At 39.1% G+C, this 57204-nt stretch carries 65 protein-coding genes (2 of these 65 only partly in view); 51 read left to right on the plus strand and 14 right to left on the minus strand.

Features of this window, described 5'->3' with window-relative positions; translation table 11 throughout:
- The 3 genes in view from AN213_RS01920 to AN213_RS01930 are tightly spaced (at most 21 nt apart) and all read left to right on the plus strand, a layout consistent with a single transcriptional unit that may run on beyond the window.
- A protein-coding gene (locus AN213_RS01920; RefSeq protein ID WP_054553896.1) for a DUF3859 domain-containing protein crosses the window boundary here: on the plus strand, positions 1 to 241 show its 3' portion. It extends 191 nt beyond the left edge of the window; 241 of the gene's 432 nt are visible here — the last part of the coding sequence; the start codon falls outside the window, past its left edge; its stop codon occupies positions 239 to 241.
- A gap of 21 nt (positions 242 to 262) precedes the next feature.
- Entirely contained in the window at positions 263 to 673 is a 411-nt protein-coding gene (locus tag AN213_RS01925; RefSeq protein ID WP_055197057.1) for a GFA family protein, read from the plus strand.
- A gap of 5 nt (positions 674 to 678) precedes the next feature.
- A complete protein-coding gene (locus tag AN213_RS01930; protein WP_055197059.1) occupies positions 679 to 993 on the plus strand; it encodes an antibiotic biosynthesis monooxygenase in 315 nt (104 codons plus the stop codon).
- Positions 994 to 1524: 531 nt separating this feature from the next.
- Here the strand turns inward: AN213_RS01930 and AN213_RS01935 are convergent.
- Together AN213_RS01935 and AN213_RS01940 are read right to left on the minus strand one after the other, a co-directional pair.
- Entirely contained in the window at positions 1525 to 2733 is a 1209-nt protein-coding gene (locus AN213_RS01935; RefSeq protein WP_055197061.1) for a porin, read from the minus strand.
- Positions 2734 to 2904: 171 nt separating this feature from the next.
- Positions 2905 to 3426, minus strand: a complete 522-nt coding sequence (locus AN213_RS01940) for a TetR/AcrR family transcriptional regulator (RefSeq protein ID WP_054561452.1) — start codon at positions 3424 to 3426, stop codon at positions 2905 to 2907.
- Positions 3427 to 3632: 206 nt separating this feature from the next.
- Between AN213_RS01940 and AN213_RS01945 the strand changes: the two genes are divergently transcribed.
- From AN213_RS01945 to AN213_RS01975, 7 genes are all read left to right on the plus strand, one after another.
- Complete coding sequence (locus AN213_RS01945) at positions 3633 to 5219, plus strand: ABC-F family ATPase (RefSeq protein WP_095209684.1); 1587 nt, start codon at positions 3633 to 3635, stop codon at positions 5217 to 5219.
- A 261-nt stretch (positions 5220 to 5480) separates the two neighbouring features.
- Positions 5481 to 5963, plus strand: a complete 483-nt coding sequence (purE, locus tag AN213_RS01950; protein WP_054553887.1) for a 5-(carboxyamino)imidazole ribonucleotide mutase — start codon at positions 5481 to 5483, stop codon at positions 5961 to 5963.
- Between the two features lies 1 nt (position 5964).
- A complete protein-coding gene (locus tag AN213_RS01955; protein WP_055197065.1) occupies positions 5965 to 7113 on the plus strand; it encodes a 5-(carboxyamino)imidazole ribonucleotide synthase in 1149 nt (382 codons plus the stop codon).
- A gap of 195 nt (positions 7114 to 7308) precedes the next feature.
- Positions 7309 to 7497, plus strand: a complete 189-nt coding sequence (locus AN213_RS01960; RefSeq protein ID WP_228482543.1) for a DUF2798 domain-containing protein — start codon at positions 7309 to 7311, stop codon at positions 7495 to 7497.
- Positions 7494 to 8426, plus strand: a complete 933-nt coding sequence (locus tag AN213_RS01965; RefSeq protein ID WP_055197067.1) for a YeiH family protein — start codon at positions 7494 to 7496, stop codon at positions 8424 to 8426. Before AN213_RS01960 ends, AN213_RS01965 begins: the two co-directional genes overlap by 4 nt.
- Positions 8423 to 9586, plus strand: coding sequence for an endonuclease/exonuclease/phosphatase family protein (locus tag AN213_RS01970; RefSeq protein WP_055197069.1), 1164 nt, complete (start codon positions 8423 to 8425; stop codon positions 9584 to 9586). The genes AN213_RS01965 and AN213_RS01970 overlap by 4 nt, the downstream gene beginning before the upstream one ends.
- A 105-nt stretch (positions 9587 to 9691) precedes the next feature.
- A complete protein-coding gene (locus AN213_RS01975; protein ID WP_055197071.1) occupies positions 9692 to 12184 on the plus strand; it encodes a prolyl oligopeptidase family serine peptidase in 2493 nt (830 codons plus the stop codon).
- A gap of 68 nt (positions 12185 to 12252) precedes the next feature.
- Here the strand turns inward: AN213_RS01975 and rrtA are convergent, their stop codons facing one another.
- Entirely contained in the window at positions 12253 to 12834 is a 582-nt protein-coding gene (gene rrtA / locus AN213_RS01980; protein WP_055197073.1) for a rhombosortase, read from the minus strand.
- A gap of 85 nt (positions 12835 to 12919) precedes the next feature.
- Between rrtA and ggt the strand changes: the two genes are divergently transcribed.
- The 3 genes from ggt (at position 12920) to AN213_RS01995 (ending at position 17398) form a co-directional block, all read left to right on the plus strand.
- Complete coding sequence (ggt, locus tag AN213_RS01985) at positions 12920 to 14677, plus strand: gamma-glutamyltransferase (protein ID WP_054561462.1); 1758 nt, start codon at positions 12920 to 12922, stop codon at positions 14675 to 14677.
- A gap of 174 nt (positions 14678 to 14851) precedes the next feature.
- The gene (locus AN213_RS01990; protein ID WP_055197446.1) at positions 14852 to 16546 is read left to right on the plus strand and encodes an NAD-dependent malic enzyme; all 1695 of its coding nucleotides are present in this window, start codon (positions 14852 to 14854) and stop codon (positions 16544 to 16546) included.
- A gap of 135 nt (positions 16547 to 16681) precedes the next feature.
- Positions 16682 to 17398 carry an SIMPL domain-containing protein gene (locus AN213_RS01995; protein WP_054561463.1) on the plus strand — a complete coding sequence of 239 codons (717 nt, stop codon included), beginning with the start codon at positions 16682 to 16684 and terminating at the stop codon, positions 17396 to 17398.
- Positions 17399 to 17404: 6 nt separating this feature from the next.
- Here the strand turns inward: AN213_RS01995 and AN213_RS02000 are convergent, their stop codons facing one another.
- Complete coding sequence (locus AN213_RS02000; RefSeq protein WP_054561464.1) at positions 17405 to 18757, minus strand: DUF2254 domain-containing protein; 1353 nt, start codon at positions 18755 to 18757, stop codon at positions 17405 to 17407.
- 119 nt (positions 18758 to 18876) lie between these two features.
- Between AN213_RS02000 and AN213_RS02005 the strand changes: the two genes are divergently transcribed.
- The 5 genes from AN213_RS02005 (at position 18877) to AN213_RS02025 (ending at position 21972) form a co-directional block, all read left to right on the plus strand.
- A complete protein-coding gene (locus tag AN213_RS02005; RefSeq protein ID WP_054561465.1) occupies positions 18877 to 19251 on the plus strand; it encodes an MAPEG family protein in 375 nt (124 codons plus the stop codon).
- Between the two features lies 1 nt (position 19252).
- Entirely contained in the window at positions 19253 to 20158 is a 906-nt protein-coding gene (locus AN213_RS02010) for an ABC transporter substrate-binding protein (protein WP_055197075.1), read from the plus strand.
- The gene (locus tag AN213_RS02015) at positions 20155 to 20787 is read left to right on the plus strand and encodes a sulfotransferase (protein WP_054561467.1); all 633 of its coding nucleotides are present in this window, start codon (positions 20155 to 20157) and stop codon (positions 20785 to 20787) included. The genes AN213_RS02010 and AN213_RS02015 overlap by 4 nt, the downstream gene beginning before the upstream one ends.
- Before the next feature lie 45 nt (positions 20788 to 20832).
- On the plus strand, positions 20833 to 21405 hold the full coding sequence (locus AN213_RS02020; protein ID WP_054561468.1) for a tRNA-(ms[2]io[6]A)-hydroxylase: 573 nt from the start codon (positions 20833 to 20835) through the stop codon (positions 21403 to 21405).
- A 195-nt stretch (positions 21406 to 21600) separates the two neighbouring features.
- Positions 21601 to 21972 (plus strand): hypothetical protein, encoded by a 372-nt coding sequence (locus AN213_RS02025; RefSeq protein WP_055197077.1) that lies wholly within the window; start codon positions 21601 to 21603, stop codon positions 21970 to 21972.
- Between the two features lie 6 nt (positions 21973 to 21978).
- On the opposite strand, the gene AN213_RS02030 is transcribed toward AN213_RS02025, so the two are convergent.
- Positions 21979 to 22671 (minus strand): metallophosphoesterase, encoded by a 693-nt coding sequence (locus AN213_RS02030; protein ID WP_236702876.1) that lies wholly within the window; start codon positions 22669 to 22671, stop codon positions 21979 to 21981.
- Positions 22672 to 22916: 245 nt separating this feature from the next.
- Between AN213_RS02030 and AN213_RS02035 the strand changes: the two genes are divergently transcribed.
- The 3 genes from AN213_RS02035 to AN213_RS02045 all read left to right on the plus strand — a co-directional run bounded on the left by AN213_RS02035 (position 22917) and on the right by AN213_RS02045 (position 25614).
- Positions 22917 to 24494 (plus strand): ATP-binding cassette domain-containing protein, encoded by a 1578-nt coding sequence (locus AN213_RS02035; RefSeq protein ID WP_055197080.1) that lies wholly within the window; start codon positions 22917 to 22919, stop codon positions 24492 to 24494.
- Between the two features lie 59 nt (positions 24495 to 24553).
- A complete protein-coding gene (locus tag AN213_RS02040) occupies positions 24554 to 24934 on the plus strand; it encodes a hypothetical protein (protein ID WP_055197081.1) in 381 nt (126 codons plus the stop codon).
- A 158-nt stretch (positions 24935 to 25092) separates the two neighbouring features.
- Positions 25093 to 25614 (plus strand): hypothetical protein, encoded by a 522-nt coding sequence (locus tag AN213_RS02045; protein ID WP_055197084.1) that lies wholly within the window; start codon positions 25093 to 25095, stop codon positions 25612 to 25614.
- A 27-nt stretch (positions 25615 to 25641) separates the two neighbouring features.
- On the opposite strand, the gene AN213_RS02050 is transcribed toward AN213_RS02045, so the two are convergent.
- A complete protein-coding gene (locus AN213_RS02050; protein ID WP_055197086.1) occupies positions 25642 to 25941 on the minus strand; it encodes a hypothetical protein in 300 nt (99 codons plus the stop codon).
- 713 nt (positions 25942 to 26654) lie between these two features.
- Between AN213_RS02050 and AN213_RS02055 the strand changes: the two genes are divergently transcribed.
- Together AN213_RS02055 and AN213_RS02060 are read left to right on the plus strand one after the other, a co-directional pair.
- Entirely contained in the window at positions 26655 to 27161 is a 507-nt protein-coding gene (locus AN213_RS02055) for a hypothetical protein (RefSeq protein WP_201779627.1), read from the plus strand.
- Positions 27162 to 28171: 1010 nt separating this feature from the next.
- Positions 28172 to 28507: a helix-turn-helix domain-containing protein gene (locus AN213_RS02060; RefSeq protein ID WP_055197091.1), complete on the plus strand. Its 336-nt coding sequence runs from the start codon at positions 28172 to 28174 to the stop codon at positions 28505 to 28507.
- A gap of 249 nt (positions 28508 to 28756) precedes the next feature.
- On the opposite strand, the gene AN213_RS02065 is transcribed toward AN213_RS02060, so the two are convergent.
- The 4 genes from AN213_RS02065 to AN213_RS20240 all read right to left on the minus strand — a co-directional run bounded on the left by AN213_RS02065 (position 28757) and on the right by AN213_RS20240 (position 31973).
- The gene (locus tag AN213_RS02065) at positions 28757 to 29416 is read right to left on the minus strand and encodes a hypothetical protein (RefSeq protein WP_160318712.1); all 660 of its coding nucleotides are present in this window, start codon (positions 29414 to 29416) and stop codon (positions 28757 to 28759) included.
- A gap of 220 nt (positions 29417 to 29636) precedes the next feature.
- Positions 29637 to 30356: a hypothetical protein gene (locus AN213_RS02070; protein ID WP_055197095.1), complete on the minus strand. Its 720-nt coding sequence runs from the start codon at positions 30354 to 30356 to the stop codon at positions 29637 to 29639.
- Between the two features lie 473 nt (positions 30357 to 30829).
- A complete protein-coding gene (locus AN213_RS02075) occupies positions 30830 to 31729 on the minus strand; it encodes an NYN domain-containing protein (RefSeq protein WP_055197097.1) in 900 nt (299 codons plus the stop codon).
- Positions 31730 to 31829: 100 nt separating this feature from the next.
- Positions 31830 to 31973: a hypothetical protein gene (locus tag AN213_RS20240; RefSeq protein ID WP_173637069.1), complete on the minus strand. Its 144-nt coding sequence runs from the start codon at positions 31971 to 31973 to the stop codon at positions 31830 to 31832.
- A gap of 199 nt (positions 31974 to 32172) precedes the next feature.
- Here AN213_RS20240 and AN213_RS02080 point away from each other — a divergent pair, with 199 nt between their 5' ends.
- The 4 genes from AN213_RS02080 (at position 32173) to AN213_RS02090 (ending at position 34963) form a co-directional block, all read left to right on the plus strand.
- On the plus strand, positions 32173 to 33291 hold the full coding sequence (locus AN213_RS02080; RefSeq protein ID WP_055197099.1) for a hypothetical protein: 1119 nt from the start codon (positions 32173 to 32175) through the stop codon (positions 33289 to 33291).
- Positions 33292 to 33772: 481 nt separating this feature from the next.
- Positions 33773 to 33952: a hypothetical protein gene (locus AN213_RS20315; RefSeq protein WP_236702877.1), complete on the plus strand. Its 180-nt coding sequence runs from the start codon at positions 33773 to 33775 to the stop codon at positions 33950 to 33952.
- Positions 33953 to 33957: 5 nt separating this feature from the next.
- Positions 33958 to 34536 (plus strand): hypothetical protein, encoded by a 579-nt coding sequence (locus tag AN213_RS02085; RefSeq protein WP_236702878.1) that lies wholly within the window; start codon positions 33958 to 33960, stop codon positions 34534 to 34536.
- 58 nt (positions 34537 to 34594) lie between these two features.
- Complete coding sequence (locus tag AN213_RS02090) at positions 34595 to 34963, plus strand: EthD domain-containing protein (protein WP_055197101.1); 369 nt, start codon at positions 34595 to 34597, stop codon at positions 34961 to 34963.
- Positions 34964 to 35267: 304 nt separating this feature from the next.
- Here AN213_RS02090 and AN213_RS02095 read toward each other — a convergent pair whose 3' ends face one another.
- Positions 35268 to 35546 carry a hypothetical protein gene (locus AN213_RS02095; RefSeq protein WP_055197451.1) on the minus strand — a complete coding sequence of 93 codons (279 nt, stop codon included), beginning with the start codon at positions 35544 to 35546 and terminating at the stop codon, positions 35268 to 35270.
- A gap of 247 nt (positions 35547 to 35793) precedes the next feature.
- Here AN213_RS02095 and AN213_RS02100 point away from each other — a divergent pair, with 247 nt between their 5' ends.
- From AN213_RS02100 to AN213_RS02175, 17 genes are all read left to right on the plus strand, one after another.
- Complete coding sequence (locus tag AN213_RS02100) at positions 35794 to 36030, plus strand: hypothetical protein (RefSeq protein ID WP_055197103.1); 237 nt, start codon at positions 35794 to 35796, stop codon at positions 36028 to 36030.
- On the plus strand, positions 36027 to 36260 hold the full coding sequence (locus tag AN213_RS02105) for a hypothetical protein (protein WP_055197106.1): 234 nt from the start codon (positions 36027 to 36029) through the stop codon (positions 36258 to 36260). Before AN213_RS02100 ends, AN213_RS02105 begins: the two co-directional genes overlap by 4 nt.
- Positions 36250 to 38277, plus strand: coding sequence for a hypothetical protein (locus AN213_RS02110; protein ID WP_055197109.1), 2028 nt, complete (start codon positions 36250 to 36252; stop codon positions 38275 to 38277). The genes AN213_RS02105 and AN213_RS02110 overlap by 11 nt, the downstream gene beginning before the upstream one ends.
- Positions 38270 to 38458, plus strand: coding sequence for a hypothetical protein (locus AN213_RS02115; RefSeq protein WP_054553862.1), 189 nt, complete (start codon positions 38270 to 38272; stop codon positions 38456 to 38458). The genes AN213_RS02110 and AN213_RS02115 overlap by 8 nt, the downstream gene beginning before the upstream one ends.
- The gene (locus AN213_RS02120) at positions 38448 to 38945 is read left to right on the plus strand and encodes a hypothetical protein (RefSeq protein ID WP_055197111.1); all 498 of its coding nucleotides are present in this window, start codon (positions 38448 to 38450) and stop codon (positions 38943 to 38945) included. Before AN213_RS02115 ends, AN213_RS02120 begins: the two co-directional genes overlap by 11 nt.
- Entirely contained in the window at positions 38869 to 39384 is a 516-nt protein-coding gene (locus tag AN213_RS02125; RefSeq protein WP_150114693.1) for a hypothetical protein, read from the plus strand. The genes AN213_RS02120 and AN213_RS02125 overlap by 77 nt, the downstream gene beginning before the upstream one ends.
- Complete coding sequence (locus AN213_RS02130) at positions 39384 to 40193, plus strand: hypothetical protein (protein ID WP_055197116.1); 810 nt, start codon at positions 39384 to 39386, stop codon at positions 40191 to 40193. The genes AN213_RS02125 and AN213_RS02130 overlap by 1 nt, the downstream gene beginning before the upstream one ends.
- A gap of 505 nt (positions 40194 to 40698) precedes the next feature.
- On the plus strand, positions 40699 to 41508 hold the full coding sequence (locus AN213_RS02135) for a major capsid protein P2 (protein ID WP_055197119.1): 810 nt from the start codon (positions 40699 to 40701) through the stop codon (positions 41506 to 41508).
- A gap of 9 nt (positions 41509 to 41517) precedes the next feature.
- Complete coding sequence (locus tag AN213_RS02140; RefSeq protein ID WP_055197121.1) at positions 41518 to 41898, plus strand: hypothetical protein; 381 nt, start codon at positions 41518 to 41520, stop codon at positions 41896 to 41898.
- Positions 41899 to 42007: 109 nt separating this feature from the next.
- Positions 42008 to 42187, plus strand: a complete 180-nt coding sequence (locus AN213_RS02145) for a hypothetical protein (protein WP_055197123.1) — start codon at positions 42008 to 42010, stop codon at positions 42185 to 42187.
- A 351-nt stretch (positions 42188 to 42538) separates the two neighbouring features.
- Positions 42539 to 43492 carry a hypothetical protein gene (locus AN213_RS02155; RefSeq protein WP_150114694.1) on the plus strand — a complete coding sequence of 318 codons (954 nt, stop codon included), beginning with the start codon at positions 42539 to 42541 and terminating at the stop codon, positions 43490 to 43492.
- Positions 43492 to 44988 carry a hypothetical protein gene (locus AN213_RS02160; RefSeq protein ID WP_055197129.1) on the plus strand — a complete coding sequence of 499 codons (1497 nt, stop codon included), beginning with the start codon at positions 43492 to 43494 and terminating at the stop codon, positions 44986 to 44988. The genes AN213_RS02155 and AN213_RS02160 overlap by 1 nt, the downstream gene beginning before the upstream one ends.
- Positions 44988 to 45467 (plus strand): virion protein, encoded by a 480-nt coding sequence (locus AN213_RS02165; RefSeq protein WP_055197131.1) that lies wholly within the window; start codon positions 44988 to 44990, stop codon positions 45465 to 45467. The genes AN213_RS02160 and AN213_RS02165 overlap by 1 nt, the downstream gene beginning before the upstream one ends.
- Complete coding sequence (locus AN213_RS02170; protein ID WP_055197133.1) at positions 45460 to 45852, plus strand: hypothetical protein; 393 nt, start codon at positions 45460 to 45462, stop codon at positions 45850 to 45852. The genes AN213_RS02165 and AN213_RS02170 overlap by 8 nt, the downstream gene beginning before the upstream one ends.
- Before the next feature lie 3 nt (positions 45853 to 45855).
- Complete coding sequence (locus tag AN213_RS20210; RefSeq protein WP_160318713.1) at positions 45856 to 46017, plus strand: hypothetical protein; 162 nt, start codon at positions 45856 to 45858, stop codon at positions 46015 to 46017.
- Complete coding sequence (locus AN213_RS20245) at positions 46014 to 46169, plus strand: hypothetical protein (RefSeq protein ID WP_173637070.1); 156 nt, start codon at positions 46014 to 46016, stop codon at positions 46167 to 46169. Before AN213_RS20210 ends, AN213_RS20245 begins: the two co-directional genes overlap by 4 nt.
- Before the next feature lie 41 nt (positions 46170 to 46210).
- Entirely contained in the window at positions 46211 to 47182 is a 972-nt protein-coding gene (locus tag AN213_RS02175; protein ID WP_055197135.1) for a hypothetical protein, read from the plus strand.
- A gap of 11 nt (positions 47183 to 47193) precedes the next feature.
- On the opposite strand, the gene AN213_RS02180 is transcribed toward AN213_RS02175, so the two are convergent.
- Positions 47194 to 47667: a DUF3653 domain-containing protein gene (locus AN213_RS02180; protein WP_055197137.1), complete on the minus strand. Its 474-nt coding sequence runs from the start codon at positions 47665 to 47667 to the stop codon at positions 47194 to 47196.
- Between the two features lie 411 nt (positions 47668 to 48078).
- Here AN213_RS02180 and AN213_RS02185 point away from each other — a divergent pair, with 411 nt between their 5' ends.
- From AN213_RS02185 to AN213_RS02205, 5 genes are read left to right on the plus strand one after another with little or no spacing between them, the layout of a single operon-like run.
- Entirely contained in the window at positions 48079 to 48474 is a 396-nt protein-coding gene (locus AN213_RS02185; RefSeq protein WP_054561476.1) for a response regulator, read from the plus strand.
- Between the two features lie 7 nt (positions 48475 to 48481).
- Positions 48482 to 49375 (plus strand): MoxR family ATPase, encoded by an 894-nt coding sequence (locus AN213_RS02190; protein ID WP_054561477.1) that lies wholly within the window; start codon positions 48482 to 48484, stop codon positions 49373 to 49375.
- A 3-nt stretch (positions 49376 to 49378) separates the two neighbouring features.
- Complete coding sequence (locus AN213_RS02195) at positions 49379 to 50338, plus strand: DUF58 domain-containing protein (protein ID WP_055197139.1); 960 nt, start codon at positions 49379 to 49381, stop codon at positions 50336 to 50338.
- A 2-nt stretch (positions 50339 to 50340) separates the two neighbouring features.
- On the plus strand, positions 50341 to 52281 hold the full coding sequence (locus tag AN213_RS02200) for a DUF3488 and transglutaminase-like domain-containing protein (RefSeq protein WP_055197140.1): 1941 nt from the start codon (positions 50341 to 50343) through the stop codon (positions 52279 to 52281).
- A gap of 8 nt (positions 52282 to 52289) precedes the next feature.
- Entirely contained in the window at positions 52290 to 53612 is a 1323-nt protein-coding gene (locus AN213_RS02205) for a Na+/H+ antiporter family protein (protein ID WP_055197142.1), read from the plus strand.
- A gap of 38 nt (positions 53613 to 53650) precedes the next feature.
- Here AN213_RS02205 and AN213_RS02210 read toward each other — a convergent pair whose 3' ends face one another.
- Complete coding sequence (locus AN213_RS02210; RefSeq protein WP_055197144.1) at positions 53651 to 55621, minus strand: response regulator; 1971 nt, start codon at positions 55619 to 55621, stop codon at positions 53651 to 53653.
- 173 nt (positions 55622 to 55794) lie between these two features.
- Between AN213_RS02210 and yvcK the strand changes: the two genes are divergently transcribed.
- The gene (gene yvcK, locus AN213_RS02215; protein WP_055197146.1) at positions 55795 to 56700 is read left to right on the plus strand and encodes a uridine diphosphate-N-acetylglucosamine-binding protein YvcK; all 906 of its coding nucleotides are present in this window, start codon (positions 55795 to 55797) and stop codon (positions 56698 to 56700) included.
- On the opposite strand, the gene AN213_RS02220 is transcribed toward yvcK, so the two are convergent.
- Positions 56665 to 56997, minus strand: a complete 333-nt coding sequence (locus AN213_RS02220; RefSeq protein ID WP_055197148.1) for an Hpt domain-containing protein — start codon at positions 56995 to 56997, stop codon at positions 56665 to 56667. The genes yvcK and AN213_RS02220 overlap by 36 nt on opposite strands.
- Positions 56998 to 57017: 20 nt before the next feature.
- Here AN213_RS02220 and AN213_RS02225 point away from each other — a divergent pair, with 20 nt between their 5' ends.
- Positions 57018 to 57204: the start of a glycosyltransferase family 4 protein gene (locus AN213_RS02225; RefSeq protein ID WP_055197150.1), read on the plus strand. Its footprint extends 848 nt past the window's final position; only the first 187 of its 1035 coding nucleotides appear in the window; the start codon lies at positions 57018 to 57020; its stop codon lies off the right edge, out of view.

Consider the following 57204-nt stretch of genomic DNA (forward strand, 5'->3'; position numbering starts at 1 on the left):
CCCAGATATTCCGGATGAAGATGGCGAGATCATGCCACCGTTTGAGGGCGAACAGTACGTTAAAACAAACGATTGGCAGTTTTATTTAGGTGATACGATATGGGCACCTGTTGATAATAAAGTAGGTATTTGGCGCATGACTATTGAGTTAAATGGCCATATAATTGCTGATAAATCCTTTAACTTATTAAAGGAAGCCGAAGGCACTGCCACTGAATTTTGGAAGCATCGCGGTTATTAATCTTTAAACCTGAGAGGGACTATGTATCAAGGAAGTTGTTTGTGCGGGAAAGTAAAAGTAACTATTGCTGGTGGCATAGACTCAATTATTCATTGTCATTGCTCCTTATGTCGTAAAAACTCAGGCACAGCCTACGCAACCAATGGCTTTATTCAACGAGATGGTTTTAACCTCACAGAAGGCAAGCAGCATCTAAGTGCGTTTGAATTTAAACCCGGCAGAATTCGCTATTTTTGTAGCTGTTGTGGCTCGCCTATTTATAGCGAAAATAGAGATGACCCAAGCCGATTACGTATTCGCTTAGGTTTATTAGATAGCGATATAAATGAGCGCCCGATCAGTCATAACTTTGTAAGCTCTAAAGCAAATTGGGATACGTTTAACACAAAAATCCCATGTTATGATGGTTTTGAACCAAGTAGAGGGAAGTAACAGCCATGATAGCGAATACACCAAAACCGCCATATTACGCCGTGATTTTTACGAATACCTTATCAGATGATACCGCCGGTTATGAAGATCTGGCCAATAGAATGGTGGAACTTGCAGAGCAACAACCTGGGTACTTAGGTATGGAGTCTGTTCGTGATGGTTTGGGTATTACGGTGTCGTATTGGCAAAGCTTAGATGCAATAAAAGCCTGGAAACAAAACGTTGAACACTTAAAAGCCCAACAGCTCGGCAAAGACAAATGGTACAGTGCGTTTACAACGCGTATTGCTAAAGTAGAACGTGATTATTCATTGAAATAGCCATTAACCACAAAAGAACACATCATACTAATTTGAGGTTAATTTCAATCTCAGCATATCCTTAAATTTAAGCTTTTTAATAAGCAGGGTAAGTGTGTAGGATCTAAAAAGGAGCTCATGAAATAATTAGCCACAATCACATTATTTGGAAGCGAAGAGTCAAAAGGGTTTAAACGTTTGATTCCAAAAAACACTCAATACTTGTTTAACTTAAATGTGCTTAATGTAACTAGCATCACACCAATAGCAAAGCCCATTACTAAACCACCTGACAAATCTGAACTAACACCAAATACCGTATCCGATTCTCTAACATTTGTTAGCCAGTAAAAGAGCATGAACGAAACGCTAGATATTGATGAAAGTAGAATTAGCTTTATCTTGTTAGACACAACAACCTCAAATATTGACGTATTTTAGTTTTATGATTGTTAAGTAATAGCAGACGTTGATTGATATTGCGAACAATCTTGAAAGTGTGCAATTGGATTAGAAAAAAGCCCACAATAGTGGGCTTAGTGTTTATCGTAACTACAAAGTGTAATTAAATCCGATAGCTATACCGTCATCTTCGGTTTGTGACATCTGTGCTTCTTGCTCAGCGTCATTACTCGAGAAGTCGCTAAAATCTTTACGCGCTTCGATATATAAAATGGTGTCTTCTGCCATAAAGTAGTGCGCACCTATCACAGCAAATTGGCGTTTAAACACATCTTCAGGGTCGGCATTAAAGTTCGGCTGAATAACATAGTCACTACCTGCATCAAATACGTTGTAAGCAACAAAAGTACGTATGTCATTATCAAAGCGGTAGCTTAAAATTGACTCTAAACCAACAGCATCTTTTATTAAGCGGCCTAAGTTGTCGGTATCGTGGTTTTCGTTTTTATTTATATTCGCTGATGCATACCAACCCGGTTTATAAAAATCACCATAGGTAATGCCCATACCATAAATTAAATCGTTTACTGATTGATTTCTGCCACCGGCATACACAATATCAAACTGGCCACGGTTAACACCGGCAGTAACTTTTAAATTAGGGCTAACCGAGTAGGTGAGTGCGGCCCCATAAGTCGAGTTAAATTCTACTTTTTGTGCAGCATTGTTTCCTTGGTTCCAAAGTACTTCACAAGAGCTTCTTGAAATATCAACGATGTCGCAGGTATAAAATTCATCAGATTTTAGCTGTGCTTGAAGTGCTAAATGAAAATCACCCCAGGTATTTCGATACTGCAGTACTTTATCGCCGCGGCCTGTACCATTCACAGCACCATCATCTTTATTGTAGGTATAAACACCTGCAGCGTTACCATCCCACACTAAGCTGTAGTTGGTGTTGTAAACAACGTCGTACCATGCGCCCCATTGTTTACCTAATGTCACTTGGCCGTAATCGTCATGTTTAAGGCCAACATAACCTAAGCGGTTATATAAAAACTCATCTTGAATAGACTCAAAGCGATTGCTGTAAACGATATCGCTGCTACCAACAGGGTTTACACCCCATTCAAGCAAAGCAAACGCTTGCCAGCCGTTTTTTAATTGGCGCTTAAAATCAAAATTAATGCGTGATGCACCGTTTACTACCTCAGTTTCGCCTTGCGTATTAATCACCCTTGCATCGATAAAGCCACCAAAAGTAACGCTATTGGTTTGATCGTTATAGATCTCGATGGCAGTGGCTGTAGGTATGGCAAGCATGCCTGCAACAAATAAGGCAGTGTGTGTTCTTTTCATAAAGTACCTTGATTAAATATTGTCCCTAATAGGTATAATTTAGTTAAGGAACGGAGATTATCAAAGCTAAAATAGGGTCAAAAGTGAAAAATTATCATGCAACAAACCGACTTTGAGGAAAAATTATTCACTTTAGGTTCACTATATTGAATTATCAATGAGTTACTAAGCCTAAAAAATAGACACTTTCTGGCTTAGCGTTCTGAGCATAAGTTTAGTGTTTGGGGTTTCGGCGCCTAAGCCATACAACAAGGTCATAAAATAGCAGTCGAGCAATATAGCTGCTTTTACTTTATTAAATTGCGGTTGGTCGGCAAAAACCAATGATTGAATTAGCTCCATGTGTTGTTGCTGGAATGATTGCGAAAATAATCGCTGGCTAAAAAGCACTTTATAAAAGCGGTGATGTAAACAATAAAACTGATAAAAATATTGTGCGTAATGATTAATCTTTAAGCGAGCAGGGCGGTGTATGTCGGTTTCTTTTGCGCGCTCTAACACATCATTGAATTTATCTTCGAGGCAAGCTTCTAAAATAGCCACTTTATCTGCAAAATGATTAAACAAGGTGCCAACCGCTATGTTGCTTGCTGCTGAAATTTGCCGTGTAGAGGTATCGTTAAACCCTTGCTCAGTAAAAAGGTGCCAAGCCGCATCTAAAATACGTTGGTGAGTGTCTCCATGTTTGCTCATTCTTAACCTACTGTTTGTATTTAGTTATTTTAAAAGTGAGCGTGCTCATATAATTAAGTGAGCGCGCTCACTAAAGGTAGTCGTAAGTGTTGATCTTGTAAAATTAGCCTGTGTATTTAATTAAACTTTCATGGCGTGCAAAGCGGCTTTAGTTTAAAATTGCACGCAGTTTCGTTTTTACTTTTTACCCGCTGGAGGGTACCGCTATCATAAGTACAGCTAATATCACCATGCAATTTGGTGCTAAACCTTTATTCGAAAATATCTCAGCAAAATTTGGCGATGGTAACCGTTACGGTTTAATCGGTGCGAATGGCTGTGGTAAATCAACCTTCATGAAAATCCTAAGTGGTGAACTAGAGCCATCTTCAGGCAATGTCAGCACAGATCCAAACGAGCGTATTGCTAAACTAAACCAAGACCAGTTTGCTTACGAAGAGTTTTCTGTAATCGACACAGTGATCATGGGTCATAAAGAGCTGTGGGAAGTAAAAAAAGAACGTGACCGTATTTACAGCTTACCTGAGATGAGCGAAGAAGACGGTATGCGTGTAGCAGACCTAGAAACTGAGTTTGCCGAAATGGATGGTTACTCAGCAGAAGCTAAAGCAGGTGAGTTACTAATTGGTGTAGGTATTGGCACAGAGCAACACTACGGCCTTATGTCTGAAATTGCACCAGGTTTTAAACTGCGTGTGTTACTTGCGCAGGTGCTGTTTTCTGATCCAGATATCATGCTACTCGATGAGCCTACCAATAACTTGGACATTTACACCATCAAGTGGCTAGAAGACGTGCTAAACCAGCGCGACTGTACCATGATCATCATTTCGCACGACCGTCACTTCTTAAACTCAGTATGTACACACATGGCTGACATCGATTACGGTGAGCTTCGTATTTACCCTGGTAATTATGATGAGTACATGTTTGCTGCAACGCAAGCTCGTGAGCGTCTACTAAGCGAAAACGCGAAAAAGAAGAGCCAAATTGCCGAACTTCAACAGTTCGTATCGCGCTTCTCTGCGAATGCTTCAAAAGCAAAACAAGCAACATCACGTGCTAAACAAATCGATAAAATTCAGCTTGAAGAAGTTAAAGCTTCTTCTCGTCAAAGCCCGTTTATTCGTTTTGAGCAAGAAAAGCAGTTATTCCGTAATGCCTTAGAGCTAACAAATTTAACACAAGGCTTTGAAGAAACATTATTCAGTGGCCTTGAAGGCCTGGTTGAAGTAGGCGAGCGCATTGCAATTATCGGTGAGAACGGTGTTGGTAAAACCACACTATTAAATACTCTTGCTGGTCGTTTAGCACCGAAACAAGGTGAATTTAAATGGTCTGATAACGCTAATATCGGTTATTACGCTCAGGACCATGCTGACGAGTTCGAACAAGACATGAACTTATTTGAGTGGATGGAACAATGGCAACAAGAAGGTGACGACGAACAAGTTGTTCGTAGTTTCTTAGGTCGTATGCTGTTTTCACAAAACGATATCAAAAAGTCAGTAAAAGTGATTTCAGGCGGTGAGCAAGGCCGTATGTTGTTTGGCAAAATTATGATGCATAAACCAAACATCTTATTAATGGATGAGCCAACCAACCACATGGATATGGAATCTATCGAAGCGCTTAACCTAGCGCTTGAAGCATACGAAGGGACATTATTGTTCGTATCACACGATAGACAATTTGTATCATCGCTTGCAAACCGTATTTGGGAAATCAAAGACGGTAAAGTTATCGACTTTAAAGGTACATACACTGAGTACCTAGCAAGCAAAGAAGCTTAATTAGCTGATGAGTGATTAAAAGCCATGCATGTCATGGCTTTTTTGTGCTTCTAGAGTCGCATCTTGATGTGGTCTAAGAGCGATTTATATTGCGTTATCGATTTTAACAATAGAACCTCTATTATTTGCATCAACACCTTGCAAAATCGCTTTTAATTCCAACTGAAACTCGCATCTTGATGTGAGTTAGGTATATAATACCCGCCACAAAATAAGGACAAAAGTCCGCTTTTTAGAAAACTATTTAACTGAGGTGTATTTATGACTGTTGGCATTATTATGGGTTCCAAATCAGACTGGCCAACGATGGAACATGCGGCGTTAATGCTAGAAAAATTCGGCATTGAATACGAAACTAAAGTTGTTTCTGCTCACCGTACCCCTCAATTACTTGCTGACTATGCAAGCTCAGCTGCAGATCGTGGCATTAAAATTATTATCGCAGGTGCCGGTGGTGCTGCGCACCTACCAGGTATGGCTGCGGCGTTTACATCACTGCCAGTTTTAGGTGTACCAGTTAAGTCTAAAACACTTAATGGTGTTGATTCGTTATTATCTATCTGCCAAATGCCTAAAGGTGTTGCGGTAGGTACTCTTGCTATTGGTGAAGCAGGCGCTGCAAATGCTGGCCTTTTAGCGGCACAAATTTTAGGTTGCCAACAGCCTGAAATCTTCGCAAAAGTAGAAGCTTTCCGTAAAGAACAAACAGACACAATCTTAGCTAACCCTAATCCTGCAGAGTAATATGAATATTCTAATTTTAGGTGCAGGTCAGTTAGCTCGCATGATGAGCTTAGCGGGTGCACCGCTTGATTTAAATGTTGTTGCCTACGATGTGGGTAGTGAAAAAATCATTCATCCATTAACTGGTGAAGTTCATAACAGTACATTACAACAAGCTATTGATAACGCAGACGCGATAACAGCAGAGTTTGAACACATTCCTGATGATGTACTTACACTATGTTGTCAAAGCAATAAGTTTTATCCGGGTAAAGCGGCAATTAAAACAGGTGGCGACCGCGCACTTGAAAAAGCATTACTTGATAAAACAAGTGTTGAATGCGCGCCTTACCAATTAATTACAGAAAAAGCGCACCTTGTTGCTGCTGTAGAGCGTTTAGGCAAGCCGCTTGTGATCAAAACTTGCCAAGCGGGTTACGATGGTAAAGGGCAATGGCGCTTAAAGTCTGATGATCAAATTGACCAAATCTGGTCAGAAATGGCAGATTTCATAGCATCAGGCACTGAAAGTGCGCCGCATTCTATTATCGCTGAAAAGATGATCCCATTTGACCGTGAAGTATCTATCATTGGTGCTCGCGACAAAGCGGGTAACACAGTTATTTATCCATTAACTGAAAACCAACACACCAATGGTGTACTTACGCTTTCAGTTGCGGGTAAAGAAAAAGCAGCAATTCAAGAACAAGCAGAGCTGGCATTTAACAAGTTAGCGCAAGAACTTGATTATGTAGGTGTATTAGCAATTGAGTTTTTTGATGTACAAGGTACGTTATTAGTAAACGAAATTGCACCACGCGTTCATAACTCAGGTCACTGGACACAGCAGGGTACACATTGCTCACAGTTCGAAAACCACATGCGCGCTGTTGCAGGCCTACCATTAGGTAGTACAGAGTGTCTTCGTCCTACTGCTATGATCAACGTATTAGGTCAGCCTTCAATCCCACATTCAGTACTCGCAACGCAAGACGTTACAAGTCACTGGTATGGTAAAACGGCTAAACCGGGTCGTAAGATGGGTCATATCAATGTATCGGCCGATAACCTTCACCAATTAGGTGAGCGTTTAGCGGCACTGGCTGAAATTCTGCCAGAGCAAGACTACCCAGGTGTAGCAGCTACCAGCACTCAACTTATTTTAAACTAATCAGTTTAAATTCTTAAAGCCGAGTTTATCTCGGCTTTTTAATCGCTATTATATATCCACAAACTTCGCTAATTTTGTACCTCTTGTCTCAAAGCACTTGCGTCAGGGGTAACTTGCTATAGACTAATATTTTTATATTAATATTAGTTCGTTATGTTACATCCTCGGTTTAGAACAGTCGTATTTGCGTTCTTTATGGCGCTGTTTATGTCTGGATTTATGTCTTTAGTGATCAGCATCTTTAACGTTGGTTTAATCGATAACATTGCAACCATTTGGCTTAAAGCATGGGCTTTTGCATTTTGTGTGGCATTTCCTACCGTTATTTTTGTTGCACCTGTGGTGCATAAGCTAACCAATAAACTTATCAGAGCACCGTTGTGATAGCCGAACGCCCAAAGCAATTTCTTTTTATTACACTATTTTTAGCATCAGCATTACCATTTGTTGGCTCTGCTACGGCACTTGTCGTCGGTGCTTTATTTGCAATGATATTGGGTAATCCATTTGCAGCACAGTCACAAAAAATAAGTAAATGGATGCTAAAGTTGGCGGTAATTGGCTTAGGTTTTGCTGTTGACTTTAATCAAGTAATAGAAGTAGGGCGTAGCTCTATTGTGCTTACTATTGTCAGTATTACCGCTATTATTGGCCTTGGTGAAATTTTATCTCAGTTATTTAAGTTAAATAAAAACACCGGTGTACTTATTTCATTTGGTACTGCCATTTGTGGTGGTAGCGCCATTGCTGCAATGGCGCCGGTTATAAAGGCCAAAGATCACGAAGTAGCTATATCACTCGCTGTGGTGTTTTTATTAAATGCCCTTGGCTTAGTGTTGTTTCCGATGATTGGCCATTACTTTGGCCTGACTGAGCAACAATTCGGTGTTTGGGCTGCACTTGCGATTCACGACACAAGTAGTGTAGTGGGGGCTTCCGCTGCGTATGGCGCATCAGCGCTTGCTATTGCCACAACCATTAAACTTACTAGAGCGATGTGGATAATCCCTTATACAAGTATTGCGGGTGTGTTTTGGAAATCAGATGAAAAAGCAAGTATCCCTTTGTTTATATTTGGTTTTTTAGCGGCTGCACTGATTAATTCGAGCTTTCCTGAGTATCAAACACTGTGGCATACACTCAATGTTGGTGCTAAACAAGTGTTAGTAATGACCTTATTTTTGATTGGTAGTGGTTTATCTATTTCAGTCTTAAAACAAGCGGGCATTAAACCTTTTATCATGGCGATGATCTTATGGATCATTGTCAGCAGTATTATTTTACTACTTATAGTAGACGGATTTATTTCATGAAAAACGCTTTATTAACTTCTTCATTAACACTGGCTATAGGCTTATTTGCAAACAATGTATCGGCTGCTGATTTACGTGTTGCTACCTTTAACGTGAGTATGGATGCAACCAATTATGCTAAAAAAGGCGAAGCAATAGATAAAGACGCTTTAAGCAAAGCATTAGCGAGCAACCACCAGCAAATTCGCAACATTGCCGAAATTATTCAGCGCGTAAGACCTGATGTAATTTTACTCAATGAGTTTGATTATATTGATGCCGACAAAGGCATTAACGTATTTCGTAAAAACTACCTGCAAGTATCGCAAAATAAGCAAGTTGCCATCGATTACCCGTATTACTTTATTGCACCTGTTAACACTGGTTTACCTACTGAGTTTGACCTAGACAACGATGGTGTAAAGGGGCATTACAAAGGTGACGCACACGGCTTTGGCTTCTTTGAGGGGCATTATGCAATGGCAGTATTGTCGCGCTACCCAATCGATTTAGATAAAGCGCGTACATTACAAACATTCAAATACAAAGATATGCCAAATCCACAAATGCCTATTGACCCTAAAACAGGTAAAGACTGGTATTCTGCTGAGGAATGGCAAGCAATTCACCTAAGCTCTAAATCTTTTTGGGATTTACCAATAGATGTAAAAGGCAAAACGTTTCATTTGCTTGCATCGCACCCAACGCCGCCTGTTTTTGATGGTGACGAAGACCGTAACGGTAAGCGTAACCACGATGAAGTACGCCTAGTTGCTGATTACATTAACAATGCTAACTACATTTACGATGATAAAGGCCAAAAAGGTGGCTTAAAAGCGAAAAGCCGCTTTGTTATTGTTGGTGATTTAAATGCTGCGCCAGAAGGGGGTAAGGCACGCCCGAAAACCACAGACCAAATTTTAAAAAATCCATTAGTGAATACTTCTTTTACGCCAACAAGCAAAGGCGCTAAAGAATCGTATAAAGAAGATTACGCTAAAAACTATACCGCTTATTGGCAGGCTCGTGCTGATTACGTTTTACCATCAAATTATGGTATTGAAATAAACGATGGTGGAGTTTTTTGGCCACAGAAAAACTCTGAACTGTTCCGTTTAATTAAAGATCGTAACGCATCATCTGATCACCGTATGGTATGGCTTGATATCAGCTTAAAATAAGCTGTAATTAAACGGAAAAGTTTGGCTGTTTATCCTATAAAAATTGCTATTTCATCAGTGCTTCTGCTTAAATAGGGCGAATTATAATAACCCGTAAGAAGCACTATGAAATTCAAAACCACTGCTAATAAAACGTTAGTGGCTCTCGCAGTCGCATCTAGCTTCATGCTAGCAGGTTGTCAATCAACCGCCTCAACGCCTTCTGAAGAACAAGTTACCAATGTAGCACCAGTTGTTGTTACTCCTGCTGATACAGGTTCAGCTGAAATCACGTTAGAGCAAGCAATGGCTCACCCTGATTGGTTAGGCCGTCAGCCTGAGCGTGCTTACTGGAATGGTGATTCTAACAGCATCGTTTATGCACAAAAGCAACTAGGCAATGAGTTACGCGATTTATACGTTCAAGCTGTAAATAGCCAATCTGCATCACAATTAGCGTTAAACAAACTACACACTGTAGGCGCTAAAAATGCCGTTTATTCTGCAGATAAAAAGCAACAGGCTTATGCATTTGAAGGTAATATCTTCGTTAAAAACCTAAGCACTGGTCAAATTACACAAATCACTCACGACAGCGCACAGCAATCAAAACCACAGTTTTTAACTGATGGTAGCCTTGCATATCGCCAAGGTAATGCGTTTTATAAAGTTGATTTAGCAACGGGTCGTCAAGTTGAATTAGTTAACTTACACCTAGACGATGCACCTAAAGGAGTACAAGAGCCAAACACTTACATTGCAAAAGAGCAGCACAAACTAATTGATTACATTGCGCTGACGCACAAAAACAAAAAAGATCGTGAAGAGCGTAAAGCACAAATTAACGAGCAAAACGACAGCATTGCTAACGCACAATTTTATTTAGGTAAAGGTAAGCGTTTAGCCGATGTACAGCTTTCACCAAATGGCCAAGCCCTTGTTGCAGTAACCACAGAAAGCCGTTCATGGCGTGATGAAGGCGATATAATGCCTAATTACATTGCCGATGATGCACGCGTAAAAGCAGAAAAAGTACGCCGTCGTGTTGCTGATGAAAAACCAATCAGCTCAGACGTTGTTTACATTGACCTTAAATCAGGCGAGCAAACAACCCTTGCATTCGATACCTTACCAGGTTTTGATGAAGACGTACTTGCAGCAGTTAAGAAAGAAAACTACGCTCGTGATGGCAAAACTTATAAGTCTGAAAAAGCACCACGTGCCATCAATTTAATGATGGATTGGGGCTGGGACCAAAGTGCAATCCAATGGAACACAGATGGTTCAAAAGTAGCTCTTATGCTTGAAGCATGGGACAACAAAGACCGTTGGTTAGCCACTGTTGATACACAAAACAACAAACTTGTTTCGCAGCACCGCTTACACGACGATGCATGGGTTAACTATGCATACAACGATTTTGGTTGGTTGAACAACTCAGACACGCTTTACTACTTATCTGAAGAGTCTGGTTACAGCCACATTTATAAAAAGCCACTTAATGGTAAAGCAACGCAGCTTACTAAAGGCCAATTTGTTGTTTCTAACTTAACTTTAACGGCTGATAACTCAGCGATTTACTACAAAGCAAACGTTGAGCACCCAGGTCTTTACGAAATCTATCGTGTAAACCCTGCAACCGGTGAATCTGAGCAAGTAACCAACCTTGATGGTATGACTGATTATCAGTTAAGCCCAGATGAAAGCAAACTATTGCTAACTCACTCAAAAATTATGTCGCCGCCTGAGCTTTATGTCGCTGATGCAAAAGCAAACACCCAAGCAACTCAGTTAACGCATACAGTATCTGATGAGTTTTTAGCGAAGAAACTAATTGCACCTAAGATTGTTGCTGTACCTTCAAGCCACACTGATCAGCCAATTTATGCAAAAGTATATTACCCAGCTGATTATAAAGAAGGTGAAACAGGTAAAAACCGTAAAGCAGTTATCTTTAACCACGGTGCTGGTTACCTACAAAACTCACACATGGGTTGGTCTGGTTACTTCCGTGAGTTTATGTTCCACTCACTACTTGCTTCAGAAGGCTACGTAGTAATGGACATGGATTACCGTGCATCGAAAGGTTACGGCCGTGATTGGCGTACAGCTATTTATCGTCAAATGGGTACACCTGAGATCCAAGATTTAGCAGATGGCGTAAGCTGGATGGCAGACAACGCAAACGTAGATACACAAGCTGTAGGCACTTATGGTGGTTCTTACGGTGGTTTCATGACGTTTATGGCGCTATTCACACAACCTGATTTATTCAAAGCAGGTGCTGCACTTCGTCCGGTAACTGATTGGGCTCACTACAATGGTCCTTATACGTCTAACATCTTAAACCACCCAGATGTTGACCCAATTGCCTATGAAAAGAGCTCACCAATTTACTTTGCTGAAGGTCTTAAGAGCCATTTATTAATTAATGCGCCTATGGTTGATGACAATGTATTCTTCCAAGACTCAGTACGCTTAGTACAGCGCTTAATTGAGCTAGAAAAAGAAAACTTTGAAACAGCTATCTTCCCAGTTGAACCACATGGTTTTGTACAACCATCAAGCTGGTTAGATGAATACCGCCGTATTCATAAGCTATTTAAAGAAACGCTTTAACTAATAAGCGTAAATGAAAAACAGCCACTTTAAGTGGCTGTTTTTGTTTGTATTAAAAGTTTTAGTTACTAGCGATTTTTTATTATTTTTATAAAGACAGGTAAAGCCAACAGTGTGCCGCCAATTGCGCCAATAAAGTGGGCATCAATGGCAACATTAGAGGCGATTAGCTGACTCACCGATTCACTCGGGCCTGCTATTTGCTCCCAAATCACTTTAGCCCAAGTACCAGCAAACAATAACCAGCCTGAAAACATGCCTGCTTGTACATCTTTAACTGCACCCCAAATGATCACACCGTGCAGTAGGGCACTTAACCCGGTGTAAATTTGGATATCTGGGCAAAATAGCCACACACCTAAGCCACACCATAATGCTAGAATGGCAATATTAAACGCATAGCGAGCAGGGCTTGTATGTTCAGCGTGTAGCGCCCAAATTAATAAAATTCCGGCACAATTTAAGCCTAAATGGGGCCAATTTGCGTGTACAAATTGACTAGTGAAAATGCGCCAAAATTCACCATTTGCAACTAACTCACGGTTAAATTCGAGATATTCATTTAAGTTAAAAGTAGCAAATAAGGAACTTAGTATTACTAAACACAATGGCGGCAGAATATATTCTAGTTTCAGGGGCAGGTTTATCATGTTATTTTTGTTGTATCTGAGATTGTCGCCTATTGTGCACGTTTAATTTTAAGATGCCAAATACACTACGGGATTAAGTTTATTTATGTTATTCAAAACCAAAGCGCTGTTAGCTCTGTCCACCTCATTAATTTATTCAACGGCTATTTTTGCAACCCCTGCAAAAATTGAAACTCGCGAACCTGAAGCTGCTACAGGCTTTGCTCATAAACAGGTTGTTGAAGGCGATAAATACATGGTCGCAGCAGCAAACCCTTATGCAGTAAAAGCTGGGCAAAAAATGCTTGAGCTAGGCGGCTCCGCAGTTGATGCAGCCATTGCAACGCAATTAGTACTGACACTGGTAGAACCGCAATCATCGGGCATCGGTGGTGGTACATTTATGATGTACTTCGACAGCAAAACCAAAAGCCTAACAAGCTTTGATGGCCGCGAAACGGCTCCAAGCAATGCTGATGAAACACTATTTTTAGATAAGCACGGTAAAGCCGTAAAATGGATTGAAGCCGTTGTAGGTGGTCGTTCTGTTGGTGTTCCAGGTATTTTAGACGCTTTTGCCACAGCCCATAAACGTTACGGTAAGTTAGAATGGCAAACCTTGTTTGGCCCTGCCATTGAATTGGCTGATAAAGGCTTTATTGTTTCGCCGCGTTTACATCAATTATTGGCTAAAGAATTAAACCCTGGGGTTACTAAGCTACCTGTTATTCGTGACTACTTTTTCCCTGATGGTAAACCACTCGCTGTAGGTACCGTTAAAAAGAACCCTGAACTTGCTGCGCTTTATAAAGATATAGCGAAACAAGGCATTGATGCTTTCTATAAAGGTGAAAACGCCAAAGAGCTTGTGCATGCAGTGCAAAACTCAGCAGTTGCACCGGGTACTTTAACGGTTGAAGACTTAGCTAATTACAAAAGTAAAGAGCGTGCACCTGTGTGTGTTGATTATCGCCAATACGAAGTGTGCTCAATGGCACCTCCAAGTAGTGGTGGTGTAGCTGTATTACAGATTTTAGCCTTACTTGAACATAAAGACATGGCAAAACTCAAACCAAACTCTGTTCAAGCATTGCATTACTTTACCCAAGCATCGCGTTTAGCGTTTGCTGATCGCAACGTGTATATGGGTGACCCTGACTTTATGCCAATCCCAACACAAGGATTACTCGATAAAGACTACCTTGCAGGTCGTGCAAAGCTTATTTCTGAAAAAGATGCTCACGCAGAAGCAGGCACACCGCCTAACTCACTTGCGTACGCGCAAGATGATGCATACGAGTTACCATCAACCACCCATGTATCGATTGTTGATAGCCAAGGTAATGCGGTTTCGATGACCAGCTCTATCGAAATGGCGTTTGGTTCAACAGTAATGGTGAACGGGTATATTTTAAACAATCAACTAACAGACTTTGCTTTATCGCCTACCAAAAATGGTAAGCCATTAGCTAATCGCGTTGAAGCGGGTAAACGCCCGCGTAGTTCAATGTCGCCAGTCATGGTGTTTAACAAAGACGGCAGCTTACGTTTAGTGGTTGGCTCACCAGGTGGTAGCCGTATCATTGATTATGTAGCTCAAGTGGTTGTAGGTGTGCTTGATTGGAACCTAGATGCGCAAACAGCTATTAACTTACCGCGCATTACTAATCGCAATAATTACACAAGCCTAGAAAAGGGCACTGAACTTGCCAATGCTGAAGCTGAATTTGTTAACCGCGGACACACAGTTCGTATCCTAGATTTAAACTCTGGTTTACATGCTGTTGAAGTTAAAGACGGTAAACTTTATGGCGCAGCCGATCCACGCCGCGAAGGCATCGCTTTAAGTGATAAAAGCCACTAAAAACAAGCTCAGCAGCCTTAAAGCTGCTGAGTTTTCATGTATACTATCTGCTATGCTATTTAGAGCATAAAATTCATTTTCTTCAATGGTCTGACAAGGTGAATTGTCATTGCAATTTCGCCTTCAAGAGTAATAATGTCAGGTCATAATTATGACGCATCAAAGCTTGGAAATATGACTACAAATACCGATCCAAATTATCTTTATATTCCTTATTCAGGCCCAGGTCTGATCGAAACGCCACTATTAAATAAAGGCAGTGCTTTTTCACAAAAAGAAAGGGAAAATTTCAACTTAGCCGGTTTACTGCCACCGCGTTATGAAACGATCGAAGAACAAGTTGAGCGTTGTTACCAACAGTATTCAAGCTTTAGCGATAATTTAAACAAGCACATTTACCTACGTGCTATTCAAGATAACAACGAAACACTTTACTACCGTTTAGTGCGTGATCATCTTGAAGAAATGATGCCAATTATCTACACACCAACGGTAGGTGATGCCTGTGAAAAATTCTCAGACATCTACCGCAGTGCCCGTGGTCTATTTATCTCTTATGAAGATCGTTTCCAAATTGATGATATTTTACGTAACGCTACTAAAGGCAAAGTAAAAGTTATCGTTGTGACTGACGGTGAGCGTATTCTTGGTCTAGGTGACCAAGGTATTGGTGGTATGGGTATTCCAATTGGTAAATTATCACTTTACACAGCATGTGGTGGTATTAGCCCAGCATATACGTTACCAGTAATGATTGATGTTGGTACAAACAACGAAAAACTACTTAACGACCCTATGTACATGGGTGCGCGTCATAAACGTATTTCTCAAGAAGAGTATGACGAATTCTTAGATCTATTCATTAAAGCCGTTAAACGTCGTTGGCCAAGTGTGTTACTTCAGTTCGAAGACTTTGCACAACCAAATGCAATGCCATTACTAAAACGCTACCGCGATGAAATCTGTAGCTTTAACGATGACATTCAAGGTACTGCTGCGGTAACTGTAGGTTCTTTACTTGCTGCATGTCGTGTTAAAGGTGCGAAGCTTTCTGAGCAAAAAGTGGTATTTGTAGGTGCAGGCTCTGCTGGCTGTGGTATTGCTGAGCAAATTATCAGTACCATGGTTGCTGAAGGCATTAGCGATGAACAAGCGCGTTCTCAAATCTTCATGGTTGACCGTTTTGGTCTACTTACTGAAGGTATGGAAGGCTTACGTGACTTCCAACAAGCACTTTGCCAATCTAAAGAAGGCTTAAGCGAGTGGACTTACAGTGGTGAGTACGCATCGTTATTAGATGTAATGCACTGTGCACAACCAGACATCCTAATTGGTGTATCTGGCCAACCTGGTTTATTCACAGAACAAGTTATTCGTGCAATGCACGCATCTTGCCCACAACCGATTATTTTCCCGTTAAGTAATCCGTCTAAGCAAGTTGAAGCGCTTCCTTCTGATGTAATCGAATGGACAGACGGCCAAGCGATTGTTGCCTCTGGTAGCCCATTTGATCCGGTTGAGTATAACGGCCAAACGTTCCCAATCCCACAATGTAACAACAGCTACATTTTCCCGGGTATTGGTTTAGGTGTTATTGCTGCTAAAGCAACACGTATCACAGATGCAATGCTAATTGTATCAAGTGAAACACTGGCTGAGTCTTCACCACGTGCAAACTCTGGTAAAGGCAGCTTATTACCAACATTAACTGAAATCCAATCGTTAAGTAAACGTATTGCATTTGCAGTAGCGAAAAAAGCGATGGAAGAAGGTGTTGCACTTGAGCTGAGCGATGAAGCACTATGGGCAGCAATCGAGAAAAACTACTGGCTTCCAGAGTACCGTAACTACAAGCGTCGTAGTATCTAAGCTATAACGCATTTAGTAATTGAAAAAACAGGCTTTTAACGCCTGTTTTTTTATATCTGGATAACAGGGGTTGTTCATATTGAATTAACCCTTTAAGGTGATAATGAACGGAGTTTTAAATTAAGGAACAGTATTATGCGTAAGTTAGTTTTTACCGCTATGGCCGCCGCGCTAAGTTTTAATGCGTTAGCAGAAGCAACACCTGATGCGCCACATATTTATATTCAAGGTAACGCAACGGTTAAAGCAATCCCAGATAACGTTAAACTGACAGTAGGTATTGTTGAAGTAGATAAAGATTTAATTGCCGCTAAAAACAAAGCCGATGCAACCATGGCGAAAGCAATTAAGCTTGCTAAAAGCCAAGGTGTAGAAGAAAAGGGCATTTATGCCTCTAATATCTCAATTCATCGTCAAACAGAATATAACCGCGAAACAGGTAAGCAAAACTTTGTAGGCTACAGAGTAACGCGTAGCTTGTCTGTTACTTTAACTGATATTAAAAAATACCCGATTATGCTTCAGCAACTAGTGAACTCGGGTATTAATGAGATTAATCAAACTCAGTTTGTATCAAGCAAGTACGAAGAGCTTCAAAAGAAAGCGCAAAAACTTGCTATTAAAGATGCCCGTGCTGCTGCTAAAGAATTTGCCAGTGATTATGGGGTTGAACTTAAAGGCCTTTATACTGCATCAAGTAGCCCACTCGATACAGGTAGCCAACCTTATATGCGTGCCAGTAAAATGGTTATGGCAGAAGCAGCACCAGATAACTATGTACCTGATGCATACAATGGTGGTGAGCTTACGATTACCGCAAGCAGCTATGCGGTATATCTAATCGAAAACTAAATTCAGTTATTTTTTGCTGGCAAACCTTGCCAGCAATTTTTCACCCTGTTGCTCTGAAATACGGGCAATCGCTTTTAGCATATTAGTAATTTGTTCACGGTCGTACTCATTACTAATATGCGTATCTACATCTTCAATAATCGCCCCTAAGTAAACAAATAGACTATCAGTTGCTTTTTCGTTATCAGATGCCCTAAACAATATGTTTTTAAACGCCTCTAATACATTCACCATTACATAGGCATCATTTTTTGCGTAGTTACGAATTGGCGTAAAGTTATCATGCAGTAATTCATCGAATGACGTTTCGTGTATAAATAAGTGCGGTTGATTGTTCTCGCATCGTTTAAGCGAGTAGTTCACATCGTAAATGTCTAAACGCAATATGAGCAATATACTCAACATATCAATGGCTTTTACCGCAGTACCGGGATCGTTAATACCCGGGCTCATAGCTTTTACAGCGATTTCTGAAATTTGCGTCATACCGTAGCGGTAATGATCGCTAATATATTCTTCGATATAAAAGATAAAGCAGTCTAGTAATTGCTCTACTAGCTCAGGTTTGTCAGATAAGTCAGTATCACACTTTAAAAACGGATAACCTTTAACCGTAAAGAAACCTTGCTTAACCGAAATATAAATTTTTATACCGTGCTGTTGGCACAAGGCGCACAATTTGTCGGTATGAGCGCCCTTAAAGTAGCCTTCTGTTTTACTCTTAACACTATGCCAGTCATCAAACTCAGGAAAATGTTCAACAGGGTTTTCTTGTTGCATGTCAATTATGCATTTAAGCTCGCTTTTGGTATTTTTAAACAAGTCGTTTAGTACATTATCGACCTGAATGGCTTTTGAAATTGAGTGAATAAAAAACACAAAAAAGCCCAGCGAAATTAAACCAAACACCAAAGAAAAGAAGATACCGAGCGATGGGATCCCCATGTCGCCATCACCAATGGTACGTATGTTTATCAGCATTAAAATGGTGTAGATAATACTGCCAAGATAAAACCCTAGCACTAATTGGTGTGACTTACGGGTAATAAGCCCAGGTAACACACGGGGTGAAAGGCTGGCACTGGCACTATTAAGCACCACCATAACCATAGAAAAGCTAAAAACGGTTAATGAGATAATACTGCCTGCAAGTGTGCTGAGGATGGTTCGGGCGTTCTCTTCGCTATCGACCAGTAACACGCCAATCAGCTTTTTAAATTCCATTGATAAAGACGAATACTCGACTGCTGTGGTAACTAATCCAAATACTAAAAACACCACAGAGAGCATTGAAGGGTAAAAACCGATACTACTGATCATCTCGCGGTAGTTATCGGCGATTTTTCTTGGCGTAAACATGCACTTCCTTAAGAACTGTTAGACATTAAATATCATACTGAGCTAACCTAACTACTTACTTAACAGCCTAGCAATAAACAGTGCTAAGCGTCTAACTTTAAATAAAAATTGGAAAAACTGTGATTGTTTCAACGTTTGCTGCCATTTTGGCCATTTTATACATTCAACTTAGCTTTCGTGTAATTAAACTGCGTAAAGCAAAACGCATTTCACTTGGCGATGGTGGCGATGCTAGCTTACAAGCGGCAATACGCGCTCATGCTAATTTTATTGAATATGTGCCATTTTCCTTGATTATGCTATTTTTATTAGAGTACCAAGGTCTTCCAAGCCATTATTGCTATATTTTAGGGGCAATGCTCTTGGCTGGCCGTTTTTGTCATAGTTATGCACTCGCTGATAATCTGATGAAATTACGTGTATTAGGGATGATGCTAACTTTCTTAACTATGTTGATCAGTGCAGTGATGTTATTAGTTACACAGGTGTTCTAATATGCAAAAAGTTGTTTTCACACTATCTCTTCTGCTTTTATCAAGTATCAGTATGGCTAATGTGAAAACAATCAATGCTAAAAAAAACATTAACGCTCCTCCTGAAACTCTTAGGGTGATTTACCCTAAGACGATGCCAAACCTTAATGAAGAAACACTTTATCCGCTCATACTCCTCCGTACCGCTCTTGAAAGAAGTGGTTATAAATTTACTCTCGATCCTGCATCTGAGCTGTTAGGTCAAAACCGAGTTCTTAAAGAAATAGAGACAGGGTCAGGCATAAACGTAAACTGGAGTATGACTAATATTGATCGTGAAAATAGGTTGTTACCACTTAGAACCCCCATTTTCAAAGGGCTTTTTGGTTGGCGGTTAATGTTCACAACACAGAAACAATTACCTTATCTTAGCCAAGTAAAAACCTTAGAAGATTTAAAGAATATTATTTTTATACAAGGTGAGGACTGGCCAGATACCTTTATTTTAAGGGATAACGATTTGACCGTCGCTACCGCACAAGATTTTGAGTCACTGTTTGTTATGCTTGATAAAGGTAGAGGGCAGTTATTTCCACGTTCTTTGCTTGAAATAGAGAGTGAAAAAAATTTTTATGAGAAAAAAATTGACCTAGTTGTATTACCGCAACTAATGCTGAAATATCAAAGCCCAATTTATTTCTTTTTTAATAAAGATAATCCTGAAATTGCAAAAGCAGTGAATGAGGGTTTAAAAGTTATGCGTAAAAGTGGTGAGTTTGACGAGCTATTTTTTAAATATAATGGTGATTTCATTAAAAATGCCCATCTTCATGACAAAATTATTATAGAATTAAAGAATAACCAATTACCTAAGTTAACTCCTGTAGATGATAAGTCTCTGTGGTTATCACTTGATCAGGTGCCATGAGCTCTAAAATATTTATAATCGGTTTACCACGAACCGGCACAACCAGTATCTGTAACAGCTTTTTACAACTCGGATATAAAACCGCCCACACAGCCTATACCCAGCAAGCAATTACAACCGCAGACGTTATTGCCGATACTCCGGTATTTAGCGAATACGCCTTACTTGATAAACATTTTGCAAATAGCCGTTTTATCAACCTTGAGCGCAATTTAACTAAATGGCTGCCTTCGATTAGGCAGTTATTAGCACGTATGCACACTAATTTAATGCGCCCAGACGGTGGCTTTAATATCCATTTAAAGCGCTGCTACCTCGATGTATTTGGCCATTACAGCTTGGCAGAATTAGAATCTGATGAATACTTAACAGCGTGTTATAACCGCCACCAACAACAAGTGGCAAACTATTTCAAAGGGCGTGAACAGCAGTTATTAACACTCGATGTAGCTGATCCAAACAGCTCGCAATTACTTCAGCAGTTTTTAAACACTCAGCAGCCAATTAACTTTAAACAGCTTAATATAGGCGGTAAGGTCACAGCGTGGAATGATATAAAACACCCCGATAAAGTATCATCGACCCGAAGTGGTAAAATTGATAAATCTCTTGGTTATAATCACACGTAAAATACGTTAAAATCGCCGCCATTATAAGTTTAGTTGTTCCTTATCATGTTTGAATTGAAATACCACACGCCATTTGAATGGACAGAAGGTGTCTTAGCTGACTTCGATACCTTTTTACAAGATCATGCTGCAGCAGAGAAAAAAGCCTCTGGTATGGCTATGTCTATGCTTTCTCATTATCCTGACCGTCGTAAGCTTGTTAGAGCCATGACAGACTTAGCACTGGAAGAAATGATTCACTTTAAGCAAGTTTTAAAGCTATTAATGGAACGTGATGTATCTCTTGGCAATGACCAAAAAGATCCTTACATCAAACAAATTCGTGCGGTATTTAGAAATGGTCGTGATGAATTTTTAATGGACCGTTTATTAGTAGCAGGCGTTATTGAAGCACGCGGACACGAGCGCTTTTCGCTTGTAGCAGAAGCCTTACCAGCAGGCAAAGAAAAAGAGTTTTATGTCGCGATTGCTAAATCAGAAGAAAAACATAAAAACTTATTCGTTGAACTTGCCTACGAGTATTTCGATAAGCAAGATGTTGATACACGCCTTGAAGAGATCCTCATCGCAGAAGCCGAAATCTGTAAAAATATTCCGTTTACAGCAGCGCTTCACTAGTGTGATGCTTGTGTATTAGGCCTTTTAGCCTAATACACAAATTAATGTTTTATCCCAAAGCAGTAAATTAGGGACTAAAAACAATAATTAAGTCTCCAGAAAATAGTTTTGGCAATCCTAATTGATTAAATAAACAGCATACATTCATCTTTCTCTCCTATAGTTAAATTAGTACCTAACTGTGAGGAATAGAGCATGAAATGGATGATGACTCTTACGACGCTGTCGTTAATAGGGATTGTAATTACCGGTAATTCAATTTACACCGAAGTTAAAATCTTTCGTTCCAACGATAAGCCAACCGAAATAACCGCTAGTATGTATCGCTCGCTTATTTGGCATAGCGATATTTATAAAGACGATCAGTTTTTAAATACCGCGCAAAGCTACTTCAGCGATGGCAAAATTGATACGCGTGAATACAGTAAACTTACGAGTTTAGCGAGCAAAATTGCCGGCCCTATCATCTACATTCAAGAAACCGATGAGCAACTGTGGCATGCAAGGTTAACCTACAAAAAATACCTTGAAGAGAAAACGGTCGAACGGCTGGCAAGTTTACATTGATGAAAACTACTTGATCAGCGTGCTAAGCTCAACAATGGTGGGCTTACCGCTTAGATAATTGGTATCAAGATGGTAACTATTACCAAGCCAATAGGGCTTTTGGGTGGTGTTATGGCCATGCACAGAAAAGTCGATACTTGGATTTATTACCGGCTTTTTCGCTTTGGTTAAGCTTCTATCCCAAAGCAATGAGCCAATCGCTTGTTGTTTGTCGGTTGTAGGGTTTTGCCAATCCCAATCAGCACAGATGGTATGTGATAAACCAATTTTTAATGCACCGTATTCAACATAGTAAGAAAGCGGGCATTTAAGTAGCTGCTTACAGGCAAATGCGAGCTCTTCATCGCTTGCTTCTAGGTGCCAACGGCCGCCGTTCTCAACCCATAAACGGTAGTAACCTTTATCCTTTGCAAGTAATGATTCCAGTAGCATGTGTTCGTGGTTACCTAAACACATGTTTACACCCAACTCTTTAAAACGTCTTAATAAAGCAATGCTGTTATCACCTCGGTCAATCACATCGCCCAATGAAAACAAGATATCTTCGCTTGGGTTAAAATTAACAGAGCAGAGCGCCTGTTCAAATTTAGTTAAATCTGCATCTAAATCGCCAATAACAAATACACGTTTACTTTCATTAATTTGCATCTTAACTTGAATTGGGTTTTGCGAGGCAAGAGGGCTTTTAACTAAATTCAAAATACATTCCTTTAAGCAGTATGTAGCTTAAGACTATCATAACTCATTGCCATTTGAGCACTGGGTGGTTATTATCTAGCCTCACTTTTTAGGAGTTACCGCCAACATGAACAACTAAACCTGTTATCCAATTTCATTTTTATCTTTTTGGACCAACAGGGTTAGTAGGCGTTGCTCACTATCACCTTAATTATGTTACTTCTCGTGTGATCAAGCGCTTATGCCCCTGTAATACAGGAGGCACAATGCCACAACTTCAAGCTTTTAATTTATGTTACCAACATCGCAATGGCGATGTTGTATTTAACGACCTTTCATTTTCACTCACTGCTAAGGTCACCGCGCTAATCGGCATAAATGGCTGTGGTAAATCTATATTAGCGTCAATACTTGCTAAGCAAAAAGAGCCTAGCTCTGGTACGGTTATTTGTAATTCAGCCCTTGGCTTTTATGAGCAAATGAACGATGTGAATCTGGTTGATAACCTAACAATTGTAGAGGCTATTGGGCTAGAGCCTGTGTTTAAAGCCCTTCATGCGATAAACCAAGGGCAAGTTACAGAGCAAAATTTATCTTTACTTGAAGGCAATTGGGATTTAGAAGAGCGCTTTAATGCAGAACTTGTAAGGCTTGGCATAAACAACAAAACCCCTAACTCCTTAAGCAAACATTTAAGTGGTGGCCAGCTTAGCCAATTAAAGCTTTGGGCACTATTTACCTGCATAAAGCCCGACATTTTAATACTGGATGAGCCATCAAACCACCTAGATACAAAAGGTAAAAGCTGGCTTATAAAGCAAATACACAACTTTAAAGGCCAATTATTACTAATAAGTCACGACCAAGAATTATTAGAACATGCCTATGAAGTTTGGGAGCTAACAACCCTTGGTTTAACACAATATGGTACATGTTTTTCTGAGTACCAAACACAAAAACAGCAGCAAGTTGCTGCCCTTGAAAATAAATTAAACCACGTTGTTAAGCAGCAAAGTAAGCTCAAGGCAGCAGAGCAACTACAAAAGCAAAAAGCACAAAAACGAGCAGGTCAGGGCGCAGCCCTCAGAAAATCAGGCAGCCAACCTAAAGTGCTGATTGATGCTAAAAAAGATAAAGCCAGCGCCAATTTATCATCACAAAGTAAAAATACCGCTAAGCGAGAAGGTGAACTCACTCGTAATAAACAAGAGCTTTCTAGCCAGCTTGAACAAACTAAAGCGCAGCAATTTTACTTAGCGCAATCAGGTGATGCTAAGCACCAAAAAGTACTTAGCCTGGAGAACGTTGTATTAGCACACGGAACACAAAAGCCGCTAAATTTACAGGTTTTCAGTGATGATAAAATTCATGTAGCGGGTGCTAATGGCACTGGTAAATCAACCTTACTTAAAACTCTGACATACGACATACCACTAAAAGCAGGGCAGTTACATTGCAATCAAGCACTCTATTATTTAGACCAACATTTTACATTAATAAACAACAAGCTAACCCTGCTTGAAAACGTGATGACTTACTGTAATAACCTTAATGAGAGCACCGCACGAACTCTACTTGCCAGTATTGGTTTTAAAAAAGACGCTGTTTTTAAACACGCCGCAGTTTTAAGTGGTGGCGAAAAAATGAAGCTCGCCATGTGTATCGTCAGTAATATTGAAAGCACCGCATTTTTGTTACTCGATGAGCCCGATAATCATCTCGACCTAGAATCAAAACAGCTCTTGGCTCAGTCATTACAGGGCTTTAAAGGTGGGTTTATACTCGTAAGCCATGATAAATATTTTGTAGAAAGTATCGGCTGTAATAGGCAAATTGGTCTATAAAATAGTCATTTATAAATAAGCGTGCTAGGGTGGTTGTAGGTACATTACAAGGAATGACTATGAATTTTACAGCCGCCTACCGCATTTTCACTGCTTTATTCATGCTGATTCTAACGATAGGTTTAGGCATGACGCTGAATGATTTTACCTCGTTGATATACGTGTTCGTGCCGTTATTACTGATTCTAGGCAGTTCATTTATGCCGTTTTTTAAACAGAGAAAACTACGATTAATGCTGTTTGCTGCCCCAATCGTTATTCTTTACGGCTTTGGCTTTTATCCTTGGCTTACAAATTATCAAGAAGTCGCCGCTTCATCATCTACCTCAACCCTCGATTTTATCATCATCCCAGTGTGGGCTACCTTATATGGTGCTGGTTTTGTTGTGCTGCATGAAATTGGGTTAGGGGTAACTAGGGCAATTAATAGGGGAAGGTGAAAGAGTTTTAGCACTAGTTTCTTATGGTTGTACTACTAAGGCTTTGCTTATAATTTATATTACATATTAAAAGGAGAGGGCGAAAAGCCCTTTTTTATTAGCTAGTTATAATCTAATATTGTTGTCAATATGTCTTTAAAATAAAAGCTTTTAGAAATATGAGAAAAGAACAAGTAGATATTTTAAACAAGAACTTCAAAAAGTCTGACAAAATACATAAAGATCATGAAGATAGGATTACTCATATTGAAAATGACCTTCAAAGGTCTGCAACTAGAGATGCAATAGCACAAAATTACAGTCAAGCTTCGACATATGCAAATGTAATTATTATTGCAGGGTATGTAGCTTTTTTTAATTTATGGCATGTCCTGATAGGGAAAAGTGAAGACTGGATAGTTGTTTCGTCAGGGATTTCAGCGATTATCTCTTTAACCGCTTTCGTCACATTTGAAGTATTTAAAATATTTTCAAGTACGAATTTTCTTATAGAATCAGATAAAGTTGTGAAGGATAGAAAAAGAAGTTTAGATGAAATTGCCAAAATGAATGAAATAAGGAAACTAGCTACAATTAAATATTGGAAAATACAAATATATACAACAATAATTTTTGGAGCTATCGGTACGATTCTAGTTTTAGCTGGCTACATACAGGGTTTATTTGAAATCTTATTTTAAAAAAGGGCTAGTAGCCCCTTTTAAAATTTAATAATAATTTTCTTCATAAATTTCTTGTTCGTCACTTGTCCATCCAGTTTCTTTAAGCAATTCATACCTCAAAGAGTGGTATGAGTTTCTTGCTCTAATATGAACTTCTAGGCCATTTGGTTTTATTTTATGAACTACACTTTGAATCATATAAAAAGAATTACTTGATCGATTACCATCAAGTTCAATATCAATAATCTCACCTACACGTGGAACGTAATCACTATCGATGACATATGGTCTATCTATACAAGTAGAACCATTTTTACCTAATAATTGAATACTTAATATTGGCATTTTAACTAACTTCCTGTTTTTTGTGATAATTCACCAATAATATCTAGCAATTTATCTTGAAGGTCAAATAAATATTTATCATGACTTGATGTCTGCTTTTTTAAGCTTTGATACATCTACTCTGATTTTTTAGCAGACCATTTATAACGGTGGACAAGTTGCACATCTGATGGTTTAACCTTTCCCCAAGGTGTAAGTAATAGATTATCCTCCCTAGAAATTCTACATTCCGACCACGGGCCAGTAAGAGGCATATACCCTCGGTACATAATTTTGACCAGTTTTTCGATCGGCTTATTTGCTCTGTTAGCAAGGGGTAGGGCATGACCGTCGAGGTAAACTAAATAGACTTACTTTTCATTGTTATGTAAATTAGTTGTACGATCGCCACCGTTTCCAAAGTGAAAACTGACATTACTCCGATAAAGCGCGTAATTGAAAACACGGTGAAGAAATAACTAAACTACAGGATAAATATTGCTATCAGAGACATGTTCAAAGTTAGTATGAGAAACCTAATGCCTAGCTTAAATTAAGTGGATAAACAGATAGTTTGAGTAGACTTTGATTTAGAAATAACATTAAGTTAAATTGACAGTTAAGTATAAGGAAGAACAGAACAAAGGATAGTTTTGAATAAATTCATAATTTTTCTCTTTTTATTGCTCCTCGTTATTATCTCTTTTGGTGCCTCAGCAAACGCAGGACTACCTATGATTATGCTTGCAGTGCCTGTGTATTCGATCTCTTTGTTACCAATAATTGCTATTGAAGCAATATACCTTCAAAAGAGTTTAGATTTAACCAAAGGACTATCGGTAAAAACAGCATTTGTTTCAAACTTAGTATCTACAATTGTTGGGGTTCCTTTAACTTGGGTTATTCTTGTTTTAATACAAATGCTGACGGGTGGTGGCGCAGCGTATGGCATAGATACATTTGTCGGCAAAATGTTAGCAGTAACGTGGCAAGCACCTTGGTTAATCCCTTATGAATCTGACTTACATTGGATGATTTTATTTGCGGGCTTATTCCTACTTATTCCATTTTATTTTGTGTCATGGTGGTCTGAATTTTTAGTTTCAAAGAAAATGCTTGCAGATACCGGACTCAATAAAAATGACATTAAGACTAAAGTTAGGAATGCAAACCTAATCACATATAGTTTGTTAGCGTTTTGGCCAATTGGCTGGTACGTAGTTGGCTACGTATTAATGTAACTGGGAATTTTTGAAAGTCTAAAATTAATAAATCATTTTTATATTCAGAAATTGTAAATTCTTACAGAGAAGTTGATCACTCATTTTGATTAAGTCATTACCAATGATATTCAGCGTCTAACTTACTTAAATCAAATCAATTTGAATTTGTAGGGCATCTAAGTGGCTTTTGTTTTTAACGAACAGTAAATCATAGTCAATGAACTTAAAGCCATTACGGTTACAGGCAGTGAAAAAGTTGCTTTTATATTTTTGGGAAGCCGTACAAGAAAGGCATTTCAAATCTAGGTTTGTAAAAAGTCATCGTTGTAGTCTTATTGGAATGAAGTAAGTTTGGTGAAAACTTACAAAGTAAAAATGAGAACTGCATAGAAAGCTATAAATTTGTGAAAACCCAAATTAAGCAAAAAAAGGGGTTAAAAAAACCTTAAAATCTAACGACTGATCGTCGCCATTTAGATTGAGAATCTCAGGCTAATTGTTTTGTTCTATTTCAATAAGTTGGCATTTTCGGATGATACGAATCCTGACACATAAATTGAGATTTATTTTGCGAAGGAGCAAACAGCTTAATATCAAATCAGGTTTAAATTTAGATCTGATTCATATCTTCAGAACGTTAACTTACCAGTCAAAACGAGATTCTCAATCAGAAACCTACTTTTTGCAAATAAAAACATATTCAACATTAACTAGGAGCTAGTGTAGGAAATATTGTTCATACGAGATTCAATAAAATTGGCAGCCTGTTACATGCCAAATTCTACCTGAAGGCTTGCTTACGCAATGGTCTTTCGTTGTTCTTAAAATTATTTTCTTAAACTGAATTTCTATATCTAAAAAGAAAAGTCTTTAAGAGTGGTCTCGCAAAGAAAATGAAATTCTGTATTTTGATGCTTAGTACGAGCAAACGGTCTAAAAGGTGAAATTCATAAAAGTGGAAATATACACTATACTATCAATATTTAGTCACAATAGCGTAAATTATCACTATTATGCGACTCGATAGAATGAGTAATGCTGCTATCTTGGAAATGATAGGTAAGCGATTCTTACTGGCGCGTCTCAATGAAGGGATAGATCAACGGGAGTTGGCAGATAAAGCTGGCGTAAATGTCACAACTATTCAGAATTTAGAGAGCGGTAAACGTAGCGTTGGAATGATCAAAGTGTTAGCTGTTATGCGTGCCTTAGACAAGTTACATGAAATAGATAACTTTATGCCGGAGCCGCCAATTAAGTCAGCCTCTTTGCTTACAACAAGAAATATAAAACGAAAGCGTGTCTCAAAACCCAAATGTGAAAAAGAGCCTTCTACGGGTTTCGTGTGGAGTAAAACGATTTAAAAAAGCTAACTGGATTAGACTTTGTCTTACAGTAAGCTGAATAAGTCTTAACTCGATCTGTCAGATTCGAATAATAGAACTCAGATCAAATCTGACAGTCACATATGTGCCAGAAGCTGTCATTCGTAACGCCCGCATCAAAAATGACCTCAAACGCCTCCTTAAGCGGCAAAATTTGTTTGCTAAAATGTTGAACGAAGTGAAAACTGAAAACTGTTTTTGTCCATTTGAAGGTCTTGTTAGCAGTTTTTATGTAAAGATATTATTTACGATATTGATCATATTTTTTTTATCATCAGATAAAAAGAAATAGCCACTTAATTCTTTAGAGATGTCTATAAGTTCACTATCAAGCTTGTTAAAGCTTTTATCTAGCTCTATCAGTCTATTTATTGTATTGCTTACTTCATTAGACTCTTTTACTTTTACAGTAAAGTCATGAAACTTTCCACGTTTAATATACTTACCAGTTGTAAAGTAATCTGGAGTTTCTGGTTCCATTCTCAAAAGAGCTAATCGTTCTAACTGCTCTAACATTCTACTATAAGACTCAATACGCTCTTCAAAAGGTAACTTCATCACTTCGACTAAAGAAGTACCTAGAAATGGATACAGTTCTTTTTCTCTTAAATAAGCAGGGGATCTAAGACTTTTCGATATAGTATTTTCGAAAAACCATTTAAAAAAGGATTCAACTATAAATAAATTTTGTGCGTAGCTTTCATGATTTTTTTCAATTTTAGTCTGAACCATTGAATGTTTTTTTTGTAGTTCATCTAGGTTTTTAATCTTTGACTCAAGTTCAGTCTTTTCATTAATTGATTTAATATCAAATAATGCTGAAGCAAATTTATCTGAAAGTAAGTAGTCTTTATTTTCATTAGCCTTAATGCTTAATGTATTTAACATTTTCAATGCTTCTTCAATGTTACCGTCATTGATTAGCTGAATAATATTATTTTGATTACACATAATAATTTAGTTTCGCCCCCCAGTGCTGATGAAACTGCTAACGCCGCGTTAAGGTGTGAGCAACGCTACCACGAAACATAACTATACCACCGTAAACACAAAACCCAACGATGAAATAAACAATGCCAAGCGTTAGGAATCACTCTTAAATACTTTGTTAACTGGTTGTTTGTGCTGAATATTCCTGATTATATTCGACAGACCCTATTACCACCTTGGCGATAGCGCCATTTGGTTTAAAGTAGTCCGTTAGATCTAATCCGGCAATATCAGTTGAATATACGATGTCTACACTATAATTGCCTACTGTATAGAAGAGATGGACATATTTCATACCTCCACCTTCTAACGTGAATACTTGAAGATCAGACAAAGCACAATAACTACTAGACTTACCGTTATTGCTGCGACGAATTTTTATATACAAGTCGGAACAGGAAGATTGAGTACGAATGCTGTTTGCAAGATTGGATAAATCTAACTCAAGTTTTGCATCTAGGACTGCACACCCAAAAATTTTACAGAAAAACAAGTGCACGTTAAGCACATTCTCTTCAATGTCTCCTTCAAAAACATTGATTAAGTCTATTTCTTTACCAACTTCAATCACATTGTCTGCGAGGTATGAAGATAAAATATTCCAAGAGTAATCATGGGGCTGTGTCAAAGACCCATTACAAGTAGCACAGATACTTTTCTCAAACTTCAAAGCTTCTGCTTTTAAGCTGCCAATAGGTCTCTTTTTAATGCCACTAACACGATGATATATTGGACTCTTTTGATTTACTGTACCAGAGACTGCACGCTGTAAATCCGTTTTTTTTATCTTGTGCTCACCGCTATCAGCTTGAGCACCACAAATCCAACAATCTGACATTTTCTACGTTTACTAAAACCAGTTAACAATTTAATATCGACCCATTGGATCGTTTTTCTACCGAGTCGCGGGTCATTTTTATCATTACACCAGTTCTATCACACTAACTAACTTGTTGCTACAGTAAAATTTTAATCATTATAGAAATAATGAAAAGGATAAAACGAGCAAATGGGTCGTTTTCCTGAATATAGGAGAAATACATAGCAAATGGACATAAAATCAGTGCTGAAAAATAGTTTTCTAATGTACGTTGTTTGCTCATTACAGTCTGTCAGATGAGATCTAAACCTATTCATCGAAACTGCAAGATCAGATTTGAGCTACTACAAGTAAGCATTTTAAATAACATCTAGAGAAGCTTCGATCTTAAATTTTACTGTTCATCTCCTCTCATGCAATAGTGCTTTTTTTCACTATTAATGACATAAATTCGACACTACAGTGGAAAAAGCACTATTATGATTGGATATTTAATTTGCAATTGAGATGTTTAAAGCACGAATTTCATTTCCATTTTTTGAGTTTTTCTCGTCAAACTGGAATTTAATCATTGAGCCTGTGTTTACACTCTTCCAATCTTCAGGGTTGGTAAATTCACTTTTATGAACAAAAAACTTAGTTTTATTGTAATTCGCAAAACCATACCCTTGGCTTTTAAAGCATTTAACAAGCTTTCCTTCTACGCCTTCTGTTTTCATTTTAAGTGTGAAATAAAAACGATCATTGGTCTCTTGGGTGATTTGGAAGATATCGTCACAGCTTTTAATTAGCTTTTTGAGACTAGCAACTTTATAGTTCCGATGGTCAAAAGAAGGGTCTATTCGTTTGATTGCAGTTCCAAAATTACCTAGATAAGCTTCTCCATCCATCTCGGCACGATGATATGCTTTAATCAGTAGAGCTTCTAAATCAAGTTCATTACCATTTTCGACTGTATCATCACGGTCAATGTTATTTATATCAACAAAGTTCTCACATGCTCTGATTAATCTTTTTGGAGATTTTTCTTCACCAATAACCATGCTGTAAATACCGTACTCTCTAATACGCTGGGCTAAACTTGCAAAACCACCGTCACTGGTAACTAAACATACAGAATTAATACGTTTGTTGTTATTAATTAACTCTATTGCGTCCATAATTAACGCATGGTCAGCATCATCTTTTTTAGTATAGTGAAATTGTTGTTTAGGTCGAGAAGCTGTCAATTCTAGAACATCTTCCCATGATTTATTACATCCGTTTGTCCAATCAGCATACACCCACTTTAGAGCAACTGAACCATGCTTTTCAACTTCTGAAAGCACTCTAGTAAATGTGTTAGATTTAAAATTTTCAGCATCGACTAGAACTGCAAATACTTTTTCCATAATACACCCTGTTTATTCCTTATATGATTTAGTAAATCTAAAAAATTATCTTATTTCAATACCTTCCAGTAATGAAATACTGGAAGGTATCTATACTCATTTATTCTTCGTCATCATAATCGTCCCCATGATATTCGTCATGGTTTGGGTTTAGTTGGTTGGCATGATTATCTAGACTATCCCAATAAGCATCGTTATTTGGATTCATGCTATCACTACGGTCGTCATTCGGTGTTCTACTCATTTTTTGTCTCCTTGTTGTTGATGTCGCATACCTTTATTACCATGAATTTTTAAGTACTGTTTTTTACAACTTCAATACCTTTGTTGGCTTTTTCATATTTGAACTATAGTCTTGTGGTTTCATATCATCCTCCTATATTGTTTCCACAACTAAATTGTGTCTTAATATAAAAATGAAAAAAGGGACATTTCAATGAAATATGATTCACGAACAATATAATCTTGGTTTTATTTTTAATCAGTTACCAAACCTTTTAGCAAAAGGAATGAACTGTTTCACCTCAGAGTCTGATTTACTTGTCAAACTTGCAAGAGAACTTAGGCAAGATCATTCTATTACTCACGATAAAAGTATCTTTAGGAAAATCAGAAATTCAGAAGCTAATGATGAGTTAACAAATGAATTAGTTGAATTTTTAGACTTTAATGGAAAGATGATACCTACGACACCAATTAAAGAAATAGATTTCAAGACCGTTGGCGCGTGGTTTCTAGTTGATTCTATGGTTAATGGTTTTAAAGCTAACAGGCAATATAGAAGCGAAACGCGCAACAATTACTTTGATTTTATCCATGCTCATTGTGAATTAGAACAAACACTTATAAGTGAGCTATTACATCATAAAGATGTAACTCAAATAAATAGTAACTTACAGAATTGGCTTCTTACTAAGATTACGTTTCCAGAACCTTCTGTCGAAGAACGTGCTAGTTACGTTTCCAACTTGACTATGTATGTTTGCGCTCTAATTGAACTCGGATTAGAAGCTCTGAGTGAGACTGATGTGAATAGCATACTAAATAAAGTATTACCTCGTCATGAAATAACAAAACAGGGTCTATTGATACATTCTTCAGAAATACTTCTAGAAAAGATAAAAGCAGCTTGGGCAAAAGATTACTATGGGAAAGAAAAAATCTCTTGGGAACAACTTTATCGAGATATATTAACTGCTCAAGCAAAAGATGAAGCCTTAATCAATAAATACCCAAAATATGCAGAAATTGATGTCATTGACCCAGATACTAAAGCAATCAAAAAGAGGTTCCAAAGATGGCGAGCTGGCGATTTATTCACTTTAGAAGATTTCAGAGTTTACCTTGCAATACTTAGGTTACCATACAAAGATTCTAAACAGAACTTAGGCTTGGAATGCTATTTTTTAGTAAATATTTTTACTTATGTACAATCAGATTTGATTAAAAACGGTATTCACCCAAGAGACATTGCTGATTTGTTTAGTCGGTATCCTGAATATAAAGATCTAGTAAATAGCAGGTTTAACGAATTTAAACTATCAGGTGTGCTAACTCCCTAGTTTTTAATACTGAATTTACTAAAGTAACTACATTGAAAGGCATTGAATTGAATAAAAATAAGCACTGCGAACAGTGACGCTGATTTGCTATTAAAACCGTAATACCGCGTTTTAGTTGATGCTAAATCCATAACGAAAGTGGCTAAGGGGGAGGGCAAGACACTCGATTCAAATTAAATCGACTTACTTTTCACTGTTATTAAGGGTAACAGACATTCCTTAGATAAAAGTCTCATTTCAATCAATTTATCAATGCATATCTTAAATAATCGTTAGGCTAGCTTTCTGATGTTTCTTGGGAAGTTCTAGGTAAAGTTGTATGTTAATTGGCACAGTCAAAATGTATTGTGTAATTCTAATTATCACAATTCAAATTAAAAAGTTCAGACATTAAACCTTTGATTTTGTGTGTACTTCACAAGTAATAGCAAACTATTTTTAGCCGTTTAACTACGGCGTTTGCATGAATACGGAGCCTATCGTGAGTGCAGAAAGAAAAGTTGCAATCAAACAATTATTAAAAGGCATCGAAACTGGCGATCCTGAATCAGTTTTGGTGATAAACCCTCAAAAATATATCCAACACAATCCGCAGACCCATGAAGGTTCTGAAGGTTTGGCTGCGCTATTCAAACGCTTATCTAAACCTCACCGCGTGTGAATATAGTGCGCATATTTTCAGATGGTGATTTTGTATTTGGCCACACGGAATATGAATTCAGTACGTCTAGTGTTGGCTTTGAAGTATTTCGATTTGAAGGAAATCAGTCTGTAGAGCACTGGGATAATATTCAACCTCGCAAAGGCCCAAATCTATCGAAGCGGTCTATGGTTGATGGAGCAGCAGAAATCAATGATCTACACAAAACTGAAGAAAATCGAAAATTGATATCTGAGTTTGTTGATTCCATTTTAATCCGTCGTCAACTACATGATTTGCCAAGTTTTGTATCAGAGCAGTACATAGAGCATAACTTTGAACTAGCAGATGGTTTGAATTCACTTTGCGAACATTTAAAAACCCAGAGTTCTGAAGGAATGCTCGCAATAAGATATGAAAAGATGCATCGGGTTTTAGCTGAAGGAAATTTCGTTATGTCAGTTTGTGAAGGAACTCGATGGGGCGCTCATACATCATTTTATGATCTGTATCGAATTGACGAAGGTGTAATTGTTGAGCACTGGGATACTGTAGAAAAGATACCCCCAGCTAGTGAGTGGAAAAATGACAATGGTAAGTTTTGAGCTAATGTCGTTAGCATGTGCCTGAAACTACGAAAATTAAATATGAAGGAAAGAAGTAATGATTAAATTTGTAATGTGTTTAACACGTCGTGCTGATCTGACGAGAGAAGAATTTAAAGATTATTGGCAATATAAACATGGTCCATTTTTTATGGTTAACAACGGAATAATGAACACAAAAAGATATGTGCAGAGCTATACATTAAATACACCGCTTAATGAGGGTCTAAAGGAGTCAAGAGGTATGCTTCAAGAATATGATGGTATTGCTGAAGCATGGTTTGAATCAGAAGAGTCATTGCTAGAAGCGTTAAGCTCTCCTGAAGGAATAAAACTTGGTGCAGAGTTAATTGAAGATGAAAACAACTTTATTGATCACTCAAAATCAACAGCTTTCATTGTTGAAGAATGTGAGTTTAAAGTTTAACAATCTCGTTTTGTGGAGCCAGTTAAGTTGGCCCAAATTTCATAGCTTGTGAGCTAAAGTTTTAAAAATGTAAGTGAAGGATAGTAGCGCTTTAAATGCGTTTTTAATTGTCGTTAATTTTTAATGAAAGGTCATTTTAGTGAAGGTAAAAACCTTAAAATCTAACGACCAATGAACCTGCTTATAAAGATAAATATGCTATTTAACATAATATAAATCGTAAGTGTAGCAGTCACTTACAGCCCGCGAGGGACGGGCATTTTTGACAAATTGACACGACAAATGATCGGAGTTGATTTTCATGTTACGCAACACTTTTACGCCAAATTTTCGCTGCATCATCGTTACCCTTTCTTTCCGCCTTAAAAGCCTCTAAAAGTGCCATAGTTTCAAGGGGTTCTGGGTGTTCACCGACTAAAAGTAACTTTAACGCAGTAAGGTTCTGAAATTCGCCTTTCTCGTTTCTAACGTTACTAATGACTTGTTTTGATATGCCAGTAAGTTTGCTAACCATATAGTCAGATTCAATATCCGCAACGGTTTTAAACCATTCCAGCAGTTCAAGTGAAGTTCTTATTTTCATACGTTTTGTGTCCGTTTTGGCGTGTCGGTTAATTTGATTATAGTCGGTAGTTCTCGTACTTTCACTGGTTCTTGCCCTTTGACTAAGTAAAAGCATTTTGACTATTATCTCCACCGAAGCAGTCGCCCGACTGTGGAAGGTGTTTACATTGGCGTGTATTAGGCGGCTACCGGTTAAAGGTAGTCGCCCATCACTTAGCCAAAGATGAACAGGAATAAAAAGTTAAGCCACACGCCAAGGTGAGAACATGAGCCAATACCATACAGAAATTCACGAATTAAAAACCGACTTGGATCACTGGGATTATGCCAGGGGAAAAGCATCACAATTAAAGCTCGAATTTAAAAGCAAACTGGCATCTATGCGCCGCGAAAAAGAAATTCAAATTCAAGCTGAGCGTGAAAGAAATTACAAAGATGGTTCATGTATTCGCTACGATGCGCTTAGGTCAGCGGCTTATGCTGCAAAGGCTGGTGTACTATGAAAACTTTGCAATCTATCGTTAGTGAACGTATCGACGGTTATTACAATTCACTTGAAACCATTACTAAATCTGGTGGCTTCATTACTCAAACTGAGAGTGATTTTTTAAAAAAAGATATCGATTACCTAGAAGCAATAGACTTTTACAACGATGCAAATAATTTACGCGGATTATTATCATCAGTAAAAATAAGAGATGAAATCTATAAGGGGGTTAGCAATGACAATTAATATCCCCGAACACATTATTAATCAAGCTGCAGTTAGCGCCCAAAGAGGCGCTTTTTTTAGTTGCGGCGTAACTGAAAATAAAACAGGTTGGTGGACAGAAGAATTATACGGTCAAAACCCCGAAGGGGCGCGAAGCGGAAAAGCTAGGCTTGTCAAAAGGCGCAAAAGTCAGACACAGCAAAAAAGAGACGAAAATCCACGTTCTAAACAGTCTCTTTTAGCTGCTAAGGCTTCAAGCCTTGATAGTTTATACAGTCATGCCCTTAAAAACTTAACGCCTGAACAGCGTTCAGAGCGCCTTGGCATCAATCACGATGAAATTCTTTGTCTTGAAACAGGTGAAATTAAACCGAAACAGGTAGCAGAAATAGACAAAGGCCATTTTGACAGCACTGTTACACAAGCTGATGAAACAGCCCGCGCCCACTTTCAAAGCCGCAATTGGTGTGATGGTTTTCGTATTGTTTGCACTCAAAATACCCGCGCAAGTGATGCACCGGACGCGAATACAGGTGACCGGATTACTCAAACAGTTAGCAGTCGCGCCCGTGGAAAAATCATAGACAGCGGTTTATACATGCAAGCTGTTAAGGGCGGGTTTAATGCATTTACAACAGTCACGTTAGATGCAAAAGCACGCTGGCGTATTGATAATGACCATTACCAAAAAGTAGCTAAGCGCAAGGCGGGGACAAAGTTAGACGCAATTTATTCGCATGATGGTGTACTGCTTCACCCTGTTGTTTTTGCGGATGGACCATTTACAGCCGTTAAATATGACCGGACAACAATAGGCCAAGAGTTAAGCCGCTTTTTTGATGTAATCGGAAAGATGCATAAGCGCGGTTTTGTTGCGACTGGTACTGTGTCAGATACGCCAAACGGCAAAAAATACGCATGGGGCAAAGTTGAATGTATCGGGCGAAATGACCGTTTATACCCTTGGGGTAAAGTTGAGAGCGTTGGTGCCAGTGGTCACGTTAAATCAGATTTAATGCATGATAACGAAAGGCTTTATCCGTGGGGCATTGTTGAATGTATCGAGCAATGCGAAAAACGTGCAATCACAAATGAGCGAATGGAAGTAACCGCAATCGAATGTGAACAATCAGCAACGAAAAAACCTGTATTTGATTATCTTTGGGTAGCCGAAGCGCCAGCCAAAAAACACGGTTCAAAAATCTATGAATGGAACGGCGAAAAACACGAAATAGAGTGCATTGGAGAGCAAAATTATCATGCGCACGTTTTAATGCGTTGGAATGTTGAGCCTGTATATTTTCACGAATGGGCATCAAGAATTGAACGCCTATGGGGACAGGGTTTTGTAACCATTGAGCGTATTAGAAACGCCAAGGCAGCAGCCACCTATTTATTAAAAGCACTTGGCTATATGACCAAAGGCGCGGAAGGGTCACAAGGCGAAATTCGCGGTAATCGTTACAATATTTCGAAGTATGCCCGCGCTGAAGCGTGGGAAAATTGCGCCACACATGAAGCGCAACACATGTACGGCCTAATACAAGAATACATGCAAGGCTTAGAAGAAAAAGCCCGCCGTAGAGCATCAAAACAATACGAATTAAAAGCAACGATAGGCTTTATAGAAAAGCAAAAGAACATCAACAAACAAACGTTTAGCGAAAAACGATTACATCTAATTGAAAAGCTTGAACAAAAGCTTGAAACCATTAGCCAAAAAGTCACCGAAATATCAAACGAAATTCACGGTAATTTCGCTCGTGGTGGTGTCGCTAAGTTCGCAGACAAAGCAGCATTTTTAGGCTTTATGGATTGGGCTATTGGGGTTCGTGGTTGGCAGTTGAAAACCGCTTTCACAAAGTTAACTAACCCAGATATAGACAAAAAGATAGAAGCGGAAAAACAGGAGGAAAACATCGTTAACAAATTACTCAGAAAAACACGCCAATGTTACGACGATTCAATATCAGCGCTTTGTGATTTTTATTCACGCTATGAGCGCGTTGACGACTACGGAATAAGTTTTAATGAGTAAGCAATTAGACAAGGCCAAGGCCAAAATAGAGCAAGCAAAATCAATGAACGCTTTACAAGCGGGCAAAAAAGCCAAGTTAGCGGAGCAGGTAATTGATGATGTGATGGTTTGGGCGTATGACTTAGAACTGCGCGTTTCTAACATTGAGACTCAATTAAATGGTGGTGACTATGGCGACTAAGGGGAAATCAGCTAACCCCGATTTAGGCGCTATCAGGTGTGAAGCTTGTGACGGTTTCGCAGCAATTCGCCGTCAAAAAACGGGGCAACAATACCTATATTTGCATTGCCCGAACTGCGGAATGGATAAGCGAAGCGGGGCAAAACTGCAAGCGAAATGGGAAAAAGCGATTAGCGAACCAAACGCGAATTTATCCGCCATTGATAGCGAAGTTTCGCCCACTGTAGCAAATGAAAATCAACCACCGAAAATGCAGCACGAATTAAAGCCTGATGAATGGCATCCAGAGCACGTAATTCAAGCTGTTCAGAGTATTAACAATGATATTAAAGAGACCGAAACAAATGACGAATCAAGCAGAACTAAACACGAAACCAACCGTTCTATCTCAGGCAATGGCGAACCTTCAAATGGGTTCAAATACTTCATCGCAGGCACAATCACAGGACTTTTCGCCATCGCAGGAATTAGAGCAAGCACAAGCTGAATCTAACGCTGATGCAGCCGAAACTTTCCACTACTCAGAGTTGGATGCGTTCATGGTGCAATCGAATGAACCTGAAAGCGCAGGCGATGAAGAACCAGACAATGACGCTGTAACCGTCGCGGAAGAAATGACAGACGAAGATGCGCAGTTCACAGCGGGTTTTCTAGTTGATAGCGCTGCAAGCTTTACTGAGTCATTGTTTAGTGTACCTGTCACTATCGACAACGACACGCGCCAAGTTATTGCACAAAAAACTGTACCAGTAGTACTCAAGTATGCCAAAGATGCAAAGCTCCCGCCGTGGGTTGTTAAGTACCGTGAAGAACTTGAATTAATTGGTGTCGTTGCAATGGCTGGCTTATCAATCTACAAGCAAATTAAACAGGCTAAGGCCAGCAACGAAGAACAAGACGAACCAGAGCAAAAACAGGCGGCGTAATGGCAGTTAATTTTAACAACTCTCTAGATGCAGAGCACGTTTGTTATTTGGCTGGCACTGGCGGCGGTAAAACTACCGCCGTCAAGCTGTTAAACCTTGTTGGCGACCATGTAGGGATTTTTGATTTATACGGCGATTATCAATTTGATGGTCGTAAAAAATCACCCTTCAATGGGTTAGGTGGTCGCACGGTTTACCACTTCAATAAACGTACTGATTTTGCCCGCGCATTTACCCAAGCGTGGAGCAGTGGCAAAAAGTTTGTATTGGCCTATCAGCCAACGTTCAGCCCAAGTTTGAAAGGCTCACAACTTAAAGATGCACGGGTAGCAGAATTGCATTGGTTCGGGCAACTAATTTGGATGGCCTCAGACGGTAATCGCAAGCTAGATGTTATCATTGAAGAACTTGCAAAGCTGGCAAAAACAGCAGGTAAAGACGAAACCATCATTGGTGAACTGGCAACAGGTGGGCGTAAATTTGGCATTGTCCTTCACACTATCTTTCAGCGTTCGCAGGAAGTGCCAAAAACCATTTGGAACAACTCACCACGTAAAGTGTTAGGCGCTCAAGAATCAACGCATGACGCTAAATTGATAGCGCATGAATTAGATGCAGAGTTATCAGACGTTAAGTTAATAAGCCAGTTGAACCAAACGTTTAAAAAACAACGCCTGTATTACCTGTTTAAATCTGACGGCGGTATCGGGAATATTTCACCGTATTACATTAGTACCGACCCCAAAGCTAAGGACTTTGGCAAGGCTTATGAAATCACATTTGATCAGCTAAGAGAGCTACCAATTTAAACTCAATTAGCTATAGTTATAAATACAACTAAATTAAAAATATTGATTTATATGAATATATTGTTAGGGCTTGCGCTTATAGGTTTTGGATTGGCAGTTTATTATTTTATTGTCCTGTCAGACCGTATTGAATCTCACAAAATTATAGATACTTTGGTCATTGTATCTGTTGCAATTTTAATGGGGACAGGTGTTGCTCTAATAACTGGGGTGTTTATATCAATCTAGCTTCTTCAATATTTTGAATATTAATACTTAACAAAAGAGCGAAAATTTCGCTCTTTTCGCTATAGGGGGAGCGAAACCAAATCGACCGTGGAGCGAAACGCCTGATTTATTGAAAACGAATTTTAAACCTCGTTTCAATAAATTAGGAATTTTTCCACATGGTAAATAAACAAACTCTTATCGCTGTAGGCATTACGCTTGGCGTTTTAACTGCTATCAGCAGCGTTCGCGCTTTACGCCCTGTTAAACGTATTGTTTTAGGTTAAGGGGGTAGCACATGCGCAATATTGCCCCACTTAATAAAATCACAGGCGTAGCGGCTGGCGGTACAGTTTCACTTACACTGCCTGTTAACCTTACGTATGACAAAGTTCATTTTGAATACACAGGCGTAACAGCAGCCCAAATCAAAAACCTTAAAGTTGAATTAAACGGTCGCACTCTGACTGAATACGCAACTTTGCAAGACCTACTAAACGAAAACACGTACTACAACCGCGAAGTAGTTGCAGGCTTTGCGACAATGCACTTTACCCGTTCTGAGATTAAAAGCTCTAAACAACCACAGCTTGTTGAACAGCGTTTCTTTGGTCTGGGTACGGCTGGCTTATCACTATGTCAAATCAAGTTTGATATTGATGAAAACGCGGCAGCGCCAGCGATTAAGGCTTACGCTGAAAAGTCTGCATCTACCGCGCCGGGTTGGTTATTCAAACGCCGTTCATTCCGTTATAACTTTTCTGCGGGCGTGAATGAAGTTGAAAACATCCCGCGCCCTAATGGTGCTTACATTGCGTTAATTGAAATCAAGAAAGCTGGCGTTAAATCGGCTGAGTTCTTAATCAACAACGTTAAATGGCGTGAGCACATTCCAAAAGCGCTACACAACGCAATTCTTGAACAGAATGAACGCATTGTTATTAGCAACACACATTCAATCGACCTGATGTTAGACGGCGATGTGTTCGGCTGTTTAATGCTTGACCCTGCAATTAACGACATGCGTTTACGTGTTGATTGTGACATTGAAGGTCAAGCCGAAATCGTTGTTCACTACTTCGATAACTACGCTCAAAGCTCGTTCTAAGGGGGTTGTATGTCTTTTGGTTATGGTGGTGCGGCTGCAACCGCAATAAATCGTAATACACAAGCAATACTCCCAGAAGGTGCTCCCACGCAAAGCGCGTGGGGCAACTTTGGCGGGTTTGTAAATTCTGCCCTTGGTAATGCAATGAACATCTACGCCCAATACGAGACTATTCAAGCCGCAAAAAACTCGGCTGGCGTAGCTCGTCAAGAGCAACAAAACGTTACTGAGCTTGAGAACGGCGCGGCTGTTCTTGTAGACGCCCCGAAAACAACAACGGTACAGCAACCCGCTGAACCAATGGTTTTTGGATTCCCACAGAAACAAGTAATTATGGCCTTTGGTGGTTTACTTGTTTTAGGTCTTGTATTGAAGGTAGCTAAGTCATGAGCAGCAAATCAATCAAAGCCTTTGCAATTGGTGTTTTGGTAAGTGCTGTCGGCACTGTCACGGCAGAATTAATCAAAGGGTACATCAATAAAAACAAGGCGGCTAAGTAATGGGCGGCATGGCTGGCGGTGGTTATTCAAACCAGCAGTCTGCAAGTTCAGGTACAGGCGACCAAGCGGCTAATATCGGCTTTCAAGGTGGTTCAATTAACTTTGGAAGCAGTAACAATAATCAGCTTTTGATTATTGGCGGTATTGCCATTCTAGCTTTGTTTTTGTTCAAAAAATAATGCGTTTTTGCGACTCAAGCGAGTTACACAAAGTCAATCGGGCTATCGGTACGCCCGATGACTTTGCATGTATCAAGTCTGAGATTCAGTCGGGGCGCTCGCGTTTTGTGTGCATATTCGGCACTTACTTTGTGCTTAGAATTGATAGTGATGGTCTAGTTGTCGTATGCGCTCAAGGCCAAAACATTAAACAGGCAAGCCATATTATTATTGAATTAGCGCGCCGACTTCATATCAGAAACATCTATTTTCACACCAAACGCCCAGCTTTAGCGCGACTACTGAAGCATTGTAATTTTAAATATTTAGAAACCGACCCTAATGGGTGTCGAGTTTTTGGGATGGTGGTGCATGAGCACAAGTTCTAAATCTAGAAGCTCCCAATCAACCAACAGTTCAAGCACTTCGCTTGGTGTTCAGGGGGATAATACGGGATATATGACTGTCGGCAACGGCAATTCATACAACATCACAACAACGGACGGAGGGCTAGTTGATGGCCTTGTGTCTATTTGGGGTGATATGGCAGGCAATCAGAGCCAAATGATGACGTTAACGGGTGATATGGCGGTTGAAAACGCTCGTATGACCGAAACGGTAACAGGCAACGCCTTTGATTATGCCAGAGACATTAACAGCGATTCACTTGATTTTGCTGCGACCTCTATGGGGGCTGTGGGTGACGCATTAGGTGACGTTATCCAGTTCGGCACAAATGCGCAAAACTCATCGTTTGATTTTGGTCGTGATGCGCTTGACGTTGCAGGACGTTCTCAAGAACGCGCTTATTCATTAGTAGGCAATGTGACCGACGATGCAATGAGCCTTAGCCGTGATGCAATGGCGACAACGGGCAATTTAGCCGCTGACAGCATTAATGCGCAAAACTATCTAGCTGAAAAGTCGATGACTGAAAACGCTGATTTAGCGCGTGGTGTTATGGAAATGGCGGAAACGATGCACGGCAACAATACGGCCTTTGCTAACAATGCGTTATTAACCACCACAGACGCAATCAGCAACGCGAATAAGGGTATGGCTGACCTCGCGTATTACTCAATTGAAAACAACAGCAATTTAGCGTCAGACCTTGCAGCAGGGGCAGTTCAGGAAGTAAGCGCCGCTTATAGCGATGCAGGCGACCAAACAATACTTGCTCACAAGCAAGCGCTGCAATTTGCTGAAAATTCGATGCGTTCTGATGGTCAACAATTGGCTATCAGTACGAACAAAACAATGATTTATATTGTCGTTGGCCTTGGTGCTGTTACGGCATTAGCTTTAATTATGGGGCGTGGTAAATAATGTTCATTACTAAATTTTTAAAACCAAATGAAGTCACAGAGATTAATACGCTTGGTAACTGCATCAAGGTGATGAACTGTGAAGGTAAATTCCGTATTAAAGCAACCTTGCAAGGGCAACCAGTTTTAGAAACTGATGCCCGCGCGGGCTTTGATGTTCAAACAGGCAAACCGTTTGACCTTCTTGTTATTACCTCTGAGATTGACCAAAAATTAGAGCTTTGGGCATCACAGCACAAATTAAGCTATGACGCATTAAGCACTAAAGCCAGCCGTGCAGCGTCATTTTTGGCTGAGCACTACGGACACGGACAACAAATCATTGGTTATGATACGGCGCAATCGCGCGTAACAGTTGTATGTGACCAGCCTTGGTGGTTAGGTGGTGAAGGTGTTAACAAAGAAAATGGTATTCCAATGGCGGCAAATGAAAAATATATTCATGACAGCGCCGCGCCATTAAGCGCATACATTGACCAAGCGCCCGCTAAAATTCTAAACACGGATGATATGAACATCATTGACCAACCTGTTCATTATGACCAGCACACCATTCGTAAAATCAATGACCACATGGTTTATTTTGATGGCAATACGGGAACGCAAATTTTTGACGTTAAAACAGGTGAATACACTTCAATTTACAAAGGTCCTTCAATTAATTTAGTTGGGCGCATGTTTGACGTTAACGGTGAGATTTTTGCTGTAGGCCATGAAGGTATAACCGAACATCAAACGCACTTCTGCCGCATTGCAGGCGGTAAGATTCAATTCATCCCGCAACAAACGCCAATTTCGTTTTATGCGCTTGGTTGTGATGAATACAAAGGTACGGTTTATGTGGTTGGTGGTGATGGTGTTGAAGGGGCTAACCGCGCCAAAATTTACACGTTTGATGCAAGTTTCCCGACTGATAATTTCACCGAAGTAGACACCAATATCAAGGCAGGCCAACCGCTAAAACTTGATAAAATTTTTATTGACCAAGAAACAGGCTTTGTTTGGGTTATTGAAGGTAACAACGTTTACAGAGGTACTACGGCCTTAACTGACTTTGTGTTACTGGGTGAAATTGAAGGTGTGTTGAATACCGACCCTAGTTTTATGAGTGGCGTTTGGGCTGCGTTTACTGCGAAGCCGATTGCAGCGCCAATTTGTTCAAGCGTATTTATTCACACTGAATACGGTGCGATGTCATCTACTGATTTTTTCAGTGACGGCAATCAGTACGATGTTACTTACTTTAAAGATAATTTAAGCGTTGGCTATAACGTTAACGGCGTGTATTCGTCTTTCCGTGATGAAGCTATGGTAAAAATTTCTTCATTCAACAATGACGTTAATATCAGTGAACTTGCAAGCATTATGGAACTTGATAATAAGCTCTATGTGTTTTCTGTTAACGATAGAACCAACCGTAACGCGCTTGTAATTGGCCTTGATGTTGATACGTCTGAGCCTCGTGCGATTTTCCGTGCTTACAAGGAATCGTACTAATGAAAAGCTTTAAATTACCTTTGATGTTTGCTGCGCTGGCGGGGGTTTTATTTATCCCGTCTAGTGCTGCGCTTAAGCCTAAAGGCATCCGAAACAATAACCCGTTAAACATCGAAGCTCGTGAAAACTGGGTTGGTCAAGTTGGTGATGATGGGCGCTTTGTTATTTTTGAAACTGCATTGTACGGGTTCAGGGCTGCGGGGCGCATTATGCGCACTAAAGCCCGCCGTGGTGTCCGTACTATTGAAAGTATTATCACGGAATGGGCACCGCCATTGAATGACCATGGCGAACATGAAAATCACACGGAAAGTTACATAAATTTTGTTGCTGATGAAACTGGTATCCCGCGCGATGCTGTTTTGGCTGATAGCGCTTATCCGTCTGTCATTTCTGCAATGGTTCAAATGGAAAACGGACAGAACCCGTATTCAATGGATGAAATTTCAAAGGGCTTTGAGTGGGGGTTTTATGGCTAAGTTCTTAGACCGTAACTGGTCAACAATTTTGTTATTACTTGGTGGTTACTATGCGTATTCACAAATCGTTTTACGTGGTCGTGAAGTTATTGAGCCAGTAACGCGGCCTATCAGTAAAATACTGGCTGAAATCCAGTTCGCAGTTAATGGGAGTAATTATATTCGCTACCCAAACGCGGGGTTTTATCTTGACCCGTCAAAGCTTGATTACACCTATAAAGTCGTTGATATGCAGTGGTTGAAAGCTATGTCACTCACTCATGATGACCATGAGGACTATTTAAACGAAATCTTTGACGCTGATTTGCGACTAAAACCTCAATACCGCGTTTTAATTGATGGTTTAGTTGATGCTGAAACCATAACGATAGCGGCTAAGGGGTAGGGCATGACAGTCGATGCAAACTCAATTAACTTACTTTTCATTGTAATAGTACAAATTGGTGGCGCGTTCGCCACCGTTGCAGCAGTGAAAACAGACATTACTTGGATAAAACAGGTAATTAAAAAACACGGTGAAGATATTACGAAACTACAGGATAAATTATGATAGCTACATTAGGTAAATATTTAGCAGCCAAATTGCTAACCGAAGCATTTATAAAGCGTGTCTGTTTGGCTACAGCAAGCCATTTAGCAAGTAAATCAGAAAACAAACTTGATGACGAAATAGTTCGCGCTTTGAAGGATGCATTAGATTAACTGTGTTAAAGTATTTTAAAGCACATGCAAGGAAGGTTTTAATGAAAAAAGCTTATTTAGATCAAAATATTCTTTCTCAAATGGTAAAGAATGACCCGAATAAAATTAAAAGAACATTAGAAACATCTAACTTTCAAGTTTTGTATTCAATAGAAACTTTGAAAGAGATACATAGATGTAAGGATGAACATAAAAATGAATATCTTAATTTATTAGATGAGTTAAATGCTCATCTAATTTCTGGTTTCATTGATGACGATCTACTGCAACCAAATATTCGCGATGACGTTTCCGCCTTGAGCGCTTATGAATATGAAAATGCTAATGGTACTTTTGATGATTCTATTAACTTTGCTGAGTTTTTACTGAAAAGATTAAACGGGTCAATTAATAAAGAAGAGGAAGCTGATTTAGTTCCAAAATTGATAAAAGACTTTCAAAATATGTTAGATGAAGACGAAGAGTTTTCTGACCCTATCTATTATGAGAAAACATTTAGCAAGTTCAAAAGTGATTTTAAGATTATATGTGAAAGGATTCACGAAGAAGAGCAGAAACACCTTACAGAAAAGTCTGGTATTAAAAGCCTAATAGCACTTTTTAAAAATGAAGTCAGCCAATCAACTATAAGAGATTTTAAGAGACCTGTAATAACCCGTATTTTAAAACACTTTAATGATTTACAAGAGGAAGTAGATGATGAAAAGTATATTGATCTTGACTTAATTCTAGGTGTTTTAGAAAAGCGCAATCAATCTGACTATTGGGTTATGTTGCTGTCTGCATATATAGCTCTCGGAAATGTTGGCTATTGGGGAGAGAAACAACTACACAAGAATGCTAAATATGAAGCAGCAAATAGTGATAGTTTCCATTTAATTTGGGCTAGTTATTGTGATATTTGTTTTTCTGGTGATGAAAGGTTTGTATATAAATCAAGAGCAATATATGACCACTTTAATATCGACACAATCGTCATATATTGTAATCCTGAGTTTGTAGGCCGCACATAAGCGGCCTTATTTTATGCTGTTTTCTTATCTCCATACTTTAACACAATATCTTTTAGAGCAAGCTGATCACTCATTTTGATTAGGTCATTACCAATGATTTTTAGCGTTTCACTGGCTTCAACTAAATCATAAAGGTGTTCAATCTGAGCTAGTAGGGCATCTACATGGCTTTCGTTATAACGAACAGAGCGTTGTAAAAACTCAATCTTGTTGATGAAATTAGAGTCATAACGCTTACCGTGTGGTGTCCAAAGATAACCATCACGACAAATATAAAAACCATCCCACGATTTATGATTAGACACAGCGCCGTCGATTCGTTGCTGTAGCAATTTAACAGCCCTTGGGCATGGGTTGTCATTTGCAATCCAACGTTCAAGAGTGCGTTCCGTATTTATAGATAAAAATTCCATTGCGGCGCGGCGGTCTAATCGCCCGAAACTCATAAAACCAGCTCTAAAAAGTAATTGCTTAAAATTAGTCATTATTTCCTTAATCCTTGACGAATGTGTGTAGGCGATGCCTGCGCGGAAAAATTAACGATGATTTTTTTAGATTGCTAAATAGGGTTTCAATCAAATTAGTTGATTGATAGCCAAAAGTGGAAAACTTATGAAAATAACGGGTACAAACGATTTTAACATTGAACGGGGAATTGGCGACAAAATGACGGGAATAATACGATTTAACATAATATAAATTATAGGAAGTGAACTGTCTCTACATAGCTATACCTATTCTCTGCGCATGTTAAGTCCAATACTAGACGGTATCGGACATTTATGTGGTGTTTTATCATATTATTCATTTTATTAGTGCTTGTTTCTTGAGCTTAGTTATCTCATGACTTATATTAAAACTATCAACTTGAGATGTAACGATAAGATGTAAACGATATGGAATTTGTGAAGCCGTTAGAACCTATTTTGATAATCGATGATATGCAAGATATCCGCGACTATCTAAATCAAATTTTAACTGGTCTTGGTTTTGACGATATTTTAGAAAGTCGAGATTTTGAATCAGCTAAAACCGTTATTGAAGAAAAGTCGCCTAACGTTATCTTTCTTGATATTGAACTACCTAATACTGACGGTACGGATATTCTTGAATACTTAAATGACCGCCATCCTCATACTCATGTTGTTATGTGCTCTGGCCATAATAGTCTTGAGAATGTGCAAAACACCTGGGAATTAGGTGCTAAAGGTTTTATCGCTAAACCATTCAACGCAAAAAAAGTCGACTCTGTTATGAAACGTCTAGAATTGATGGAAACCATAACAAACTAAGTAGTTTATGAATTCGACAATCCAACTCATTATAGATGACTTATCAACGGTTATTTTTGGTAAACAACAACAAATCAAACTCGCCCTTACGTGTTTATTTAGTGAAGGCCACCTGTTAATTGAAGATTTACCAGGCATGGGAAAAACCACTTTATCTCATGCACTTGCCGCAGTTCTTGGCTTGTCATATCAACGCATTCAATTCACTAGCGATTTATTACCTTCTGACATTCTTGGTACAAACATTTTTGATGCTAAAGAACATAGTTTTTCATTTCATCAAGGCCCAGTATTTAGCCAAGTTGTTTTAGGTGATGAAATTAATCGTGCCGGCCCTAAAACACAAAGTGCGCTATTAGAAGCTATGGAAGAAAAACAAGTGACGGTAGATTCGGTTAAACACGCCCTACCATCGCCATTTTTTGTGATTGCTACGCAAAATCCTGTGCATCAATCTGGCACTTACCCGTTACCAGAGTCACAATTAGACCGCTTTTTCATGCGTATTAGTTTAGGTTTTCCTGATAAACACGCTGAGAAAAACCTCATTTTAGGCTTAAACAATCGAAATTATGACGACTTACCTGTGCGCATTAATCCTGAGCAACTTGCTGTTATTCAAAAAGAAATTAATAAAGTAACGATAAGCAACTCGGTGGTTGATTATATCCTTGAGCTAGTTGCGTTTACTCGCCAAGATAACCATTTTGTAAACCCATTATCACCAAGAGCCAGCATTGCGCTTGCCCGAGCTGCAAAGTCATGGGCGTATATTGAAGGTCGTGATTTTGTAATGCCTGAAGATGTACAAGCTGTTTTTCCTAGTGTGACTGATCACAGGCTTGGATTAAACGCTGGTGACAGCGGCTATGCACTTAAACATGTGCCTGTAAGCTTATAAAACATGTTTAAGCGCCCTGCTTTTATCGATCAATTTCGTCAGTCTTTTTTTAATAAGTTATTAAAAAACAAGCATAAAATCAACGAAATTGAGCTTCAACATAAAACGATTTATGTATTACCCTCAAAACTTGGTGGGCAGTTTTTACTAATTGCCTTACTAAACTTTGTAATGGGCATTAACTATCAAAACAACCTGATTTTAGCCATGGCGTATTTAATGGTGGTTGTTTTGGTGTTTGCGATACTCACCGGCTATAAAAATGTGAGAGGTTTGTCGGTTAAATACCAGTCAGTAAACGAAAGTTATGCGCCAAAAGCCCCTATTGCGCGTTTTCAAATTCAAGCACAATCATACTGTGAACTTATAAAACTGATTAATGACAACCTTGAATCTGAAACTGTATCACTACAAAGTAAAGAGAAAAAGACCGTTGAAATAGCGCTAAAATGCAGTGAACGTGGTGCATATGGTTTTAATAGAATAAAAATCATTAGCCACTTTCCATTTGGTTTGGTGTCTGTGTGGAGTTATATAGAGCCAACCGAAACGGTTTATGTTTACCCACAACCTATCGCCACTGAAAAGCTTGATACTCAGCTCCATGACAATGACGAACACGATGGCGATAACGCACAAGTTAAAGCCGGTAATGATGACTTTTATCAGCTTACCCCTTTTGTGCAAGGAACAGCGCTTAATAAGGTATCGTGGAAACACTACGCTAAAACTCAGCAGCTATTAACGAAAGAATTTACCAGTGACGCATCACAGGAATTAGCACTTAATTTCAATATGTTGAGTGGCAATAATGAGCATAGATTAAGCCAGTTATGTTTTTTGGTTAATCAACTAACCGGCCAACAAATGGCGTTTTCGTTAACCTTAACCAATAAATACATTGCGAAAGGCCAAGGGATCAACCATCAAAAAGCCTGCTTGCAAGCATTAGCGGAGTTTTAATTATGAATACACCGCTTATAAATACCGTTTTATCACTGCTGTTTATTGTTACCAGTGGCTTTTTATTTACTGAAGTACCTACTCCATTCTTAGCCATATTGGCTGGCCTTAGCTTTTTAAACCTATTTTTAGGTAAGTTTTATAAAAAACTAAATGGATTGGTGGCGAATATTTTGGCTTCGGTTTGCTTAGTTGCCTTATTTGTTCTGGTTGGCGTGGGCGATACGGTCAAGTTATTTGTATCCATGATGCTACTTGCTAGCAGCTTTAAATTGCTACAAGCGAAAACCGTTAAACAGTATCAAACCGTTTGTTTACTAGTATTTTTTAACCTTTCAACCGTGTATTTGTTTCATCAAGGGTTATTTGAAACCTTGGTAGTCAGTGTACTTTATATTGTTAACTTCGCGGTACTTGGCTATTTAACTAGCCCGCAAAGCTTTAAGGCCGCTAACAAACAAAGTTTTAAAACCATACTACTAGCCTTACCCATAGCGGCGTTTTTGATTTTATTTTTACCTAAAATTCCTGCGTTTTGGCAGCTACCGGGGCCAAAGCTCGCTAAAACGGGTTTATCAGAGCAAGTTAACCCCTTTTCTATTGCGAAATTAGCGGAATCTGATGACTTGGTTTTTCGGGTAGAACAACAGCCAGGGCAAACCTTACAAGCCCCCTATTACTGGCGCAGCCTTATTCATGATGAGTTTAATGGTAGTGAATGGCTAATATCGGACATTTTGAAGTCTCAACAATTTAACCCAATTCGCAGTACAATTACTCAAAGTAATAGCATTAATTATCAGGTTATTGCAGAGCCCTCATCTTCTAATTGGCTTTTTGCACTTGGCTTTGCGCAAAGTGCTAATTCTGATGTGCACTCAACCTACAATGGTTTGTTAAAGCGCAAAGGTAACTTAAACAAAAACATTAAATACGCGGTAACCAGTAGTGAGGCTATGCTGAGTCTAAATGACTTTGAAAAACGCTTATATACCCGCTTACCGAAAACAACTAATCCACAAACAAAGGCACTTGCAAACCAGCTGGCTGCTGATCATGAAAATGCGCAAGCTTACTTTAACGCGCTACTTGATTACTTTAATCAGCAGCAGTTTGCTTATACTTTAACGCCTACACCAATGTATGGTGATAATACGCTAGACCAGTTTATGTTTGATACCAAACGTGGCTTTTGTGGTCACTATGCCAGCACCGCTGCATTTATGTTTCGTGTTGCCGGTTACCCTGCCCGTGTTGTGTCGGGTTATTTAGGTGGAGAACAAACTAAAGCTGCTACGCTTAACATTTATCAATACGATGCCCATGCATGGGTCGAAGTGTTCTTTGATGAAAAGTGGCACATATTTGATGCTACCGCTGTTGTTGCTCCTGAGCGTTTAAACGGTTCGTTATCACAACTGGGTGATTTAAACGAAAGCTTTAACGACAATCTTAACTTTGGTCTAAAGCGCTGGAGTCATTTTAAAGCAATAAACTGGCTTAGAATTCATCTTGAAGAGCTCGACTATAAATGGACTAACTGGGTGCTTACGTTTGACCAAGAATCACAACAAAATTTATTTGATTCACTGTTTGGAAATAAGTCAGCATGGCTAACGCCTTTAATTGTGTTAGGTACATTATTACTGAGCTTTACTGGCTATTTCTTATATAACAAACGCCCTATTCGAAGTAGAGAGCCGCTTGTTGATGACATCACTAAGTTTTACCTGTGGGCAAAAAAGCAAGGCATTGAGCCAGTTGATACCAACACGCCACTACAAAATATTGCTTTAATTAAACAGCAAAAGCCTAGAACAGAGGCATATTTAAGTGAGTTTGAGCAAATAATCATCGAAGTACGTTACCAACAGCAATCATATAACCAAAATCGCAAAAACCGCGTACGAGTTCTGTTAAACTCTCTCAAAACAGCCAAATAGAGAACAATATGAATGCAGTAATTGTCGGCGTTATGTTGATGCTGATCCTGACACTTTGTCGAATTAATGTCATTGTGGCGATGACGGTAAGCGCAATTATTGCGGGTTTGACCGCAGGCCTTGGTTTATCACAAACCGTTAATGCATTTAATGATGGCTTATCGGGCGGCGCTGAAATAGCACTTAGCTATGCGATGTTAGGTGCATTTGCGGTGGCTATTTCTAAGTCAGGTTTAACACGTATTTTAGCGTCTAAGTTACTAAAGCAAGTAAACGAGAATAGCCACAAAGGCGAAACGACGCTTAGTTATCTTATATTGAGTATTATTTTGCTGTGTGCGATCTCGTCGCAAAATTTGATACCCGTACATATAGCTTTTATCCCAATTCTAATTCCACCTCTACTAGTGGTGTTTAACAAGTTACGCCTTGATAGACGTGCCATTGCCTGTATCTTAACCTTCGGCTTAGCCACCTCTTACATGGTGCTACCTTATGGTTTTGGTGGCATTTACTTATACTCGATACTACACAAGAACCTCACTGAAAATGGCCTAGAGATTGTTAATACTCAAGTGCCGATGGCAATGATCATTCCAGCCATTGGGATGTCATTTGGTTTATTGGTTGCGGTGTTTATATCTTATCGAAAACGCCGTAGTTACGAGTCTCACAGCCTAACAGAGCAACAGCAAGAGGTTGTCATTGAGCAGCCTAAAAAGGTGTTAGCAGTGGGAATTACCGCCGTACTTTGTTCATTAGTGGCACAAAATATTAGCGGCTCTATGATCCTAGGTGGTCTTGTTGGGGTAGCTATATTTACCTTATTTGGTGTTGTAAAGCTTGAGCAAAACGGCGATGTATTTAGCAAAGGCATTGCTATGATGGCGATGATTGGCTTTATTATGATTTCGGCGCAAGGCTTTGCTTCGGTGATGAAAGCAACGGGTGATGTAGCTTCATTAGTTAGCTCTGCTGCAGGAATGATTGAAGGTAACAAGCCCCTTGCCGCTGCGTTAATTTTACTCGTTGGGCTATTAATCACCATGGGCATTGGTAGCTCGTTTTCGACGGTGCCAATTATAGCCACCTTGTTTGTACCACTTTGTATGGAATTAAACTTTTCTGTTATGGCTACTGCAGCACTGGTTGGCACTGCTGGAGCACTAGGTGATGCAGGCTCCCCTGCCTCCGACTCAACACTTGGCCCAACATCTGGCCTAAATGCAGATGGTCAACACGACCATATTTGGGATTCAGTAGTACCTACTTTCATCCATTTTAATATCCCGCTACTTGTTGCTGGCTGGGTTGCGGCAATGGTGTTGTAAAGTCGAGTTTCATTTTAAAAGCCCCATTTGGGGCTTTTTTATTGGCTAAACAAAATACGCAGTGCGCGGTTTAGATCATGAAAGCGAATGGGTTTTGTCAGCACTTTGTTCATTCCTGCTTCTAAGCAAGTGGCTTTATCTTGATGAGATGCATTGGCTGTTAAGGCGACAATGGGTAAAGTCATTTTTAATTCTTCACGCATGTATTTAGTTGCTGTAATACCATCCATCACTGGCATCATCATATCCATTAAAACCAAATCGAAGTTTTGCTGTTGTACTTTATCGATTGCTTGTTGGCCATTATCTGCAAGGGTGACATGGTGATTGAGCTTTTCTAAAAAGGTTTTGATTAGCACTTGGTTGGTTTTGTTATCTTCAGTAACAAGAATAGCCATGGGCTCAAGAGTTTGTTCATGCTCTATTGATTGCTGATCATCGGCGACGATAGAGTATGGTATGTAAATATTAAATTTAGTACCAATATTGATTGCACTAGCTACTCTAATCTCGCCTTTCATTAAATCAACAAGGCTTTTGGTAATGCTAAGCCCAAGCCCAATCCCTTCTACTTGTCGATTAACACCATAGTCATGCTGTTTAAAGGCATCGTAAATACTGGCTATTTGAGATTGAGAGATCCCCTGTCCAGTATCTGCAATTTCAAATAACAAATGGGTATCATTAAAATCTGCTCTGAAATTGACGGTGCCTACTTTGGTAAACTTGAAGGCATTATCTAAAATATTAAACAGAATTTGCCCGACCCGAACCCCATCAATATTAATTTTGTTGGGTAAGCCATCGCTTATCTCTGTGGTAAATAATACATTAGAGCCTTGAGTGGTTTCTTGAAACTGTGCAGTAATATTTTTAACCAGCGCATTTATATCTGTTGCTTTAACATCAAGCTCCATCGAGCCACTTTCAATTTTTGAAAAATCCAGTACATCACTGATCAAATCAAGTAATAAATCAGCGCTTGAGTTTGCGTAATCGAGCCAACGTGTTTGCTTGTCATTAAGTTCTGAATCGGCTAACAACTCCAACATGCCTACAATGGCGTTCATAGGTGTTCTGATCTCATGAGACATCACAGTTAAAAACTGAGACTTTGCTTGGTTTGCTTCTTCTGCTTTTTCTTTTGCTAATTGTAGTGCTTGCTCGCGGTCTTTATTGACAGTGATATCTTTGGCAATACCTAAATAGCCGCGAAATTTCCCGCTTGAATCAAATTGTGGCTTACCACTTAAAGAGACCCAGGCCGGAGGCGACGAATTAACTTCAAATTCAAAATCTAAAAACTCGGCATGCTCTGCCAGCAAGTGTTTAAAGTGCGACCACTTTTTTAACTGATTTTGTTCCTGCTCAGTGATGATGGCATCAAAATTTTTATGTAAAAAATGACGTTTGTATAAGTTACTGTGGCTGGCGGTAGTTAAAACATTAATAAAGTGCTCATCTTTATTAGTACGCCAAAACCATTCGCTGGCAAAGTCTCTAAATAACTCAGATAACTCGCCTAGTCTTGTTAGTAAAGAGGTTGAGTGAAACTTTTGCCGGTTAAGCCTTGTTTGCGCAGCTAATTGAACCGCTACTTGCTGTAATAAGATCTTGATTGCGGTTTGTGATTTATCATTAAAACTAGCCTGCTCTTTTATATCGAAAAAGACCAAGCACTGCGTTGTGTGTTCAGAGATATCAACATGAAAAATTAGGTTATTTACGAACTCATTACTATAAAACAGTGAGTTATCTTCATTAAATAACCACTGTGACTGCGCTTGTTGTATCTTTGACTTTAATATTGTTTCGTCAAATTCAATGTACTTAATAGTACGCATTTCGAGGGATGCTTTTGAATCTTCGAAGTTTATTAAGCAAAACTCTTTAAACGAAAAATATGGCAGAAGTACTTTTTCAAGTTGAGCTTTTAATGCACGGCTATCGTTTATGCCATGAAATGCCGTTAGCTCAAGTTGTAATTGCTCTAAGTTTAACTCTGCCATTGCCATTCCTAGTTAATATTGCATCGCATATTGCAAATATAGAAAACAGTTCTCAGTTTAGCCATAAAAATATCAAAATAAATTATTTAAATTTCATTGTGTTATATAAATCCGAACACTTGGTACGGGCCATGCTAACTAAATATTAATCAAGTTTAACCAAGGTGACTGTTATGAAAATAGTATGCATAGGCGGCGGACACGGTTTATCCCATATGTTAAGTGCAATTAGACCTCACTGCGCCGAACTGACAGCTATCGTTGCAACCACAGACAACGGCGGCAGCACAGGTAAATTACGTAAAAGCCAAGATGTAGTTGCCCTTGGTGATATTAGACGTTGTTGTTTGCAATTAGCTGATAGTGACTCATTAATCCATCAAGTTTTTCACCACCGTTTTGATGGTGGTGAACTCAATGGCCACAGCCTTGGTAATTTAGCCTTATTAAGCTTAACCCAACAAACTAACTCAGCAACTCAAGCGGTTGCATGGTTCAATGCCATGTTGGGTAATTCAGAAACGATTCTACCCATGTCAGACGAGCCGACCGATTTACTAGCTGTTATGTCATCAGGCATAAAAGTATTTGGTGAATGCGATATTGATTCACAAGAAGAGCTCCCAGACTATTTAACGCTCTCACAAGATGTGAATGCTGCTCCTGGTGTGGTTCAAGCTATTGAAAACGCCGATATGCTAATAATTGGCCCTGGAAGTTTAATTACCAGTGTAATGCCTGCCATGTTAGTTGAAGACATAGCTAAAGCGGTGCAACAAACATCAGCATGCCGATTGTTTATCGAAAATATTGCCAAAGAAGCCAGCGTAATTAAATCGCTCGATATGAAACCGGTTGATTGGCTCGAAGGCATGCTTGGTTACCGGTTTTGTGACATGAGTATCTCTTTAGATGCGCTTAGTGAAATTGTGTCTCACTTTGACGATGTTGTTAAATCGCCAAACCAGCAGCACGACATTGAGCAGCTAAGTAATGTATTTGGCGAAATATTAAAAATGCCGTTAAGCCTAGAAGCTGAGCAACTAGTCAGTAGCAATCATACTTTGCGCGTGAGTTAGCGTTTGTGCAAATTGGTCTTGCAGTAAGGCTATTAAGCTTTGTAGTTCATCGTCAAATTGTGATGCCTTAGCCTTTTGCTCAATTTGTTCTGCAAGGCCGCCTACGGCTAATGCCCCGTAACTACGGCTACTGCTTTTTAAACTGTGGGCATTTATTTCGATTTCAGACTGTTTCGTTGCGTCAGCAAGATCAGCAACGATTTGGCGGGACTCAGTGATATATACCTGCAAAAGTTGTTTTGCTAGGTCGTCACCAACATCCTGTTGTAATTGCGTATAGGTCGCAGTATCTATCATGGTCTCACCTTGGAGTGAATATGAAATATAGTGTTATTTTATTCGTAGATTCAAGCTTAATTGGTGGCATCGAAAGCCATTTGATTGCCATGAGTAAGCTGTTAGAACGATATAATATTATGAGCTCGGTACTATTTTATCAAGATCATAATAACCGTGAATTATATAATCGCTTAGAAAATGCAAATATCACTTTCGGTTTTGCTG

It is taken from the genome of Pseudoalteromonas sp. P1-8 (assembly GCF_001399985.1).
GTDB lineage: Bacteria > Pseudomonadota > Gammaproteobacteria > Enterobacterales > Alteromonadaceae > Pseudoalteromonas.

Coding starts and splice junctions, on each gene's coding strand:
- AN213_RS01925 (WP_055197057.1), top strand. CDS start 263: ATGTATCAAGGAAGTTGTTTGTGCGGGAAAGTAAAAGTAACTATTGCT.
- AN213_RS01930 (WP_055197059.1), top strand. CDS start 679: ATGATAGCGAATACACCAAAACCGCCATATTACGCCGTGATTTTTACG.
- AN213_RS01935 (WP_055197061.1), bottom strand. CDS start 2,733: ATGAAAAGAACACACACTGCCTTATTTGTTGCAGGCATGCTTGCCATA.
- AN213_RS01940 (WP_054561452.1), bottom strand. CDS start 3,426: ATGAGCAAACATGGAGACACTCACCAACGTATTTTAGATGCGGCTTGG.
- purE (WP_054553887.1), top strand. CDS start 5,481: ATGACTGTTGGCATTATTATGGGTTCCAAATCAGACTGGCCAACGATG.
- AN213_RS01955 (WP_055197065.1), top strand. CDS start 5,965: ATGAATATTCTAATTTTAGGTGCAGGTCAGTTAGCTCGCATGATGAGC.
- AN213_RS01960 (WP_228482543.1), top strand. CDS start 7,309: ATGGCGCTGTTTATGTCTGGATTTATGTCTTTAGTGATCAGCATCTTT.
- AN213_RS01970 (WP_055197069.1), top strand. CDS start 8,423: ATGAAAAACGCTTTATTAACTTCTTCATTAACACTGGCTATAGGCTTA.
- AN213_RS01975 (WP_055197071.1), top strand. CDS start 9,692: ATGAAATTCAAAACCACTGCTAATAAAACGTTAGTGGCTCTCGCAGTC.
- rrtA (WP_055197073.1), bottom strand. CDS start 12,834: ATGATAAACCTGCCCCTGAAACTAGAATATATTCTGCCGCCATTGTGT.
- ggt (WP_054561462.1), top strand. CDS start 12,920: ATGTTATTCAAAACCAAAGCGCTGTTAGCTCTGTCCACCTCATTAATT.
- AN213_RS01990 (WP_055197446.1), top strand. CDS start 14,852: ATGACTACAAATACCGATCCAAATTATCTTTATATTCCTTATTCAGGC.
- AN213_RS01995 (WP_054561463.1), top strand. CDS start 16,682: ATGCGTAAGTTAGTTTTTACCGCTATGGCCGCCGCGCTAAGTTTTAAT.
- AN213_RS02000 (WP_054561464.1), bottom strand. CDS start 18,757: ATGTTTACGCCAAGAAAAATCGCCGATAACTACCGCGAGATGATCAGT.
- AN213_RS02010 (WP_055197075.1), top strand. CDS start 19,253: ATGCAAAAAGTTGTTTTCACACTATCTCTTCTGCTTTTATCAAGTATC.
- AN213_RS02015 (WP_054561467.1), top strand. CDS start 20,155: ATGAGCTCTAAAATATTTATAATCGGTTTACCACGAACCGGCACAACC.
- AN213_RS02020 (WP_054561468.1), top strand. CDS start 20,833: ATGTTTGAATTGAAATACCACACGCCATTTGAATGGACAGAAGGTGTC.
- AN213_RS02025 (WP_055197077.1), top strand. CDS start 21,601: ATGAAATGGATGATGACTCTTACGACGCTGTCGTTAATAGGGATTGTA.
- AN213_RS02035 (WP_055197080.1), top strand. CDS start 22,917: ATGCCACAACTTCAAGCTTTTAATTTATGTTACCAACATCGCAATGGC.
- AN213_RS02040 (WP_055197081.1), top strand. CDS start 24,554: ATGAATTTTACAGCCGCCTACCGCATTTTCACTGCTTTATTCATGCTG.
- AN213_RS02045 (WP_055197084.1), top strand. CDS start 25,093: ATGAGAAAAGAACAAGTAGATATTTTAAACAAGAACTTCAAAAAGTCT.
- AN213_RS02050 (WP_055197086.1), bottom strand. CDS start 25,941: ATGCCAATATTAAGTATTCAATTATTAGGTAAAAATGGTTCTACTTGT.
- AN213_RS02055 (WP_201779627.1), top strand. CDS start 26,655: ATGATTATGCTTGCAGTGCCTGTGTATTCGATCTCTTTGTTACCAATA.
- AN213_RS02060 (WP_055197091.1), top strand. CDS start 28,172: ATGAGTAATGCTGCTATCTTGGAAATGATAGGTAAGCGATTCTTACTG.
- AN213_RS02065 (WP_160318712.1), bottom strand. CDS start 29,416: ATGTTAAATACATTAAGCATTAAGGCTAATGAAAATAAAGACTACTTA.
- AN213_RS02070 (WP_055197095.1), bottom strand. CDS start 30,356: ATGTCAGATTGTTGGATTTGTGGTGCTCAAGCTGATAGCGGTGAGCAC.
- AN213_RS02075 (WP_055197097.1), bottom strand. CDS start 31,729: ATGGAAAAAGTATTTGCAGTTCTAGTCGATGCTGAAAATTTTAAATCT.
- AN213_RS20240 (WP_173637069.1), bottom strand. CDS start 31,973: ATGAGTAGAACACCGAATGACGACCGTAGTGATAGCATGAATCCAAAT.
- AN213_RS02080 (WP_055197099.1), top strand. CDS start 32,173: ATGATTCACGAACAATATAATCTTGGTTTTATTTTTAATCAGTTACCA.
- AN213_RS02090 (WP_055197101.1), top strand. CDS start 34,595: ATGATTAAATTTGTAATGTGTTTAACACGTCGTGCTGATCTGACGAGA.
- AN213_RS02095 (WP_055197451.1), bottom strand. CDS start 35,546: ATGAAAATAAGAACTTCACTTGAACTGCTGGAATGGTTTAAAACCGTT.
- AN213_RS02100 (WP_055197103.1), top strand. CDS start 35,794: ATGAGCCAATACCATACAGAAATTCACGAATTAAAAACCGACTTGGAT.
- AN213_RS02105 (WP_055197106.1), top strand. CDS start 36,027: ATGAAAACTTTGCAATCTATCGTTAGTGAACGTATCGACGGTTATTAC.
- AN213_RS02110 (WP_055197109.1), top strand. CDS start 36,250: ATGACAATTAATATCCCCGAACACATTATTAATCAAGCTGCAGTTAGC.
- AN213_RS02115 (WP_054553862.1), top strand. CDS start 38,270: ATGAGTAAGCAATTAGACAAGGCCAAGGCCAAAATAGAGCAAGCAAAA.
- AN213_RS02120 (WP_055197111.1), top strand. CDS start 38,448: ATGGCGACTAAGGGGAAATCAGCTAACCCCGATTTAGGCGCTATCAGG.
- AN213_RS02125 (WP_150114693.1), top strand. CDS start 38,869: ATGGGTTCAAATACTTCATCGCAGGCACAATCACAGGACTTTTCGCCA.
- AN213_RS02130 (WP_055197116.1), top strand. CDS start 39,384: ATGGCAGTTAATTTTAACAACTCTCTAGATGCAGAGCACGTTTGTTAT.
- AN213_RS02135 (WP_055197119.1), top strand. CDS start 40,699: ATGCGCAATATTGCCCCACTTAATAAAATCACAGGCGTAGCGGCTGGC.
- AN213_RS02140 (WP_055197121.1), top strand. CDS start 41,518: ATGTCTTTTGGTTATGGTGGTGCGGCTGCAACCGCAATAAATCGTAAT.
- AN213_RS02145 (WP_055197123.1), top strand. CDS start 42,008: ATGGGCGGCATGGCTGGCGGTGGTTATTCAAACCAGCAGTCTGCAAGT.
- AN213_RS02155 (WP_150114694.1), top strand. CDS start 42,539: ATGAGCACAAGTTCTAAATCTAGAAGCTCCCAATCAACCAACAGTTCA.
- AN213_RS02160 (WP_055197129.1), top strand. CDS start 43,492: ATGTTCATTACTAAATTTTTAAAACCAAATGAAGTCACAGAGATTAAT.
- AN213_RS02165 (WP_055197131.1), top strand. CDS start 44,988: ATGAAAAGCTTTAAATTACCTTTGATGTTTGCTGCGCTGGCGGGGGTT.
- AN213_RS02170 (WP_055197133.1), top strand. CDS start 45,460: ATGGCTAAGTTCTTAGACCGTAACTGGTCAACAATTTTGTTATTACTT.
- AN213_RS20210 (WP_160318713.1), top strand. CDS start 45,856: ATGACAGTCGATGCAAACTCAATTAACTTACTTTTCATTGTAATAGTA.
- AN213_RS20245 (WP_173637070.1), top strand. CDS start 46,014: ATGATAGCTACATTAGGTAAATATTTAGCAGCCAAATTGCTAACCGAA.
- AN213_RS02175 (WP_055197135.1), top strand. CDS start 46,211: ATGAAAAAAGCTTATTTAGATCAAAATATTCTTTCTCAAATGGTAAAG.
- AN213_RS02180 (WP_055197137.1), bottom strand. CDS start 47,667: ATGACTAATTTTAAGCAATTACTTTTTAGAGCTGGTTTTATGAGTTTC.
- AN213_RS02185 (WP_054561476.1), top strand. CDS start 48,079: ATGGAATTTGTGAAGCCGTTAGAACCTATTTTGATAATCGATGATATG.
- AN213_RS02190 (WP_054561477.1), top strand. CDS start 48,482: ATGAATTCGACAATCCAACTCATTATAGATGACTTATCAACGGTTATT.
- AN213_RS02195 (WP_055197139.1), top strand. CDS start 49,379: ATGTTTAAGCGCCCTGCTTTTATCGATCAATTTCGTCAGTCTTTTTTT.
- AN213_RS02200 (WP_055197140.1), top strand. CDS start 50,341: ATGAATACACCGCTTATAAATACCGTTTTATCACTGCTGTTTATTGTT.
- AN213_RS02205 (WP_055197142.1), top strand. CDS start 52,290: ATGAATGCAGTAATTGTCGGCGTTATGTTGATGCTGATCCTGACACTT.
- AN213_RS02210 (WP_055197144.1), bottom strand. CDS start 55,621: ATGGCAGAGTTAAACTTAGAGCAATTACAACTTGAGCTAACGGCATTT.
- yvcK (WP_055197146.1), top strand. CDS start 55,795: ATGAAAATAGTATGCATAGGCGGCGGACACGGTTTATCCCATATGTTA.
- AN213_RS02220 (WP_055197148.1), bottom strand. CDS start 56,997: ATGATAGATACTGCGACCTATACGCAATTACAACAGGATGTTGGTGAC.